The sequence below is a fragment of the Streptomyces sp. ISL-100 genome (genome assembly GCF_018614615.1).
Taxonomy (GTDB): domain Bacteria; phylum Actinomycetota; class Actinomycetes; order Streptomycetales; family Streptomycetaceae; genus Streptomyces.
In genome coordinates this window covers 1-53,488 of the sequence record NZ_JAGGOK010000080.1, presented here as the reverse complement: position 1 = coordinate 53,488, position 53,488 = coordinate 1, and the positions used below count along the sequence as shown (strand labels likewise).

Genomic DNA, 53,488 nt, shown 5'->3' with positions numbered 1-53,488 from the left:
CGTTGATGTTTTTCTTATAGAAGACCGGCCCCCCGGAAGTCAACACGGGGGGTATGGTGGGAAGCGTAAGAGGTGTATAAGAGCCGGCCCGTGGGGGGGCGAGGCAGGGACGGGGGGGTGGGGGGCACCGGTACGGCGGGGGGGGGGGGGGGGGGGGGGGGGGGGGGGGGCGGTGCGGGGGGCGGGGCCGGAACTGTGGCGGGGCGGCGGGGTGGTGCGGGGGCCGCGGGGCGGCGTACCTCCGGGGTCTCTCGCGGCTCGGTCCGGGGTGCGGCTCGCTTGGACGGCTGGAGCGCCGCGTCCAGGGCCTCGCGGGCGGGAGCCTGGATGATCTGCGGCTGTACGTCCTGGTCCCGCGAGAGCGGCGCGGCGTCCGCCGCCGGTACGGGGGCAGGGGGCGGGCCGGGCTCCACGGCCACGCATCCCGTGACGGTGGCGGAGACGGCCGAGACCGCCACTCCCATGAGGATCTTCGCTGTGGTTCTCGTTCGGTGCACCTGGGCAACTCTGGTGGGCGCGGGGCAGTTTCCGGTGCACGCAGGGCGAGATTGGCCCACACGAGTGATCCGGGCCTCGCCGAACGGGCTTGGAGCGCGTGCCGGGAAACCAAGCCCGTCCGGCGATTGAGGACCGGGGTCCGGGGCGGAGCCCCGGGTGGAGCGGGTGCGGGCTAGTCGCCCGTCGTGCCGTCGATGCGCTCACGCAGGAAATCCGCGTGGCCGTTGTGGCGGGCGTACTCCTCGATCATGTGGACGTAGATCCACCGGAGGTTGTAGGGCTTCCCAGTGCGGTGTTTGCCCTCAGCGATGTGGTCGAGCGAGTGCGGCGCGGCAAGCTCGCGCGCCCTGTCGATCGCGGCCCGCCAGGCGGCGTGCGCCTCCTCCCAGGTGTCCTGGTCGGTGAAATGGAAGTCGCCGTCCGGGTTCTCGTCGCTGTAGTAGAGCTTGGGGGCGTCCTCGTCGGAGAGCACCCGGTGGAACCAGCCCCGCTCGACCTCGGTCATGTGCCGCACGAGACCGAGCAGCGACATGTCGGAGGGCGGAACGGACGTCTCCCGCAACTGCTCTTCGCTCAGGCCGGCGCACTTGAGTGCCAGCGTCTCGCGGTGGAACTCCAGCCAGCTTTCCAGCATCTCGCGTTCACCGGCGGTGGTGGAGGGATCGATGCGCTCAGTATTGGTCATGGCGGTCATCGTCACTCACCGCCTCCACTCGCCGCCAGCCCTTGTGGGCCGACGCCCGGAGCGGCGAGCATCCCGCGCAGCAACTCACCGAACCCCTTGCGCAGTTCCTCTTCACTGGGCACCGCAGAGTGGTACGCCCCGGCCGCGCAGGAGAACATCAGCCCCTCGCACCAGGCCACCAGCGACAGGGCGTGCCGCTCTGGCTCCCGAGAACCGGCCGCCGCCATCAGCTGGTTGAGTGGCTCGCGGAACCGGTGCCGGCCCGCCGCGTCGTAGAACGCACGCAACTCGGGCCTGCGCGTCGCCTCCAGGCCGAGTTCGTAACGGGCCACGAGCAGCTCGCGGTGGTGCGTCAGATGGCGGTGGAGGACGAGCGCGAGAGCACCGATGATGCCGTCGAGCCCGGCCGACGGGGCGGGGATCTCGTCCAGGGCGAGCACCCGGGCCTCGCGCTCGGCCAGCCGGCGCACCGTCGCCTCCAGCAGCGCCTGGCGCGTGCGGGCGTAGTTGGACGTGGAGCCCTGCGGCAGCCCGGCACGTTCGTCCACCGCCCGGTGGGTGAGCCCCCGCATGCCGCGCTCCACGAGCAGGGCCAGGGCGGCGTCGGTGATCAGCTCGGGGCGGGAGCGACCCGTGGTGGTGCGTGAGGTCATGGGAACAATCTATCGCGGCAACTACACCTGTAGTACGCTCGTGGAGTCACTACAGGTGTAGTTGCGGAGGAGTAGTCATGGCCATCAGTAGTTCCCGGCCCCGCGCCGTCGTCGCAGGATGCGGAATCGGCGGGCTCACCGCCGCCGTCGCCCTCCACCAGCGGGGCTGGCAGGTCACCGTCCTGGAGCGTGCGGCAGCCGTGGAAGCCGTCGGCGCCGGGATCGGGCTCGCGCCCAACGGGCACCACGCCCTCGATGTCATAGGCCTCGGCGAGGAGATCCGCGAGCTGGCCGCCTGGCAGGGTGACGGCGGCGTGCGCGCCCCCGGCGGCCGTTGGCTCGCCCGTACGAACAGCTCCGCCGCCACCGAGCGCTTCGGCGGTCCCCTCGTCCTAGTCCACCGCGCCACCCTCATCGACCGCATCGCCGCCAGGCTGCCCGACGGCGCGGTACGCACCGGGTCCCCCGCGACACTGGCCGATCCCGGTGTGGCGGGCGGCCGGCCGGCCGTGGTCAGCACCCCCGACGGGGACATCGAGGCCGACCTCGTGATCGGCGCCGACGGCATCAACTCCGCGACGCGCCGCGCCCTCTTCCCCGAACACCCCGGCCCCGTTTACGCGGGAATCACCACCTGGCGCGTTGTCGTGCCGGCCCCCGCCGCACCCTTCGAGCCCCACGAGACCTGGGGCCGCGGCGCCCTGTGGGGCAGCCAGCCGCTGAAGGACGGCCGCGTCTACGCGTACGCCGCCGCCGTGGCCCCCGCCGGAGGCCGCTCGTCCGACGGCGAGAAGGCCGAACTCCTGCGCAGGTTCGGCGACTGGCACCACGCCGTCCCCGCGATCCTCGCCGCGGCCGACCCCGCCGAGGTTCTGCGGCACGACGTCCGCCACCTGATCAACCCGCTCCCCGCCTTCCACCGCGGAAGGACCGCACTGCTCGGCGACGCCGCGCACGCCATGGCACCCACCATGGGCCAGGGCGGCAACCAGGCCATCGAGGACGGCATCGTCCTCGCTCACCACCTCCCGGACGCGACGGAACTCGGGACGGGCCTGGCGGCGTACTCCGCGGACCGGCTGCCGCGCACCACCGGCATCGTCCGCAAGTCTGCGAAGATCACCAAACTGATGTCGGTCCGCAGCGCCCCGGCCGTCGCCCTGCGCGACACCCTCATGATCCTCGCGGGCTTCGGGCCCGGCCTGGCCCTGCGCACCTTCGACGGCATCGCGGACTGGCTGCCGCCGCAGCGCACGTATGCTGCCGGGGCACGGGACCACCAGGTCCGGGATCACCAGGTACAGCGTTAGGGAGGCCCCCTGTGAAGGTCGGCGTCATCGGGCTCGGAGACATCGCGCAGAAGGCATATCTGCCCGTACTGACGACCCGCCCGGGGCTCGAACCGCACCTGCAGACCCGGACGCCCGCCACCCTCGCGCGGGTCGCCGCGACCTACCGCATCCCCGGCGCGCAGTGCCACACGAGCCTCGACGCGCTGCTCGCCCAGGGCCTGGACGCCGCTTTCGTGCACGCGCCCACCGCCGTGCACCCCGAGATCGTGACCCGGCTCCTGGAAGCGGGCGTACCGACGTACGTCGACAAGCCGCTCGCGTACGAACTCGCGGAGTCCGAGCGGCTCGTGAGGCTCGCGGACGAGCGCGGCGTCAGCCTCGCCGTCGGCTTCAACCGCCGTCTCGCCCCCGGGTACGCGCAGTGCGCCGAGCACCCGCGCGACCTGATCATCATGCAGAAGAACCGCGTCGGCCTGCCCGAGGACCCGCGCAGCCTCGTCCTCGACGACTTCATCCACGTCGTCGACACCCTGCGCTTCCTGGTCCCCGGCACGGTCGACCACATCGACGTACGGGCCAGGGTCGTCGGGGGCCTGATCCACCACGTCGTCCTCCAGCTCTCCGGCGACGGGTTCACCGCGATCGGCACCATGAACCGGATGAACGGCTCCACCGAGGAAATCCTCGAAGTCTCCGGCCAGAACACCAAGCGCCAGATCATCAACCTCGCGGAGGTCATCGACCACAAGGGGCAGCCGACCGTGCGCCGACGCGGCGACTGGGTGCCGGTCGCGCACCAGCGCGGCATCGAGCAGTCGGTCGATTCGTTCCTCGACGCCGTACGGGCCGGAAAGCTGCTCAGCGCCCAGGACGCGCTGCTGACGCACGAGCTGTGCGAGCGGGTGGTCCGGGCGGCCGAGGAGCAACAGGCCGCCTGAGAGTCCGTACGCCCTCGGCCGCGCCCAGCAGAGCCAGTACGGCGAGCGCGCCGTAGACGGGCCAGTCGCCTGCCTTGACGTACGCCGTCGTGCCCTCCGCCAGCTTGATGTCGTACACCGCGGACGTGCTCGCGTCCGTCCCCAGGGGCGAGCCGACGCGCTTGCCGCCGGGGCCGAACACCGAGCTGACGCCGGTGAGCGTCGCGTGCACCACCGGGCGTCCGTTCTCGGCGGCCCGCAGCGCCGCGAGGGAGGCATGCTGCTCGGGGGCCCAGCTGTTCTGGAAGGTCGACGTGGCCGACTGGGTGACGAGCACCTGCGCGCCGCCACGGGTCAGCTCCCTGCTCATGTCGGGGAACGCCGACTCGAAGCACACCAGAGGACCGACGCGCAGCCCACCGGTGGCGCCGTCGCCGGGCAGCGCCATCACCACGGGGTTCGTGCCGCGCCTGCGGTCCTCGTCGGCGGCTTTGCCCACCGAGGTCGCCCAGCCGAGCACGGAACGCGCCGGGACGTACTCGCCGAAGGGGACCAGGCGCATCTTGTCGTAGCGCTCGCCCGTGACGCCCTCCGGGCCGACCAGCACCGAGCTCTTGAAGATGCCGGGCCGGTCCGGGCGCCGCGCGTCGACATTGACCAGCACTTGCGCGTCAACCAGCCGGGAGAGGGCGGCGAGCCTGGCGGCCAGATCGGGTCGTTCGGTCAAGTCCGCGCCGACGCTGCTCTCGCCCCAGACCACCAGATCGAGATCCTGTCCCGCCAGGTCGCGGGTCAGCGCCTCGCCGCGCGCGAAGCGCTGTTCGGGGCGGTCCCCGCCGCTGACGACACCGGGCTGTACGACCGCGACCCGCACCCGGCCCGACTGCTCGGGACGCGGCGCCCACGCCCACACAGCGCCCGCCGCGACCGCGCAGACCGTCAGGCCGGCCACGACGGGTGTACGGGCCGAGGGCACGGTCAGCAGTACGACGACGGCGGTGTTGACCGCGACCACCAGCAGGCTCACCAGCCACACACCGCCGACCGAGGCCAGCCGCAGCGCGGGGGCGACCTCCCACTGGCTCGAACCGAGCAGCCCCCATGGGCCGCCCAATCCCTCCCAGGACCTGACCAGTTCGGCCATCAGCCAGCCGGAGGGGACGACGACGAGCGCGGCCGTCGCGCGGCGGGCCGACGGTGTCCCGGTCCTGCCCGGCGTCGTCCCACCCAGTGTCGTTGCGCCCCGAGTCGTCCCGCCCAGCATCGACCGGACCAGCCAGCCCCAGGGCAGCCACAGCAGCGCGAGCAGCGCGGCCAGCACCACGATGAACACATGCAGGCTCGGCATCAGCCAGTGGTGCGCGGCGATCATGAACCCGGTGCCGCCGAGCCAGCCGTCCAGCGCCGCCCGCCGACCCGTCGGCGCGGAGCGGATGAGCAGCATCCACGGCACGAGGGCGACGTACGCGAACCACCAGAGGGAGGGTGCGGGGAAGGCGAGCGCGGGCAGCGCGCCCAGCGCCACCGCGGTGGCGCCGCGCCACCAGGGCGACGACGGCCACTCCCACCGGCCGGCCCGAATCCGCATGCGGCGCCTCCTCGTCCTGCCGCTCAGCTCCGTGAGGAGTCCCGGAGCAGTCCCTGCCCCCAGTGTGGGGTAGCGCGCCGATCGCGGACAGTGGAGCCCGTCTCGCGCGCCCCGCACGTCAGCGGGCGTCGAGTGATCCCGTCGTACGCCGCCACTTCTCCCGTACGACCACGGAGCGCAGCCGCCAGCCGCCCTCCGTGCGCAGCAGACTGAACGCGTAGCGTCCGCCGGACATGAAGTTGGGTTCGGTCGACGGACCGGAGCCGTCGTCCTTGCGGGCGGCGGGCGCGGTTTCGAGCCGCATGGGGTTCACGTAGTCGGCCTGGAGCTCCGCCCGGTCCCCGGTGTCGCCGTTGAGATCTTCAAGTCGCAGACGCCGGTTGACAATGAGGTGCTGGCGTACGGGAAAGAGCCGCATCGTCTCCATCAGCCAGACCGCGACTTCGGCGGCCGGTCCCTCGATGCCGCCGGCCGTACGGTAGTCGGCCCGGCCGTCGGGGGTGAACAGGGCGCGGTATTCGAGCCAGTTGGCGTCGTCCACGGCCACCGCGTACCCGGTGATCACTGCGTCGATGGCCAGTCTGTCCATCACGGTCGCGAGCTCTACACGCTGCGTCATCGGCTCAGTCTCCGGCAGTGAGCGTCCCCAGCCAAGAGCCGTGCATGCCCGGAGGTAAGGGTCACGCTGTGTGACGTCAGGGGTGATGGTGCTGTGAGCGCGGTACGACGGCCGAGTGGAGACCCGCGAGTGCCCCTCGGGGCCGGCGGGCGTTTGACGACAGGGCCTAGAAGACTCCTGAAGATCTTGCTCGGACCGCCCGACTCACCCCGGATTGCCGGTAAATGTCAATCGGGCTGAACCGGTGCAAGCCGGGCGCGATTTCAAGATCTTCATCGGCCTTCTAGGCCGCTTCGGCGACCTCTCCGCGCACGGCCGCGGCCCACCGCAGAAGCAGGACTTCGTACTCGTCCGCAGGCCATGCCTCGTCCGCGCGCGACTCGACCAGAGCGCGAATAGCCTCATTCGCCTCAGTCAGGGGCCGCACGGAACCAACCGGCGGGGGAGAGCGGTACATGCGATAAGACTACGTCCAGGCACTGACAGTGAGCACCAGAACGGCAGTGGCTTTCCTCGCACTAAGGTTGATCACCGGGCGCCGAGCGGCGGTGCCCGGACACGCACCAGGAGATCACGCACCTTGTCCGAGCAGCGCGTTTATGCGGAATCCGACCCCGGCCGAGGCGCCCTCGAACTGCGAGCGGACTGTACGAACTGCTTCGGACTGTGTTGTGTCGCACTGGCCTTCACGGCCTCCGCCGACTTCGCGATGGACAAGGACGCCGGGCAGCCCTGCCCCAACCTCCAGGCGGACTTCCGCTGCGGTATCCACCAGCGCCTGAGGCCTCAGGGCTTCCAGGGCTGCACGGTGTACGACTGCTTCGGCGCGGGGCAGCAGATCTCCCAGGTCACGTACGCCGGACAGGACTGGCGCCAGGCCCCCGACACCTCGCGGCAGATGTTCGCGCTGCTCCCCGTCGTGCGGCAGCTCCACGAGTTGCTCTGGTACCTGACCGAGGCGCTGGAGCTGGAGCGGGCCCGCGCCCTCCACGGTGACCTGCGCGGCGCGCTGACCAGGATCGAGCGCCTCGCGCAGGGCAGTCCGGACGAGCTCCTGGCCCTGGATGTGGCAGCACACCGGCAGGACGTCAACGCGCTCTTTCTGCGTACGAGCGAACTCGTGCGAGCCGGTGTCACGAAGGGCGCCGAGGGTGCGAAGGGCGGCAAGGGCAAGAAGGGCGGCAAGAAGAAGGACCGCAGGGGCGCCGACCTCATCGGCGCCAACCTCAAGGGCGCCGACCTTCACGGCGCCGACCTCAGAGGCGCCTACCTCATCGGCGCCGACCTCAGGGGCGCCGACCTGAGGGTGGCCGACCTGATAGGGGCGGACTTCCGCGACGCCGACCTGTCGGGCGCGGACCTCGCGGGGAGCTTCTTCCTCACCCAGTCGCAGCTGAACGCGGCGAAGGGCGACGCCGGCACCAGGCTCCCGCCCGCGCTGACGCGCCCTTCGCACTGGTGAGCTCTTTCAGCCCCGAGGTTCAGCCCGCCGACTCGCCCGCGTGCGGGCTCAGCGTGTCAGTACCGACCAGGATGAACAGCGCGATGCCGAGGATGATCCGGTAGATCACGAACGGCATGAAGCTCTTGGTCGTAATGAACTTCATGAACCATGCGATAACGGCATAACCGACAACGAAAGCGATGATCGTCGCGAAGATCGTCGGCCCCCACGACACATGGCCGCCCTCGCTCGCGTCCTTGAGCTCGAAGACGCCGGACGCCAGCACCGCGGGGATGGCGAGCAGGAACGAATAGCGCGCCGCCGCCTCGCGGGTGTAGCCCATCAGCAGTCCGCCGCTGATCGTCGCGCCGGAGCGCGAGACGCCGGGGATCAGGGCCATGGCCTGGCAGACGCCGAAGATCAGGCCGTCCCGTACGCCGAGTTCCTTGAGCGTCTTGCGCTCCCGGATCGCGCGGTGCTTGCCGCCGGCCTCGTCACGGGCCGCGAGGCGGTCGGCGATACCGAGGACGATGCCCATGACGATCAGGGTGGTGGCGATCAGCCGCAGGTCGCGGAACGGGCCCTCGATCTGGTCCTTGAAGGTGACGCCGAGTACGCCGATGGGGATGGACCCGACGATGACGAGCCAGCCCATCTGGGCGTCGTGGTCGCCGCGCATCGACTTGTCGACGAGAGACTTGCACCATGCGGAGATGATCCGGGCGATGTCCTTGCGGAAGTAGATGAGGACGGCCGCCTCGGTGCCGATCTGGGTGATCGCGGTGAAGGCCGCCCCCGGGTCGTGCCAGCCGGCGAAGGCCGCTGTGAGCCGCAGATGTGCGCTCGACGAGATCGGCAGAAACTCGGTGAGCCCCTGGACGAGTCCGAGGATGAATGATTCGAACCAACTCATGGGGCTAATGCCGTCCCGGATGTATTTGTGCAGCGGCGTGCAGCGTGCAGGTGCAGTCAAGGTCAGTTGGTGCGCAGCGTATCGCCCGAAGATGTCGGCGCTGCGGGAAGCCCCCGACTGCGTACCCGATCAGGCGGAGAGCGGGCCCGTGGGTGGTCGGCCGGGCGCGCGGACGTGCGGGGTCAGGGCGTCGTGTTCGACCTGGTCGCCGCAGGTGGCGCCATGACCACCTACTTGCCGCGCAGGCGGTGGCGCTTGCGCCAGGCGACCACCGCCGCGGCGAGACCCGACAGCGCGATGAAGCCCATCGCGATCAGGAACGCGGGCGAGGTCGGGGACGAGGCGCTGCTTCCCGCGATGACGTACGCCGCCGTATTCGGGATCGAACCGATCCCCGTGGCCAGGAGGAAGGGAAGCCACCCCATGCGGGAAACAGCGGCGCAGTAGTTAGCTGCGGCGAACGGCACCCCAGGAAACAGCCGGATCGCGAGCATCGTGCGGAATCCGTGCCGGCTCAGCTGACCGTCAGCCGCGAGCAGCGCCCGCCCCCGCAGCAGGGGACGCAGTGCATCCTGGCCCAGTGTCCGGCCGAGGCCGAAGGAGATTCCCGCGCCGACGACCGTTCCGGCGACGGCGGCCACGAGCCCCGCCTGGGAGCCGAAGAGCGCGCCCGCCGCCAGGTTGAGGATCGGGCGCGGTACGAACGCCGCCGTGCACAGCCCGTACGCGACACCGAAGAGCACCACGGCCGCCGCGCCGCTCAGCTGCGGCGGCCAGCCCGCGCTCAGCAGCCGCTGCGGCTCGAAGACCAGCACTGTCGTCACCGCTGCCGCGAGCATCAACACCAGTAGCGACAGCCGCGACCACGGGGAGAGCAGCGTCCTGGTGCAGCGGACGGTGAACCCGGCGGGCGCGGGCGGGGCGGCGGTGTCGAGCATCCGGGGAGACTAACCGACATGCGCATGTGATCGCCGTAACGCGCACCGCACGAAGCGGTCGCGCGGCCGACGCGTCGCGGATAAATCGTTCGACGCGCGGGTGTCTGTCGGCGAGGATCAACGCATGTCCAGGCACGCCTTCCTCGCAGCGCGGACCGCAGTCGCGGCCGCGCCGAAGGCTGCCGCGTCGGCCCTCGCCACAACCGCAGTCGCAGCCGCAGTCGCTGTCGCGGCTGCCGCAGCGCCCCTCGGCGGCGCCCGAAGCTGACCCTTCCCGGATCGTCCGGCGGACCCCACAGGGGGAGGGTCGGCAAGGCCAGGGGTCCCCATCACGCTTCGACCTTCCGAGGGAAGATCACCATGCCCAAGACGGCATACGTACGCACCAAGCCGCACCTGAACATCGGCACCATGGGCCACGTCGACCACGGCAAGACCACCCTGACCGCCGCCATCACCAAGGTCCTGAGCGAGCGCGGGACCGGTACCTTCGTGCCGTTCGACCGGATCGACCGGGCCCCCGAGGAGGCGCTGCGCGGTATCACCATCAACATCGCGCACGTCGAGTACGAGACCGACACCCGGCACTACGCGCATGTCGACATGCCCGGCCACGCCGACTACGTGAAGAACATGGTCACCGGAGCCGCGCAGCTCGACGGGGCGATCCTCGTCGTGTCCGCGCTCGACGGGATCATGCCGCAGACCGCCGAACACGTCCTGCTCGCCCGCCAGGTCGGCGTCGACCACATCGTCGTCGCCCTCAACAAGGCCGACGCCGTCGACGACGGAGAGGACGCTGTGCTGGCCGACCTCGTCGAGCTCGAGGTGCGCGACCTGCTGTCCGCGCACGGGTACGGCGGCGACGCCGTGCCGGTCGTGCGGGTCTCCGGGCTCAGGGCGCTGGAGGGCGACCCGCGGTGGACGGCGGCGATCGAGGCGCTGCTGGACGCGGTGGACACGTACGTACCGATTCCGGAGCGCTACAGGGACGCGCCGTTCCTCATGCCCGTGGAGAACGTGCTGACCATCACCGGCCGCGGCACGGTCGTCACCGGCGCCGTCGAGCGCGGCACGATCCGGGTCGGTGACCGGGTGGAGGTGCTGGGCGCGGAGGCCGAAACGGTCGTGACCGGTCTGGAGACCTTCGGGAAGCCGATGGAGTCCGCCGAGGCGGGGGACAACGTCGCGCTGCTGCTGCGCGGTGTGCCGCGCGACGCGGTGCGCCGCGGGCATGTGGTGGCGGCGCCGGGCAGTGTCACCCCCACCAGGCGCTTCACCGCGCAGGTGTACGTCCTGTCGGCGCGCGAGGGCGGGCGTACGACGCCTGTCACGAGTGGCTACCGGCCACAGTTCTACATCCGTACCGCGGATGTCGTCGGCGACATCGACCTCGGCGAAGCGGCTGTCGCACGCCCCGGCGACACGGTCACGGTGACCGTCGAGCTGGGCCGCGAGGTGCCGCTGGAGCCGGGCCTCGGCTTCGCGATCCGGGAAGGCGGGCGCACGGTGGGCGCGGGCACGGTGACGGGCCTGATCGCCTGAGGCGCGTCCCTCTGCGCCGGGGCTTTGGCCCCGGACCCCGGTCCTCAGACGCCGGACGGGCCGAAAGTTGCCGCGAGCGGCGATATCAAGCCCGTCCGGCGATTGAGGACACAATGGTGGGGTGGACGAGCCGATACCCGTGATCCGGGACGTGGACTGGGGCACCGCCAAGCTGATGCCCGACGTGGACCGGCCGCGGGCCTGGCTGCTGACGGTCGACGGTGCGCCCCAGTCGTACGTCGACCTCGAGGACCCGGCCCACCTGGAGTTCGAGTACGCGCGACGGCTGGCCCATGTCGTCGACTGCGCGGCAGAGGAGGGCGTACCCCTCGACGTCCTGCATCTCGGCGGCGGCGGCCTCTCGTTGCCGCGCTACACGGCCGCCACCAGGCCGGGCTCGCGCCAGGACGTCGTGGAGGCCGACCGGGGCCTGCTGGCACTGGTCGCCGAGCAACTGCCACTGCCCGAGGGGTCCGGCGTACGGGTGCATGGCGCCGACGCGCGTGAGTGGCTCGAAAACGCCCCTGCCGCGTCCGCCGACGTAATCGTCGCCGACGTCTTCGGCGGTTCCCGGGTGCCCGCGCATCTCACGTCCGTCGAGTACGCAAATCTGGCCGAACGCGTCCTGCGCCCCGGCGGGATCTACGCCGCCAACCTCGCGGACGGCGCGCCTTTCGCGTTCCTCCGCTCCCAAGTGGCGAACTTCGCGGCCGTCTTCGAAGAGGTCGCCCTGATCGCCGAACCGGGTGTGCTGCGCGGGCGCCGCTTCGGCAACGCGGTGCTGATCGCCTCGCACGCCTCCATCGACACGGCGGGCCTCGCCCGCAGGACCGCCGCCGACGTGTTCCCCGCGCGCGTGGAGAGCGGCCCCGCGCTGGCGCGCTTCATCGGTGGCGCGACGGCCGTACGGGACGTCGACGCGGTGGAGTCACCCGAGCCGCCCGGCGGGGCCTTCGGCATCGGCTGACACGGCCAAGGCGGCCTCCGTCTTCGCCACTTCATACGTACGACGCGTCAGATTCCTTACGTCGGGGGCGAACAGCACCGCGGCCGTGACCAGGACCACCAGCGCCGCGCAGCCCCACAGCGCCTCGTGGCACCCCACCAGGCTCTCCACGGGGCCCGCCACGGATGTCGCCAGCGGCAGCATCGCGACCGAACTGAACCAGTCGTACGCCGACACCCGCGAGAACTTCTCCTCCGGGGTCTCCTGGTGAAGCGCCGTCATCCAGGAGACGCCGAACACCTCGATGGCGACGTCGCTGACGAACATCACCGCGGCGAGACCGGTCACCGGCAGCGGCACCGCGAGCGCCGCCGACGGCAGGGCCAGCGGGAAGACGCACAGCGTTCCGGCGAGCAGCAGACGCCGGGGCTTCCACCGCATCATCATCAGCGCGCCGCCGAGCGTACCCACGCCGAAGGCGGCCAGGGCCAGGCCCTACGGCGCCGCGCCGCCCAGTTCGTCCTGGGCGACCAGCGGCCCGTACACCGCCTCCGCGGCCCCGACGACGGCGACGACGACCGAGAACTGGAGCACGATGCTCCACAGCCAGGGCCGGCCGACGACCTCCCGCCAGCCTTCACGCAGATCGCAGAGCATGCCCCCGCCGGGCTCGCGGGGCCGCACGTCGAGGAAGGCGCGCACCCAGCCGGGGCCGACGGCCGCGATCAGCGCGCCGCCGAGCGCCGCGCCGCCGATGGCGGCGCCGTGCATGGTCGGCCAGGGGGGAGAGAGAGATTGGTGGTGCGGGGTCAGTCGGCCAGCCGGACGGTGCCGAGGATCTGCTTGATGGTCGCGTCCGGAAGCTCGTCCTTGACGCCCTTCGAGGTGAACAGGCTCCAGACGGCGAAGTCGCCGTTGGCGTTCTTGAAGGCGAAGGCGATCGACTTGCCGTCGGTGTCGCACTTGGTCTTCTTCTTGACGCCGGTGACGGTGGCGACGGAAACGCTGCCCTTGAGCCCGGACTTGGCGGTGAACGGCGTGGCCTTGGAGATCTTGAACGTGCCGGTCTCCTCCTGGTCGTAACCGGCGAAGACCCATCCGCCGGCCACGTTCTCGGCCTCGGGGCCGGTCGTGCTCGCCCCGTTCGCGCCCCGGGTCCCGGCGGCCCCGAGCAGAGTGCTCTTGCCGCACCATCCGCTCTTGAAATACGCCGGTGCCGACACCGAGATGAGCGGCTTGTCCTTGTCGTCCGTGAAGCTGATGCTCTGCCCGGGCGACTTCACCTCCCACTCCGGCGGTACGTCGAAGCGAGTGGCGTACTTCGGGTTGGTCACGACTTTCCAGCCGGGAATCGTCGGCTCGGCCCCCTCGGCCGAGCCGCCGCGCGGATTGTCGGCGGGGGAGGCGGGGGAGGCGGAGGAGGCGGGAGCGGAGGGCTCCTCGGGCGTGGCGGAGGGCGGCGACGATGTCTCGTTGTTGCCCGCCTGCGTGGAGCCGCCCTTGTCGTCCTTTCCCAGGACCACCACGCCGGTGATCACGGCCCCCGCGACGACGGCGGTGGCGGCGACGATCGCGATGACGGTGGTCTTCTTCCCGTTGCCGCCCGGTGGCCGAGGACCACCCGGCGGCATCGGCGGCGCGTACTGGGGCGCGGTCGGCTGCTGGTAAGGGCTCGGCTGCTGATAGCCGGCCTGCGGATGACCGGGCTGCTGGTATCCCGCCTGCGGGTGACCGGGCTGCTGGTACCCCGGCTGCTGGTAACCGGGCTGCTGGTACGGGTTCTGGTTCGCGTCCTGCGGGTTCTGCTCGCCCCCGGGCGGCTGCTGTCCTGGCCACATGGCCAGTAACGATAGAGGTGAACGGCAGCCGTCGTAACGTCCGCCCCCCGAGGGGATGGCCAAGCTTGCCTACTCGCGGGTAACCTCGCGCTTCATGAGCGCAGATCAGATGTCAGTCGGCGACATGCTCGTCGCCACGGTTCCCATGGCCCGTACCCTCAACCTCGAGTTCCTGGAGACCACCGCGGAGCGTGCCGTGGTCCGTCTGCCGGACCAGGCCGACTACCACAACCACGTGGGCGGCCCGCACGCCGGCGCCATGTTCACCCTCGCCGAGTCGGCGAGTGGCGCCATCGTGATCGCCGCCTTCGGTGACCAGCTGTCGCGGGCGGTGCCGCTCGCCGTGAAGGCGGAGATCGGTTACAAGAAGCTCGCCATGGGCGTGGTCACCGCGACCGCGACGGCCGCCCGGTGGCGGACGTGGTCGCGGAGCTCGACGCCGGACAGCGCCCCGAGTTCCCGGTCGAGATCTCCATCCAGCGCGAGGACGGCGCCGTGACGGGCGAAATGACGGTCGTCTGGACGCTGCGTCCCAACAGCTGACGTTCGCCCGGTGTGACGGGTGCGACCTCCCGGACGCCGTCACGGCATGGCGAGGTGCGGGTAGGCTGCCCGCCGTGTGCCACGGGGGCGCACGGCGGTCAGCCGCACCTTCCACGACGACAGGACCCGGCTTTGCACATCACGGAGTGGCTCGAGACCATCCCGGCGGTCAGCATTTACCTCCTGGTGGGGGTCGTCATCGGGCTGGAGAGTCTGGGCATTCCGCTGCCGGGCGAGATCGTTCTCGTCAGCTCGGCCCTGCTCGCCTCGCAGCACGGCGACATCAACCCGTACGTCCTCGGCGCGTGCGCCACGGCGGGCGCCATCATCGGTGACTCGATCGGTTACGCGATCGGGCGCAGGGGCGGCAGGCCGCTGCTGGCGAAACTGGGCCGCAAGTTCCCCAAGCACTTCGGCGAAGCCAACATCGCCATGGCGGAGCGTTCGTTCGAGAAGTGGGGCATGTGGGCGGTCTTCTTCGGCCGCTTCGTCGCGCTGCTGCGGATCTTCGCGGGGCCGCTCGCGGGCGTACTGCGCATGCCGTACTGGAAGTTCCTCATCGCCAATGTCTTCGGCGGAATTCTGTGGGCGGGCGGCACCACGGCCGTCATCTACTCGGTGGGCGTGGTCGCCGAGGCGTGGCTCAAGCGGTTCTCCTGGCTGGGCCTGGTCGTCGCCGTACTGTTCGGCCTGACCTCGATGCTCGTGCTCAAGAACCGCGCGAAGAAGGCCGCCGCTCAGGCTGAGGCGCGGTCGGCTGCCGCGGAGCAGTCCGCCGCCGCGGAGCGGTCGGAGGCCGCCGCACCGGAGAAGGTCGCGGCGACCGCCGAATGACGGCCGCCTGCCGCGGCTAGTCCCGCCGCGGCTGGTCCGCGTGCGCCTCTCGGTGGCCCTTGGCCAGCTCCAGGTACATCGCGGCGTTCAGCTTGATGCCCTCGCGCTCCTCGTCGGTCAGCTCCCGCTTCACCTTGGCGGGTACACCCGCGACCAGCGAGCCCGGGGGCACTCGCATGCCCTGCGGCACGAGCGCCTGCGCGGCGATCAGCGATCCGGCGCCGATGTGCGCGCCGTTGAGCACCGTGGCGCCCATGCCGACCAGTACGTCGTCCTCGACCGTGCAGCCGTGCAGTACGGCGTTGTGTCCGACGGAGACGCGGTCGCCGACCGTGACGGGGAAGCCCGGGTCCACATGAACGGTGCAGTTGTCCTGGATGTTGCTGTCGGCGCCGAGGACGATCGGTCCGCAGTCGGCGCGCAGCACGGTGTGGTACCAGACGCTGGCGCCCGCGCCCAGCGTGACGTCCCCGATCACGACGGACGTCGGCGCGGCGAAGGCCGACGCGTCGATCCTCGGCTCCTTGCCGCCCACGCCGGTGATCAAAGCCTTCTCTGCCATCGCGTGCTCCTTGGTTCTTCTGTGCCGGTCGGCCGCGCCAGGGAAACCGTAAGCGACGCCCTTCGCCCCACGGATTGCCGGGTGGGGCGAACATCACAGCAGGCCACTCCGAGCCGCCCACCTCCCGCCGACTACCGTGTGCGGGTGCCGAAGAACAGAAACACGTTCTCATCTTTGTCCGCATGGCGTCGCCGCCTGGTGACCAGTGCCGTACACCGCGGATGGAGCTGGGTCCAGCGGACCGGAGCGGTCAGCGCGGAGCGCCCGGGGCGGCTGCGCTTCGGTTCCATAGGCACCGGAACGAAGCTCGCCTTCCCGCAGGGCACCGTGTTCGGCGAGGAGTGGATCCATCTCGGCGACCACTGCATCATCGGCGAACAGGTCACGCTGACCGCCGGCATGATGCCCGGCCTGGACCTCGGCCCCGACCCGATCCTGCGGCTCGGCAACGGTGTGGTCCTCGGCCGCGGCAGTCACGTCATCGCCGATACGACAGTGACCATCGCCAACGACTGCTACTTCGGGCCGTTCGTGTACGTGACGTCCACGAACCACAGTTACGACGATCCGGACGTCCCCGTGGGTAAGCAGTGGCCCCGCATGGACCCGGTGGAGATCGGCCCGGGCTGCTGGATCGGCACCGGCGCCGTGATCCTCCCGGGCGCCCGTCTCGGCCGTAACGTCGTCGTCGCGGCGGGCGCGGTCGTGCGGGGCGAGGTCCCCGACCACGCGGTGGTGGCCGGGGCGCCCGCCCGGGTCGTACGCAGCTGGGACGCGGTGAAGGGCTGGCAGCCGCCGCTGCGGACGCCCGCGCCCGTACCGATCCCCAAGGGCGTCACTCCCGAGCAACTAGTGGCGCTGGCCGAACTGGAGGCCGAGACCGCCGAGTGAGCCCGTGGGTCACCCGGCGGCGACGGTGACGGGGCCGATCCGGGCTGCTATGGAGTAGGTGCCGTTCGTCGCGAGACGCCGACCGCGCCGAGCACCACCACGGCGACGGCGCCCGTACGCTGAGACGGCCAACGATCCCCGGCGCGGCGGCTGTTAGCGTCGGACGCATGCGCGCACCTCTCGGAGAGTTCGACCACGCCTGCTTCGCCCCCGACTGCCTCGACCTGCTGACCGCGCCGGTCGCGGACGCCGTGCGCGCGTGGAGCAACGACGTACCCGCAGACCAGCTGATCTACGTCGACACCGACCCCGCCATCGCCGACACGGCGGCCTTCGTCGAGCACTACGGAGCCGCTCTGCTCGACGCGTCGGCGAACTGCGTGGTCGTCGCGGGCAAACGGGGCGGCGAGAGCACCCTGGCCGACTGTGTGGTCCTCTCCAGCACGCGCGTGGACGTGAACGGCGCCGTCCGCAAGCACCTGGGCGCGCGCAAGGCGTCGTTCGCCCCGATGGACACAGCCGTCGGGGAGACCGGCATGGAGTACGGCGGCATCACGCCGATCGGGCTGCCCGCCGGCTGGCCGCTGCTCGTGGACTCCGCCGTCACCGGCGTCCCCTGGGTGCTGATCGGAAGCGGCCGCCGCAGGGGCAAGCTCATCGTGCCCGGCAAGGCCTTCGCCGGGCTGCCGGGCGCGGTCGTCATCGACGGGCTCGGCATCTGAATTCGGGCGTGCCGGACTCTTGACTTGTGGTGAATTGGGAGGAAAATTCCTAATACACCAGAAAACCAGAGTGAGCCGCACCGTCGGCGGAGACGTTCGCCGACCCGCGTGACTCGCTTGTTGGCTCTGGCCAGGCCCCCGGCAGATCCGCTCTATCCCAGGGCTTTCGGCGACGGCTGGAAACCCATGGGGTATTGACACGGACTACCGGGGACTGTGATGTCTGGGCCCCGTCACCCGAGGCCCCGTTCACCTGAGCTCAATCGCCGGGCAGCGGTCCATGACCATGTCCAGCCCTGCCGCGCGCGTGCGCTCGTACGCCGCCTCGTCGATCACGCCGAGCTGGAACCACACCGCCTTGGCGCCGATCGCCGCGGCCTCGTCCGCGACGCCGCCCGCAAGGTCGCTGTTGACGAAGGCGTCCACGACATCGACGGGGAACGGGATGTCGGCCAGCGACGCGTACCCCTGCTCGCCGTGGACCGTCTCGGCCTTGGGGTGTACCGGCACGACGCGCTTGCCGTGGCGCTGGAGCACCTCGGCGACGCCGTACGCCGCCCGCGAGCGGTTGTTGGACAGGCCCACCACCGCCCACGTGTCGCCGGACTGCGTGAGGATCTTGCGGATCGTTGCCGGGTCGCCGTGCACGCCCTGCCTCCTGAAGTCGAAAGGTCACCGCATGTGACTACTGCATGCGACTAACGGACGGCGGCCTTCGGGCATTCCCTGGAAGGCACGCCATCTGTTCACGGGCGCGTTGTTGTTCAAGGTTGTACTGATGTGTATCGTCGTCGCGACGTGTGACTTGAAGTTTCAAGTATCGCGCCAGCGCAGTCACACGACCGACAACCAAGGAGAGAGCCCCTCACATGACTCCCCCCACCAGCACCCTCGGCGTACCCGTCATCAGCAGCACCGTGGACAGGCGCACCCCCTCCCTCCACGGCTACGACGCGGGCCTCCTCGTGCTCCGTCTCGCCCTCGGCCTGACCATGGCCGTCCACGGCGCACAGAAGCTCTTCGGCTGGTTCGGCGGCGGCGGGCTCGAAGGAACAGGTCAGTTCTTCACCGCGAGCGGCTACCCGGCCGGCGAGGCGATGGCAGTCGTGGCCGGCCTCACCGAGACCTTCGGCGGCCTCGGGCTCGCGTTCGGTCTGCTCACCCCGCTGGCGGGCGCGGCCGTCGTCGGCACCATGGTCAACGTGCTCGCGGTGAAGTGGGGCGGCGGTTTCTTCGCTCCCGAGGGCGTGGAGTACGAAGTGCTCCTCACGGCGGCCGCGGTGGCGCTCACACTGACCGGTCCCGGCCGGTACGCCGTCGACCGCTTCCTGCCCGGCCTGCGCAATCACCGCCTCGCGTACGGCTTCGCCGCCGTGGTGGTCGGCCTGGTGGTCGCGGCCGTGATCCTGCTGCTCCGGAAGTAACCCCCTGCGGCCTGCGCATAGGGTGGGCCGAATGCAGGAGCAGTACCGGACCGTCGCCCGCGCGGGCGTGCACGAAGCCGAGATCAACAGGTCGCGCTTCCTCTGCGCGCTCGCGCCCGCCGCGACCGAACGCGAGGCACAGGAGTTCATCGCGCGCGTCCGCAAGGAACATCCGACGGCCACGCACAACTGCTTTGCGTACGTCATCGGAGCCGACGCCTCTGTGCAGAAGGCGAGCGACGACGGTGAGCCGGGCGGCACGGCCGGCGTACCGATGCTTCAGATGCTGCTGCGCCGAGAGGTCCGGTACGCCGTCGCCGTCGTCACCCGCTACTACGGCGGCGTGAAACTCGGCGCGGGCGGGCTGATCAGGGCGTACGGGGGAGTGGTCGGCGAAGCCCTGGACGCGGTCGGCACGATCACCAGACAGCGCTTCCGGCTCGCCACCGTCACCGTCGACCACCAGCGGGCCGGAAAGCTGGAGAATGACCTGCGGGCGACCGGGCGCGTCGTGCGCGACGTCCGGTACGCCGAGGCGGTCACGATCGAGGTCGGGCTTCCGGAGGCGGACATCGAGCCCTTCCGCGCCTGGCTCGCCGACGCCACGGCCGGCACCGCCGGGTTCGAACTCGGCGGCGAGGCGTACGGCGACACCTGAGCGGCCCCCGGCGTGACCCCAGCGGCGAAAACTGAGGTCCGTGGTGGGCGAGGTGCTGAGCGGCGCTAACGTGGTCGGTGCTGACAGTCAGGTCCGCGCTGATTCGGTGCAGGCTCAGGGGGCGGAGGAAGTAAAAATGCAGGTCGGAGCCGTCTCTTGAGGATTCTGCACACGTCGGACTGGCATCTGGGGCGGTCGTTCCACCGCGTCAACCTGCTCGACGCCCAGGCCACGTTCCTCGACCACCTGGTGACGACGGTCCGCGAGCGGGACGTGGAAGCCGTCCTGGTGGCCGGCGACGTGTACGACAGGGCAGTGCCACCGCTGGCCGCCGTCGAGCTCTTCGACCGGGCCCTGCACCAGCTCGCCGCCGCCGGCGTGCCGACCGTCATGATCTCCGGCAACCACGACTCGGCCCGCAGGCTGGGCGTCGGCGCCGGGCTCATCGACCGGGCCGGGATCCACCTGCGTACCGACCCCGCCGGTTGTGCGACACCCGTCGTACTTCGCGACGCGCACGGCGACGTGGCGTTCTACGGGCTGCCGTATCTGGAGCCGGCCTTGGTGCGCGAAGAATTCAAAGTGGCCAAGGTGGGGCACGAAGCGGTCATCGGAGCGGCGATGGAGCGCGTACGGGCAGACCTCGCCGGGCGTCCCGAGAGCACCCGATCGGTCGTTCTCGCGCACGCCTTCGTCACGGGCGGCGAACCGAGCGACAGTGAGCGCGACATCACGATCGGCGGCGTGGCCTCCGTACCCGCCGGTGTCTTCGAGGGCGTCGACTACGTCGCCCTCGGCCACCTCCACGGCTCCCAGGCCATCACCGCGCGGGTGCGGTACTCGGGCTCCCCGCTCGCGTACTCCTTTTCGGAAGCGGACCACCGCAAGACGATGTGGCTGATCGACCTCGGGCCCACCGGTGAGATCGAGGCACAGGAGCGGCTCGACTGCCCCGTGCCGAGGCGAGTCGCCCGGATCCGCGGGCGCCTGGAGGAACTGGTCGAGGACCCCTCTCTGGAACGCCACGAGGATTCCTGGATCGAGGCGACGCTCACCGATCCCGTACGCCCCACGGAACCCATGGCACTGCTCTGCGCGCGCTTCCCGCACACCATCAGCCTCGTCTTCGATCCCGAGCGGGCCCCCGAGGACCCCCTCGCGTCGTACGCCCAGCGCCTCAAGGGGCGCGACGACCAGCAGATCGCGGAGGACTTCGTGGCCCATGTGCGCGGCGGCAGCGGCCCCGATGAACGGGAGCGCACGGTGCTCTTCGGAGCCTTCGACGACGTACGCGTCGACGACACCAGGCGTGAGGTCGCCCGGTGAGACTGCACTCGCTGCACATCACGGCCTTCGGGCCCTTCGGAGCCACCCAGGAAGTCGACTTCGACGCGCTCAGCGCCGCCGGGATCTTCCTGCTGCACGGGCCGACAGGCGCGGGCAAGACCTCGGTCCTGGACGCCGTCTGTTACGCGCTGTACGGCGCCGTGCCCGGCGCGCGGCAGAGCCCCGGAGCCTCGCTGCGCAGCGACCACGCTCCGCACGACCTGCCGACCGAGGTACGCCTCGAACTGACGGTGGGCGGGCGGCGGCTTGAGATCACCCGGCGGCCCGCACAGCCGCGCCCCAAGAAGAAGGGCACCGGCTTCACCACGGAGAAGGCGCAGAGCCGGCTGCGCGAGCACACACCCGACGCCGGTTGGAAGGCGCTCAGCCGGTCCCACCAGGAGATCGGCGAGGAGATCACGCAGCTCGTCGGCATGAGCCGGGAGCAGTTCTGCCAGGTGGTGCTGCTGCCCCAAGGCGACTTCGCGCGCTTCCTGCGCGCCGACGCGGAGGCCCGCGGCAAGCTACTCGGCCGGCTCTTCGACACCCGCCGCTTCGCCGCGGTCGAGGACCGTCTCGCCGAACTGCGCCGGGCGGCGGAGCAACAGGTACGGGCGGGGGACGAGCGGCTGCTCGCCGTCGCGCAGCGGATGGCGCAGGCGGCGGGCGACAGCGCGGACGCGCGAGCCTGGCCACTGCCGGACGCGCAGCCCGGTGAGCCCGGGCTTGCCGAGGGCGTACGGGAATGGGCCGCGATCGCGCGCAGCGGTGCGCAGGAGCGGCTCGACATCGCGGAGTCGGCCGTAGCCGCTGCCGGGAGCCGGCAGGCCGAGGCCCGGCGCCGGCTGGAGGCCGAGCGTGAACTGGCCGCTCTCCAGCAGCGTTACGAGGACGCCCGCCGACGCGCCGACGTACTCGAAGCGAGGCGTCCCGAGTACGAGCGGCTGCGCGAGCGGCACGACCGCGCGCGCCGGGCCGACCGCGTAGCCCCCGCCCTGTCGGTGCGCGACGACGCCGAGCGGGAGCACCGCGCGGCCGTCGTGGCCCGGGAGCGGTCGCGGGCCGAACTGCCCCCGGACCTCGCCGAAACCGGGGCCGGGCAACTCGCCGCGCTGGAACGCAGGCTCCGACAGGACCTCGGCGCCCTCGAAGCCGCGCGCAGGGCGGAGCGCCGCAGCGAGGAGATCGGCCGCGAGCGGGCGGCGCTGGAACGCCAGGCCCGCGCCGACGACGAGCTGCTGCGGGACGCCGCCGACTGGCTGGCCGGCTGGGACGCGACGCGCAGGCGCTGCCAGGAACGCATCGAAGCGGCGCAGGACGCGGTGACCCGCGCGGAGCACCTGGCGGGCCGGCTCGAACCGGCCCGCCGCAGACTCGACGCCGCGCGCCGGCGCGACGTACTCGCCGAGCGGGTGACGGCCGCCGAGGACCTGCTGCGGGCGGCTCGTGACAGCGCGGTGGCGGCGCACGAGACGTGGCTGGACCTGAAGGAACGCCGGCTGCGGGGCATCGCGGCGGAGCTGGCGGCGGGCCTGCGCGACGGTGAAGAGTGCGCGGTCTGCGGCTCGCAGGAGCACCCGAAGCCCGCGCGGGCGGCGGCGGACCAGGTGGACCGTACGGCGGAAGAAGCGGCGTACGAGGCCTACACGAACGCCGAGGCGGCGCGCGGCACGGCGGAGCGCGCGCTGGCAGCGGTACGGGAGGACCACGCGGCGGCCCGCGCCGAGGCGGGCGGATCCGCCGTGGGCGGCGACCTGGTGGAAGCGGCGACCTCAGACGCGTCGCGGGCCGAGCGCGAGCGGACCGGTGTTACCGCCGCAACCCGCCCCGGCCGGGCCACCAGTTGCGCGGCCGGAGGTGACGCCGGTGCGGTTTTCCCCGAGGCGCACGCACACGGGCCCGCGGACGGAACCGATGGGCGCAACGGCGAGCCGACCGCCGACAGCGTGCTCCCGCAACGGACTGCCGCCTCCGGACCTCCTGCCGACGGGCAAGCGCGCGCCGGCGGAGCCGGTGGTCATGGGGAGGCCGGCGCCGGGATCCCGGCCCAGTACGCGCGATCGGCGGCTGAGCCGCCCCCTCCGGGCGAGTCCGGCAGCGGTTCTCCGGCCTCCGACCGGGCCACGACCGGCGCGAAGGGCCGCCCTGGTGACGTGAGCGTCGCTGAACTCTCCGACCTGGTCGAGGAATTGCGGCGCCGGCACGCCGAGGCGCACGCCACCGCCGCCGGCCTGCACGCCGCCCGCGAGGCGCTGGACCGTGCCGAGCGCGAGTACGCGCGACGCGTCGAAGCGCAGCAGCAGGCCGAGCTCCGGGCGGCCGCCCGTACATCGCAGCGCGAAACGCTCGACCGCGAACTGGCCGACCGCGAAGCCGAAGTGGCCCTCGGCCGTGGCGAAGAACGCACCGTCGCCGCGCATGCCGCCCTGCTGGAGCGCCGCGTCCGGGTGCTCGGTGAGGCCGCGGAAGCCGTACGGGCGGGGGAAGCCACCGCCCAGCGCCTCAAGGAGGCCGACGACCGGCTCGCCGACGCCGCGTTCAAGGCCGGGTTCGACACGCCGGTCGCCGCCGCCCAGGCACTGCTCGGGGACGCGGAGCAGCGCGACCTCCAGCACCGGATCGACGACTGGCAGCGCGAACAGGCCGCCGTCGCCGACCGGTTGGCGGAACCCGAGGCCGCCGCGGCCGCCGACCGGCCCCAGGCCGCACCGCGGCAGGCCCAGGCGGAGTTCGACGCCGCCGAGCGCGGGCTGCTCGAAGCCGCGTCCGCACTCGACGCCGCCCGCGAGTGCCGCACCGCGCTCACCGCACTGTCGCAGCAGGCCGCCGAGGAGACGCGACGCCTCGGCCCCCTGCGCGAGGAGTACGAGCGGGTGGCACGCCTCGCCTCCCTCACCGCCGGCACCTCCGCCGACAACGAACGCAAGATGCGGCTGGAGTCGTACGTACTCGCAGCCCGCCTGGAGCAGGTCGCGGCAGCCGCCACCGCCCGCCTCCAGCTCATGTCGTCCGGCCGCTACACCCTCGTCCACTCCGACGCCCGGGCCGGCGGCCGCGGCCGTTCGGGACTCGGCCTGCACGTCGTCGACGCCTGGACGGGCATCGAGCGCGATACGGCGACACTCTCCGGCGGTGAGACGTTCTTCGCCTCGCTCGCCCTCGCGCTCGGCCTCGCCGACGTGGTCACCGACGAGGCCGGCGGCGTACGGCTCGACACGCTCTTCATCGACGAGGGCTTCGGCAGCCTCGACGACCAGACCCTGGACGAGGTCCTCGACGTATTGGACTCCCTGCGCGAACGGGACCGCAGCGTCGGCATCGTCAGCCACGTCGCGGACCTGCGGCGCCGCGTCACCACCCAGCTGGAGGTCGTCAAGGACCGGCACGGGTCGGTGGTGCGCCACCGTACGGCCGGAATCAGCGGCTGAGCGCGCGTCTCGGCAGCGGCGAGGAGTACACGACGCTGGTGGTGACCGAGCCGAGCGTGCCGAACCGGCCCGAGACCTCCTCCAGGTGCTTCATCGAACGGGCGGCGACCTTCATGACGAAGCAGTCGTCGCCCGTGACGTGATGGGCTTCGAGCACCTCGGTCGTCACTTCGAGCAGGTCGTGGAACGGCTTGTAGTTGCCGTGCGGATAGCGCAGCCGTACGAACGCCAGAATGGGCATCCCCAGCTGCTCCTGCTCGACGACGGCCGTGTAGCCCGAGATCACCCCGGCCTCTTCGAGCCGCCGCACGCGCTCCGTCACGGCGCTCGGGGACATGGACACGGTGCGCGCCAGCTCGGCGAACGTCGCCCGGCCTTCGCGTTGCAGGGCTTCCAGGATGCGCCAGTCGGTGGCGTCCGGTGAATATCCGGTCATGTCCCCGAGACAACAGGGAATCCACCGGCAGATCAAGAGAAGAGCCGGGGAATCTCACTTCAGCGCAGTGATCACTCGTCGTAGATTTTTAGCCATGACGACGACACAGGCCACCACCGCCCAGACCCCTGCCACCAGCGCGAACGCCGTTCTCCGCGTCCCGCCGGCCGCCCCCGCCGCGGCCGCCGCGTACTTCGGTGCCAGCCTCGCCTTCCACGCCGACGTGTCCGACGTCGCCTCGGTCCTCGCATCGGGCGAAGACCCCGGCTTCGTCGTGATCGACTCGCGCTCCACCGAGTCCTGGGACCAGGGGCACGTCCCCGGCGCCGTGCACCTCCCGACGGCGCTGATCCCGACGCAGGCGGAGCGGCTCCTGGACAAGGCCGTGCCGGTCGTCACGTACTGCTGGGGCCCCGGCTGCAACGGCGGCACCCGCGCCGCGCTCGCCCTGGCCGAACTCGGTTACCAGGTCAAGGAGATGCTCGGCGGCATCGAGTACTGGATCCGCGAGGGCTTCGAGGTCGAGACCTGGGAGGGCCGCGAGCGCCGCGACGCCGACCCGCTCACCGCGCCCGTCGGCTCGGACAACTGCGGCTGCTGACGGCCGGCCGGCCGCTTCACCGTACGACGTGGTGATGCACGGGGCGCAGGAACCGCGCGTCCCGTGGCCCCGTCTCGGCCGCCGGACGCGCCGCCCGCAGCACCACGTCGAGAGCGGCGTCGCTGTCGCACGCGTAATGCCCGCTCGCCCAGGCGGCGTTGGCCTCCACGACGGCCCACCGCCCGTCGACCGTACCGACGTCCACGACGACCGCACTCGGCAGCGGCGGAACGCCGGGCGTGCGGAGCAGCGACGCGAAGTCCAGCACCTGCGCGTGGAGCGTGTCCTCCTCCAGTGGTACGACGTCGAGGCCGCCCCGCACCGCGTAGCGGCTGCCGGTCACGACCTCGCCGTCCAGTACGAACAGCCGGTACTCGGCGCTGAACGCGACGATGTCGCTGACCAGCACCGGAGTGTCGTCGTCCACCGCGTCGGGGCCCGGCAGCCCGCTGCCGTCCGCGTAGACGCGCGCCGGGAAACTCTTGTCGTTCGGCGGCTTGACGAAGGCGGGACGGCGTAGCGCGCGGGCCCGGGCGACCGTGGTGAACTCGATGTGCCGGCGGGTGAGTTCGTACGGCAGCTTCGCGAGCCAGTCCGTCGCCGGCTCCAGCAGACCGAGCCCGAGACCGCCGGAGACGGCGTCGGCGAAGAGTGGCCCGGCGTACAGCGACGTGATGCCGTGCGGCCGCTCCGGTGCCCGCCACTCGCGCAGCGTCTCGCACCCCAGGCCGCGCCGGCGGGCGGCGGCGGCGAGCGCGTCACCGGTCGCGGTGACGCGCGGGGACAGGGCGAGGGTGCGTAGGGGAGTGGGCATGGGGTAAGGCTGCCGCATGTGGTGGAGGTGGGGGTAGTGGTTTTCGCCCCCTCCGCGCGTTGGTGGGTGGGACCCCCGGCCAGGTCATCGACTCGGAAGATGGCTTCCGGCGCGGGTGAGGGCGTCGTACAGCGCGTACGGGTCTGCCCCCGCGGGCAGGCCGCTGACCTGGCCGTCGCCGACCTCCACCACCCGCCACACCCCGTCCTCGCGCAGCGCCAGATCAGTCGTCACCCAGCGGCAGCCGAGTGCCCGCACGGCGGGGCGTACAGCGGTGACGTCCGGCGCGGGAAGCTCGGCGGGGGAGTCCGGATGCGCCGTCGTGAGTACGGGCTCGCCGTCGACCCACCAGACGCGCGCCTCGCCGCCCGGCACGAACGGCTCGTACTCCCGCACCACGAGGCCTCCCGCGAGCGAGTCTCCCTGAAGCTCGAAGAAGCGGCGTACGACCACCGAAACCTTCTGCGCGTCGGCCAGCGCGGGGACGAAGCACGCCTCGTCCCACTCGTGCTTGCGCGACTTGACGAAGTCCTTGACGACCGCGGGGCCGGGGCCGAGAGGGGCAGTGAGCGCCGCGAGTTCCGGTGCGGAGGGTGGCTCTCCGTACGGAATCGCGCGCCAGACGCTGCGCGGCGTGAGCTCCGCGAAGACGTCGTACCAGCCGGGGAGCTCATGCGCGCGGCCGAAGTCGGAGGCGGGAGTGAGCAGTTCGCAGTCGCGCGCCCACAGGCCGCGTGCCAGCTCCTCGTACCGGGACACGGGGATCATCCAACCCCGGTACCAGTACGGACCGGATCCACGCGCCACCCGCGCGAGCGCCGCCTCCGTGTCCCCGGCGAGCAGAGCGTCGTGGTCCAGGAGCGCGGCTTCCCCGCCGGCGCGCCGCGCGACCGCGACCTCTTCGGCGAAGACCGGGTCGGGGCGTCTCGCACCGAGCGGGTCGCAGCAGAAGAGATAGCCGGTGCTCATGAAAGAAACTCCCTGTCGGTGCGGATTCGCGTGACGGCGGCCGGGCTGATGAAACCGGCTGGAGCCCGGCCGCCTACGTACCCCCGCGCAAGCAGTGGTCAGAGCTTCGACAGCTCTTCCACCAGGTCGTCGAGGCCCAGCGAGCCCTGCGACAGCGCCGCCATGTGCCACGCCTTCGCGTCGAAGGCGTCGCCGTGCGCCTTACGGGCGTTCTCCCGGCCCAGCAGCCACGCCCGCTCGCCCAGCTTGTAGCCGATCGCCTGGCCGGGCATGGACAGATAGCGGGTCAGCTCACTCTCCACGAAGTCCGCGGGACGGCCGCTGTGCATCCCGAAGAACTCGTGCGCGAGTTCCGGAGTCCAGCGCTCGCCCGGGTGGAAGGGGGAGTCCGCCGGAATCTCCAGCTCCAGGTGCATGCCGATGTCCACGATGATCCGCGTCGAGCGCATCATCTGCGCGTCCAGGTAGCCGATCCTGCGCTCCGCGTCGCCGAGGAAGCCCAGCTCGTCCATCAGCCGCTCCGCGTAGAGCGCCCAGCCCTCGGCGTTGGCGCTGACCATGCCGACCGACGCCTGGTAGCGGGACAGCTGGTCCGCGACATGCACCCACTGCGCGAGCTGCAAGTGGTGCCCGGGAACGCCCTCGTGGTACCAGGTCGACGTCAGGTCGTAGACCGGGAAGCTGGTCTCGCCCATCGTCGGCAGCCACGTGATGCCCGGGCGCGAGAAGTCCTCGGAGGGTGTGGTGTAGTACGGCGCCGCCGCGCTGCCGGGGGGAGCGATGCGGGACTCCACCTTCCGTACCCGCTCGGCGAGTTCGAAGTGTGTACCGTCGAGCGCTTCGATAGCCTCGTCCATCAGGCCCTGCAGCCAGACCCGCGTCTCCTCGACGCCATCGATGTGCGTACCGTGCTCGTCGAGCCAGGACAGCGCTTCCCACGGCGTGGCCGCGCCCGGCAGGATCTTCTCCGCCTCGGTCTTCATCTCGCCGAGCAGGCGGCGGTATTCGGACCAGCCGTACGCGTACGCCTCGTCCAGATCGAGGTCGGTGCCGTTGAAGTAGCGCGACCAGCGGGCGTACCGCTCGCGGCCCACGGTGTCGGGCGCCCCCTTCACGGCCGGACCGTATACATTGCGCATCCAGTCGCGCAGCGCGGCGACCGCCCCGGTGGCGCCGCGGGCCGCCCCCTTCAGCTCGGCGCGCAGCGAATCGGGTCCCGCTGCCGCGAACTCCTCGAACCAGCCGCGCCCGTCTCCCGCCCACTCGGTCAGCTGGCCGATGAACGTCTCAGTGGCGCGCGGACCGCCCAGCAGCCCCCGCTCCAGACCGAGCGCGAGCGACGCCCGGTAGCCCTCAAGGGCGTCCGGCACTGCGCGCAGCCGCTCAGCGACGGCCGCCCAGTCCTCGTCGGTCTCGGTCGGCGTCACGGTGAAGACGCCACGGATGCTGTGCGCGGGGGAGTGAATGTTGCTGACGGCCCGCAGGCTCTCGTCGGCCTCATGTACGGCGAGTTCGGCGGTCAGCCGCTCGCGGAGCAGCCGGCCGCAGCGCCGCTCGACGTCACTGTCCGCGCCCGGCAGCTCCTGCGCCTTGTCCAGCTCGGCGAGTGTGGTGCGGGCCAGCTCGGCGAGTGCCTTCTGCCCCTGTGGTGAGAAGTCCGGCAGGCTGCGGGAGCTCTCCCTCACCCCCAGGTACGTGCCGGTGATCGGGTCGAGGGCGATGAGTGCGTCGACGTACGCGTCGGCGACCTGACGGGGGAGGGCGAGCGGGCTGCTCGAAGTGACTGACATGCCGACATCCTCGTACGGGCAAGGCCTCCGCGTCACTACCGTTCGAGGGTCAGTGGCCTGACATCGGCGCCTTGGTTCCGGCCGCTCCCGGCGCCCCCGCAGCCGGTGGCAGCAGCGGTCCGCAGTCCCAGGCCTGGAAGATCAGCCGGGTCTCCACGCGGGCGACTTCGCGCCGCGAGGTGAACTCGTCCAGAACCAGCCGCTGCAAGTCCGCCGTGTCCGTCACCGCAACGTGGACGAGATAGTCGTCGGGCCCGGTCAGATGGAAGAGAGCGCGCGTCTCCGGCAGCGCCCTGACGCGCTCCACGAACGGGCCGATGAGCTCGCGCCGGTGCGGGCGAACCTGGACCAGCAGCAGGGCTTCGAGGCCGCGGCCGAGCTTGGCGGGGTCGAGGCGCAGTTGATGGCCGAGAATCACCCCTGAGCGGCGCAGGCGCGTCACCCGGTCCAGGCAAGTGGAAGGCGCGACTCCGACTTCGGCGGCCAGTTCGCGGTAGGTGGTCCGCGCGTCGTTCTGCAGGAGGCGCAGTATGTGCAGATCGACCGGGTCAAGTACGACAGATTCGACCATGGCCCGAACGTAACACGGAGTTCCGACCCTACTTCCCGGTAGCTGTTCAGAGTCATGTCATGAACGCCGACGCCTCGACCACACCCCGGGCCCTGGCCACCGAAGCCGTGCACGCCGGCCGCGAAGACCTCGCGAGGCTCGGCGTGCACGCAGTGCCGCTCGACCTGTCGACCACCTATCCGTCGTACGACAGCCGGGGGGAGGCGGCCAGAATCGACGAGTTCGCCGCCACCGGCGCGCGGCCGGACGGCCCGCCCGTCTACTCCCGTCTCGACAACCCGACCACCGCCCGCTTCGAGGACGCCCTGGCGCGGCTGGAGGGCGCCGAGAGCGCGGTCGCGTTCGCCAGCGGCATGGCGGCGCTCACCGCCGTACTTCTCGTACGGGCGAGCACGGGCCTGCGCCACGTCGTCGCCGTACGGCCGCTGTACGGCTGCAGCGACCACCTGCTGAACGCCGGACTGCTCGGCACCGAGGTGACCTGGGTGGATCCGGCCGGCATCGCGGACGCGATACGCCCCGACACCGGCCTCGTGATCGTGGAGACGCCGGCCAATCCGACGCTCGCCGAGGTGGACATCCGGGCGGTCGCGCGGTCCTGCGGTTCGGTGCCGCTGCTCGTCGACAACACCTTCGCGACGCCCGTTCTCCAGCGGCCCCTGGAGGACGGGGCGCGGATCATCCTGCACAGCGCGACCAAGTACCTGGGCGGACACGGCGACGTACTGGGCGGGGTGGTGGCGTGCGACGAGGAGATCGCGCGTCAGCTGCGTCAGGTGCGGTTCGCGACCGGCGGCGTGCTGCATCCGCTGGCCGGATACCTGCTGCTGCGCGGGCTTTCCACGCTTCCCGTACGAATGCGGGCGCAATCGGCGACGGCGGCCGAGCTGGCCCGGCGGCTGGCCGCCGATCCGCGGGTGGCGCGGGTGCACTACCCGAAGCTCGGCGGCGCGATGGTGGCCTTCGAGGTGTACGGCGATCCGCATGCGGTGATCGCGGGCGTACGGCTGATCACGCCGGCCGTCAGTCTCGGCAGCGTCGACTCGCTCATCCAGCATCCGGCCTCCATCAGCCACCGCATTGTGGCCGAGGGAGACCGGCGGTCCTCGGGGGTCAGCGACCGGCTGCTGCGGATGTCGGCCGGGCTGGAGGACGTTGAGGATCTGTGGCGGGATCTGTGCGAGGCGCTCAGCGCTGCTGGGGGCGCCCGGCCGGTGTCTGTGGCTGCCGTGCCGGTGCCTGCGCCGGTGCCTGCTGGGCGGGACGCGGTCGTACGGTCGCCGTCGACGCAGCCAGCCGCGCGGTGACCACCAGCGTGCCCTCCTCGATCTGGTAGTCGAGGGGCAGGCCGAGGCCACGCATGGCCGCGACCATGCCGGTGTTGGACGACTGGGTGACGGCGTACACGCTCTCGCAGCCCGCCTCGACGGCGAGCGCCACCAGGCGTCGCAGCAGCTCGGAGCCGATGCCGCGGCGCTGCCACGCGTCCTCGACGAGCAACGCCACCTCGGTCTCGTCGCCGTCCCAGAGGAGATGGCCCAGGGCGACGAGGCGGCCGGACGCGGTCTGGACGGCGAGGGTGCGGCCGAAGCGCGGGCTGAGGAGGTGGCTGAGGTAGCGGTCGGCGTCGCCCACCGGGCCGTGGTAGCGCAGGCTCAGGGTGCGGTCGCCGCAGCGGTCGTGCATGGCGCGGGCGGCAGCGAGGTCGTCGAGTCCCGCCCTGCGGACGGTGATCTCGTTGCCCTCGGGGAGGGTCAGGACGTCCTCGCTGCGGGGGATGCGCGGGCCGAGGCGGGCGTCGAGCTCGACGAGGGCGCGGGCGCGCGCGAACTCGGTCGGGGTGAAGGGCAGATAGTGGCGCTCGATGGTGATGGCCCCACCGGACGGGTCGCGCAGTTTCATGACCGTACCGTCGAGTACGCCCTCCACCGGCGCCGTCTCGCCGGTGGGGCGGCCGGTGAGGGTGGTCGCGGGCAGCGAATGGATTGTGCAGCGGCCGAGCAACTGGCGCAGGGCCAGCGGCAGTTCCGCGGCGTCGAGCGCGGTGCGGGTGGCGAGGCCGAGCACCCGGGTGGGGGCGTCGACCAGGTCGTGGGCGTCGGCGCGCTCCAGCCAGGTGTCGGTGCCGCCGGCTGCGGCGACCTCACGGGTGAGCTGGGCGGCCTGGAGCGTGGCGGGGGCGCGCAGCAGCAGCTCGTCGACGGTGCCCTCGGCGAGCGGGTGGGTCTGGAGGGTGAGGATGTCCACCTGGTGCCGGGCCAGGGCGGTGCACAGCAGTGCGAGGCTGCCGGGCGCGTCCTTGACGGTGGTACGCATGCGCCACAGGGCGGTTTCGGGGGCGGGGGTTCCGGTGCCGGGCGTGCTGGCGTTCGTGCCGGCGGTCCTCGTGCCGGCGGTGCTCGTACCAGCACCGGCCGGCGGCGGAGCATGGCTGTGCCGTCGTGCCCACCAGGTGTGGAACCCGGCCGTGGCGGTCAGCACCACGGCCGAGATCACCAGGAGGTACCGCCCGTCCGGTCCGTGCACGATCATGTTCGCGACAGCGTCGGCGACGGCCACCGCCGTGAACAGGGCGGCGAGCTCGACGAGATCCCGCCGCCAGTGGTGCGTGCGGCGGGCCCTCTTGGTCACTTCGGTCATGTTGGTCATGGCACCACTGTGACCGAGCGGTGTTGCGTGATCACGAACGCTTTGTGACTGACGGGTTAAGTGTGCTTCTGGGCAGTTAGTGACCGTTTTCAATCAAATTAGAGTCCGACCCGGCCAGGCCGAAGCACCTTGCTGTACAACACCACGCCTCCCTCGGCGCGCAGCCGCACCGTCAGCTCACCACTCCCGCCGTCGATCTCGACCTCGCCGAAATACTGCGGGGACTCCATGGGGGAGACGTTGGCGCGCGTCGGTGCCTTCAGGAAGACCTGCTCCGGGCCGAAGGTGGCGTCGAGCCGGGTCGCCGGGAAGCCGCCCGCGGCCAGCGGCCCGGACACGAACTCCCAGAAGGGAGCGAAGTCCTTGAACGCCGCGCGGGACGGGTCGTAGTGCTGAGCTGATGTGTAGTGCACATCGGCGGTGAGCCACACGGTGCCGGTGATACGGGCGTGCTTGATGTGACGCAGGAGTTCAGCGATCTGGAGCTCCCTGCCCAGCGGCGCACCGGGATCGCCCTGCGCGACCGCCTCGAAGTTGGCGGCCCCGTCCGGGACGACGATCCCCAGCGGCATGTCGGAGGCGATCACCTTCCACACCGCGCGGGAGCGCGACAACTCCCGCTTCAGCCAGGCCAGCTGCTCGGCGCCGAGGATCCCGGTCGCGTCGTCGGGCTGCCGACCGGGCGAGTTGGCGTTGCGGTACGTCCGCATGTCGAGCACGAAGACATCGAGCAGGGGCCCCTGCCTGACCACCCGGTAGACGCGGCCGTCGTTCTCCTTTCCACCCTCCCCGCGCGCGGGGAGGGTGGAAAGGGGGAAGTACTCGCTGAACGCGCGCATCGACCGCGCGGCGAGTACGTCGACGTTCTTCTCCGTGTAGCGGGCATCGTCGAGGATCTGACCGGGGTACCAGTTGTTGCGTACCTCGTGATCGTCCCACTGCACGATCGAGGGAACCTGCGCGTTGAAACGGCGTACGTTCTCGTCCAGCAGGTTGTAGCGGAAATTGCCGCGGAACTCGTCCAGCGTTTCGGCGACCTTCGCCTTCTCCTGGGTGGTGATGTTCCGCCACACCCGGCCGTCCGGCAGTGTCACGCTCGGCTGGATGACGCCGTCCGCGTAAACCGTGTCGCCGCTGCACAGGAAGAAGTCCGGGTCGAGGCGTCGCATCTCCTCGTACACGCGGTAGCCGCCGATGTCGGGGTTGATGCCCCACCCCTGTCCCGCGATGTCGCCCGACCACAGGAAGCGCACACCGTCGCGTCGTTTGACGGATGCCGTACGAAACGTTCCCTGGAACGCTTCCCCGGTGCGCCGGGGATCGTCGGGATCGGCGAGCGTGACCCTGTAGTGCACCTGCTCGCCCGCCGGCAGTCCGCGCAGTGACGTCGTTCCGGTGAAGTCCGTACCGGGGCCGAGCAGCGGCCCGTGCCATCTGCGGGAGTGGCGGAAGGACTCGGTCGCGGACGTCTCCACGATCATCCGGGCCGGGCGGTCGGACCGTACCCACACCAGCCCCGACGAGCAGGTGACATCACCCGTCTGTACGCCCCACGCCGCGCGGGGGCGGCCGGAAAGCGCCTGGGCGGGCGCGGCGGCGGTGGTTCCGACTGCGGTGGCGGGCAGGGCGAGCGCCGCCGAGGCGGCCAGTGAGCCGCGCAGGACGGTGCGTCGGTCGGGGGACTGGCTCTGCGATCGGCTCTGCGGTCGGCGGTACGGCATCGATGCGCCTCCAGTGACGGTTCGGTCCGAGCATGCGACGCCATGCCTAGTGCCCGGCCACGGCAACCACACGAACCACAAGTGAACAACTGGTCCCGCTGACCGGTCCGACACGCTCCGCTACAGCGGCTCCGCACCCGCCATCAGACGCACCCCGTGACTGATCGCGGACGGCGTCAGATGCGCGTACCCGAGCACCAGTCGTACGCATCCGTCCTGCGACGCTTCCCGGGCAGCCCCGAAGTCGCTCAACGGGCGCACCGCCACCCCCGCACGGGCGGCGTGCTCCAGGAACGCGTGCTCGGGGCCGTACCGATCCGGGAGCCGGACGATGGCGTGTGCAGTCCCGCCGCGATGCCGCTCACCTCCGCTCCGGAGAAGTGCCCGGCGAGGGCGGCGACGAGCGCGTCCCGCCGCTCCCGGTAGGCGCGCTGGCAGCGGCGCAGTTGCCGGTCGTATCCGCCGCTCCCGATGAATTCGGCCAGCAGCGCCTGATCGATCGCGGGATTGCCCAGGTCCATGGTCCGTTTGCGCTCGACGAGTTCGCCCATCAGGTGCGCGGGTACGAGCAGCCAGCCCAGTCGCAGACCGGGAGCCAGCGACTTGCTCACCGACCCCGTGTAGGCGACGCGTTCGGGGTCGAGGCCCTGGAGGGCGCCTACGGGAGTAGGTCCAACACTCTGGGACCTTCCGGGTAGCGGGACGTTTCCGCAGGTCACAAAGGGTCCGGCATGGCTACGGCAGCGAACGTCAGCGCTTCGGGGAATCCCTCCCGCTCTAGGCAGGGTGTGAAGGCACCTACGCACGTCAGCGCGGGCAGGCAACCGACTCCCTTGACCAAGGTTGTGAGGACACCTACGCGCGGGGACGAAACTCCGTCTACGCAGAGCACGACCGACAGCAGGCCGGAAGTGGACCTGTTGCTGAGGAAGTCGAAGATCGTTCGGGAGGGTGAGCGCGCCCTGTCGCTGCGGGCACAGGAAGAGCGGGGGCGACGCTGGGCAGACGAAGAGGGCTACCAGGTCCGCAAGGTCTGGAAAGAGAACCTGTCGGCGTGGTCGGACGTACAGCGCCCGAAGTACGACGCGGCCATGGAGGCCGTGATGAACGGGGAGGTTCCGGCGCTGTGGGTGTACGCGCTCGACCGATTCAGGAAGGGTGCTGAGGCGGTCGTCCCTATCCTGGGTAAGGCGCGGGTCATTTTCGACTACGAGCGTCTTGACTCAATGGATGAGCGGGACCGCCGATGGATCATCGACCGTGCCGAGAATGCCCGCGAATACTCGACCCGCCTTTCGTACAACGTCCGGAACACGAAAGCGCGTCAGCGCAACGAGGGGCGTTGGTTGGCCCGTGCGCCGTTCGGTCTGGTTGCCGACAAGGGACGCGCAAGCTTTCCTCGAACTTGGTGAAGGTCCGGGGCAAGGAATATTCCCCGTGGTCGATCGTTCTCCGCATCTTCACGGAGATAGCGGAAGGTACGTCCTCGCGCGCACTGGCCCGGAAGTTCAACGAAGAGGGAATTAAGTCCTCAACGGGTAAGAGCTGGCGCGCTGACAGTATCCGGGCAATCATCATTCACCCGGCTTACGAAGGGTGGCTTACCGTCTCTCCGGGCGACAAGTCCCACAAGGCTCCGACGCACTACTTCAACGACGCTGGGGAGCGCGTCCGCTGTGTTGAGCCTGACGTGTTGCCGTCCATGGTCTCGGCTGACTTGGCCGACCGTGCCCGACGTGTTCTCAGCGGGCATCAGATCATTGATAACACGCCCCGTCCCGGACGCGTTAAGTCGCTTCTCGCTGGACGGCTCACGTGTGCATCGTGCGGCAAATCCATTGTGGCTGACGGTAAGTCGTACAACTGTCAGCTACGCGCTTCGGGTGGCGCGTGCAACGCTCCCGCGTCGGCATGGCGTACGGCGCTGGAAACCTACGTGGTTGAACGCTGGATTGCCCGCATAGGCAATGCTGACTTTGACGACCCGCTCATGATTGCCGTTGCAGAGCGCTGGCAGGCGCTTACGCGCCCGAAGGAAACGACGGAGATACGGGAAGCCACGGCAGCTCTCAAGTCCGCCGAGAAGGCGCTAGACAAGTTCCATGACGATGACCGCGCGGGCTTCTACGCGGGACGTTCCGCGAAGTACCGCATACCCGCGAAGACGGAAGCTGAGGAACGGCTGACGGCAGCGGAACAGCGCGTAAAGGAACTGTCCGGTGGTCCGGTGGATATCAGCTTCCTGATGAACGGGTACGCGCGGGAAGCCTGGGAGGCAGCGGACGACGCGCTGAGGCGTGACCTCCTCGCGCTTGCCATCGACCACGTGAAGGTGTCCAAAGCTCCGGGGCAAGGTGTGCGGTTCGACGGCCGCGCACGCTGCGATATCGAGTGGGCGATGCCCGCTGAGCAAGAGGACTTCTCAGAAGCCGCGTAGGGCCGCCTGAGCCCCGAACTAGCCCCGTTGGTCCCCCGTGACCAGTGGGCTTCTTCGTGCCCGCAGGAAGCCGCTGCGCTCTCAGGCAACCGACACTTTAGGTCCAATTCGAAGACCGTTCGGCCCCGGCCTCGCGCTGGGGCTTTTCTCGGCTCCACTCTGCGCAAGTTGTGCAAGCAACGGAGCGAGTGACGGATGACGGTCACATTTCCGGTTGCCGTTTCACGTGAGACCAGATGCACACACGTAACTTGCTCACCTTGCAAAGCTCCTGCTTACAGCGGGATCGGAGTTGTGTGTTTCTTGCTCATCGTTTGCCAATCTCTTGAACCTCTCTTGCAAGACAGCGGGGGAGAACACTTTCCGAAAGGATGCGAATGGAAGAGCTGAAGAGTTCCAGCGTGGGCAACTGGGCCGAAGCCATTGAGGAAGCAGCGCGACGCCACCTCAGTGCGCCCGTCCTGTGGTGCCCCGCTTCGCGTTGCTGGGTGGAGGGGAAAGCGCCCTACGCGCCACTTGACCCAGCCCTATGGCGCGTCCACATGTCGTCGTTTCTCAATACGCTCGAAATGCACGCGGACGGCCCCGGAGAGTTCGGCATTGCCGAAGAGGGGAAAGAGCGCGTGTCTTCCCGCTCGAAACATCCCACATGGGAACGCATGGCCCGTTCGATCCGCTACGCGTCCGGCCCCGTGACGCGGGACCTGAAAGAGGTCTTGTCCGGCGCGCCCGCTTTCCGGCGTGAGTCCGCTATGACGCCTGAGTGCTGGCTCAAGCTGTGCGAACAGTCAGCGGGCGGTTTCGTTTCCCGTCGTGACCTGATAGCCGCTTTCCGGCGGGACTGCCCTGATGCTGCCATTGGGGAGCGCGCCTTTCTCGTCTCGCCAAGCCCTCGGACGAGACGGCCGTTTCGGCCCTATGGGTGCGCGTGGCCCGTGGGGTTTCAGGGTGCGCCTGCCTCGCTGATACCCGACTCAATCTAGCCTCTGCCCCGGCTTCTCAACCGGGGCTTTTCTATGCCCGCAGACAGGATGGCTCCCGCATGTACTACAACCCAACTGGCGTGACAGAGAACGAGATTGAGGCGCTCATTGACTCTCCTGACGAACTGACCGAGCACAGAGACCCCGCGCTTGTCCGGGCGTTCATGCAGTGGGACACCAGTCGCTCAATGCAGGGCGAGAGTGGACCGGTAGGAGTGCGTTCTGGCTTTGCCCGTGGCTCGTACCGGCTCATAGCCGATCCGTTCCGGCCCTTGTGGGAATTCCCGCCCGCGCTGCGTAGGGACGTGCTCCGCTCTCGGCTGATCATCCGTCGCCGCGAAGCGCGCCCCATGCCTTGGACGACGAAGGGCGGAACTATCTGCGTGGTGGAGGGCGTGAAGGTCTTCACGGGCGCGTGCCTGATGTGTCACCAGGCCTACGAGGAGAAGCGTCCGGAAGGGCAGAAGCGCCGTTGGCCGCTGTATTGCTCCGGCTGCAAGGTGGAGCGTGAGCGGCAGCGTAAGCGCGAATGGGCCGCGAAAAGGCGCGCTCAGAACAAGGCCGCGTAGACGTTTACTAATCCCCTTGAAGGGGCTTTCGGAGAATTTCATCTCAGCCCCCAGCCGGCTCGGACCTGCAATTTCACAGTCCGGGCCTTTCTGTTGCCTTCAAGAGGATAGTAAGGGGCCTTCGGTGAATCATGCCGAGATCGCACGCATCGCCTTTGAGAAGCGGGAAGTCGCGACTAACAAGCTTCGCGAACTAACGGACCGAGTGGGGAAGCGTTCGCTCACTTCCCCTGAGCGGAACGAAGAGACGCGCCTACTGGACGACATCAAGGAGGACGACGACAACGCCAAGCGTCACATTGCCGCGTCTGTCGCTGAGGAAATGGCCATGCGAGTCACGTCCCCGCTTCACGAGATGGGGACTACGCGCGGCCTTTCCCCCAACCGGTCCACTGTTCCTGGCGTGAGCGCTGGGGAGATGCTGAGCCGGTCTATCTCCGAGTCGCGTGGAATTACCACGACCGGCACCGGTAAGGCGTTCTCTCCCGAAGAGACGGCCCGCAACTTCGTTGACCTTCTCGCGCCTCAGTCGGTCGTCATGCAGAGCGGCGTTCAGCGCGTCCAGACCAGTGCGGAGACGTACGCGTTTCCCGTGATCCGCTCGGACTTCTCGGCTGGGTTCGTCGGTGAGCTTGACGACCTGCCTACGGGTGGTTTCGGCGCTGACCCGCTCAAGGTGACGCCGAAGAAGATTGCTGCCGCTGACATGCTCGCCAACGAGCTTGTGCAGGACGGGGGTTCGAGCTTCCTCAACCCTGTCGCGAAGTCGCTTCTCCGTTCCGTCGCGCTGGGCTTCGACCGTGAGGCGCTGGTTGGCACCGGGGCCGGTAAGGGCTTCACCGGAATTGCTCAGACTGCCGGTATCCAGACTCACGCTGTCGTCGGTGGACTCAAGGACCTTGACCCCTTCGTCACGGCTTTCGGCAAGCTGGAAGCGGCGAATGCGAAGGCCACCGCAATTGTGATGAGCCCCACCGCGTGGGCCGGTCTTATGGCGCTGTGTGAGGCGTCCGGTTCGCTCAAGCCGCTTCTGAGTGAGTCGGCTGGTTCGCCTACTGCTGGCATTCAGCGGTCGATCCTCGGCGTGCCGGTTTGGCTTTCTTCGTTCATGCCGGACGCTGACATTCTCGCCTATGAGGCGGATCAGGTCTTTGCCGTTTGGCGCAAGGATGCCGGTTTCCAGATATCCGAACAGTTCGGATTCCTCAAGGACGGCACGGCTGTCCGCGCGATTGCCCGCGCCGCAATCGCTGTCCCGAACGCTGCCGCTGTCTGCAAGATCACCGTCTCTGCCTAATAGGAGTTCAACCCATGTCTTTCTTCAACACCACTGAGCCGACCGTGACTGTCCGCATGACCGGCTATATGAGTTACGGCCCGACCAATAACGGCATCCCCTCTCACGTCCTTGAGAACGGCGAGACGTACAACGTGCCGAAGGGTGAGGCTGAGTGGCTTCTCTCCACTGAGCTTGCCGAACTGGCCTAATACCTATGTTCGTTGAACTGCTCTCAGGGGTGCACATTGACAGTGTGCCCCTGGGGGCGGGTATGCGCGTGAAGTGTCCCGCCGATGTAGGGGGGTACCTCATCGAAAAGGGGTGGGGTCGAAAGGTAGGCACTCCCCATAAACTCAGTGACGGACGACTACTCGCCTTCAAGGTGCGCGAGATTCCGGGCACAGGTGAAGAGTTCAGCGAGTGGTCATCCTGGATGCGCCCGGCGTGGGTTCGGCCGGATGGTCGCGCAGTGCTCAGCGAAGATGACAGGCAATGGGTTCCGGCACGCTGCCGATCCTGCCCGCGCTACTCGTACGCGCCGAAGGACAAGATACCTTCCGACGCTGAGCGCGACTCACGTCGGATGCGTGGGTCATTCACTGCAAGCATTGCCGCCCTTGCTCTTGACTCGTGATCACGCGAATGATTCAGGGTGACTCGTGCTGATCCTCGCTGAGGCAGGGCGTATGCGGGTCGAAAGTTCCCGTCATTGCCGCTCAGCGATCCCGGTCCCAGCACGGAAAACGCGTCCGTCCCGGACAAGCCTTTCCAGACTGTCCGCTAACTCGAAAGGCAAGCGCATGAAACGAAGGTGCGCGCACGCCCCGTGCGATGCGCCGATTCCCTCTGATGCCGATCGGCGTACCCGCTATTGCAGCGAGGCGCACCGGAAGGCGGCAGCACGCAACCGGAAGGCAACCGCCACGGCATCCAAGAATCGCCCTGAGTCCGTCTCAGCGGACGCGGAGCGCTACCCGGCACTCCGGGCCGTCTGGGACGCCGTAGCCGCTCAGATCGCGTCACGGTCCCCGGTTCGTCCGGCGTGCCCGTGGCACACCCGCTCTTGCGATTCCTGGGGCAGCTCGACGCGGCCTTGTCGGCACACGAGAAGACGGCCGACCCTGCCGCTTCGGCCGACCCCATCGACGCTGCCCGCGCGGCTGCCGTCGTTGCTCTGGATGCGTACCGCCGTGGCGAGTGACGAACTCCGGGAACTGTGCTGCGAGTTGGCCGAGCGCGAAGTTCCGGAGGCACACCCGCTGTGGCCGGTCTTCGCCATGCTCTACCGGCTCGAACTCCGCACGGAAGCAAGCCCGTTGGACCTGTTCACGGTCGGGTGCTGCCCCCGGCACTTCTGACCCTTGCCCCCGATGGCTGCCCGTGCTGGGTGGTCGTTGGGGGCTTTCGGCATTTCTGTCACCAGGCGTGATTGCCAGTCGGCAAGGAGGGGTGAGTGATGCCGCTATGTCCAAATTTTGCAAGGTTCAGCCGGCGAAAAGCCTGGCTACATAGAGTGACCCACTGCTAGCTACCGCTTTCGAGTGCTTTCAGGCCCTGGTACGCCTCCCGCAGGTCTGGGGCTTCCGGCAACTGCCGGGTTTCCACAGCCTTGACGACTTCAAGCGCACGCCAATGGTTCGAGGGGACAATGCGACCGGACATTATTGCCCGCTGAGCTGCATTACACGCTTCGTCCAGACGGTCACCACCAAGCAGAGCCAAAGCCAAATCGATATTGGCTGATGCCACCCGACGCGGCCATTTGTGAATATCGTCAGCGGGGGCCAGCCTGGCAATTACTTCCCGCGCATACGTCTCGGCAGCAGGGTCGCCAATCCAAGCTAGCGTCGTTGCCGTGTAGGCGAGTGATTTACCGGGGTCGTATTGGTAGTGGTGTTCGGTTCCCTTTCTCGGTACGAGTGCAGCCGACATTCGCTGAACCCGTTCGATGGCAACGTAAGTCTCTTTCGTCTCACCTAGGCGCGCTCTTGCCCTCCCCTCTTGAGCTGTCGCCTGAATGGCAACTGAACTTCCTACCGGGGCAAGCTTTTGCGCGACTTGGGACAGCTCAAGTGCGCGACCATATTCGCCGTCTGTCAGGACTCGCCAAGCATCCGTCTCGTAGCACCATGCTTGGATTTCAGAATGTTCGGCGTGCTGGGCAAGCGTGGCAGCCGACTGCAACCGGGCCGTAGCCGCGTGCTCCTGGTTAAGGTCAATATGGAGCGTCGCGCCCAATAGCTGAAACCAGCCCCCGACAACGAACAAGCGCCGTTGTTCACCAAGGGTCATGCGTGCGTCCATGAGGTGCGCGACATACGCGGAGTGTTTCCGCACACGTTCCAAAAGGGCTTGCGGCGGAGACACCGGATATTTCATGGCGAGTTCGTCAAAGGCGCGTTCAAGTCGGTCGAGGGTTTCCGACCCAACGTCGCTCGCCCCCACGCGACGCGCCAATTCAAACGCTTCAAATTCGTCGTCAGTAGCGGGCGCGGTGACGGCAAGCCATCCATTAGCAGGCTGTTGGGGCGCGTAGGCATCCGGAGTGAGAAGCGCGTCAAGCTCTTTGGCTGTGACGCCCAAAGCCTGAGCGATCTTTGGCCTTTGCCATGGCTGTGGGCCATGGTCGCCTTTTTCCCAGCGCTGGACTGTAGAACGGTCTACGCCGACCACTTCCGCGAATTGCTCTTGATTCAATCCGCACGCCTTCCGGCGCTCCGCGAATCTCCGTCGCCTGCTGGTCATCCTGCCCGTCCTCTCCGTCCGGGTCCTGTCCGCCCCTGGTCAGCGTAGCCACTGCGGCCGGTGTGCGGCCCGGTGTGCGGCGGAACTGCGGCCTTTCTGCGGTGGTGCTGACCAACTCCACGCGCTTCTCTGGGCCAACACCCGAGAGCAGCACCGGACGGTTGAGGGAGCAAGCGGGATGGCGACCATGGCGGAAGGCTTACCGAAGCGTGTACCCCACGTTGACGCGACGGAGCTTGAGACGGGCGTTGCCCGGGGCGACTTCTGGCGACTCACGCCGGACACGGTGAGCTTGCCTAACCGGGTACCGCTGCCCTCATGGGTGCCGCGTGGTCCGTATGCCAAGCCAACGCGCCTTCTGCTGAAGGAAGTTGAGTCCGGACTAAGGCGGGTTCTGATGGTCTGCAACGAGCACACCGCGTCGGCCCCGGCGCTGCCGGACCCCAACCTTGAGCCCGTGCCCGTGGATGGCTGTGGTGTCTGTGCCGCACTGGCCAAGCAGCGCGAGACCGCCCGCACGGCGGGGAGCCCCGTCACGGTCCGGAGCTGCAACGCGGAGTTGCAGAACCACCCGCACCGCAGATCCGTGGACCGGAAATGAGCCCTCAAACGGCCGTTGCGCCCGTTCGTAAGCCATGGTCCCGGAAAGCCCCGGAGAAGCCCGCAGCGGAGCCCCTAGGGCCACCGAAGGAGTATTGCGGGCAGTGCACTGGGCACCGTGAAGTCAGGTGTCCTGACTGCTGGGGATTTGCTGGCTGCCGGACGTGCCGGGGCACATGCAAGGTGGCGTGCTCCCGTTGCGCTGGTGGGAAGTTGGAGCCAATCCGATGGTGAGGCGCGTTGTTGGCCGCTTCGCTTGGCCCATTTTCGTATTCGGCGTGGCCGTCGCTTGCGGCGTGATTCTCACCCTTGCCGCTACGGGCACCCTATGAGCTCCGTCCCTGCCGGACGTAGCCGAATTCGAGGCTCCCCCGTCTTCGATTCGGAATCCCGGCAGGGACGGTGAGAACCCCCGCCCCGGTTTCGGAAACCCTGGACAGGTCGAGTGGCCGGGGCGGGTCGCAGAACGGCGCGGGGACCGTCTCCCCGCACGTACGGCGAAGGGATAGGCACCATGACCGCAATCCCCGAATTCGAGTTCCACACGTCCAACGCGTGCAAGTACGACCCCAACGACCGCCGGTGCGTCGAGGTGGCGATCAACGTTCCTGACAAGGTGGCGGTCCGCAACTCCGTGACCGGTCAGACGGTCGAGTTCACGGCCGTTGAGTGGACCGACTTCCTGAGCGGTGCCAAGCTGGGTGAGTTCGACCTGTCGGCGTAGGAGTTGGCCCATGATTCAGTGCCCGCATTGCGGCAGTGACGCTGTACCCGACCCTGAACATGAGCGGGTGATCTGCTGCCTGTCGTGCTGGCACACCTGGGCACTCCCGAAGGAGACGAGCTGTCCGGGCTTCCTGCCCCGCCTCATGCCCGCGCTGCGGGTACTTGACGAGTACAGGGACCTGAACCGCTGAGTCCCACAACGGCCCCGTCTGTGCGCTGCCCCCGTGGCGCATGGGCGGGGCTTCTCGCTGCGCTGACCTGCACACATGTCAAGTTGCCAGGGTGTAGGGTCCACCGGGGCGCGGTCGTAGCGGAAATCGCCGTCGTAGTCGTCCTCGACGACCAGTCCGTCCACCGCGCGCGCCCAGCCGAGGAGTTCCGCCCTGCGCTCCGCCGAGTAGCCGATACCCAGCGGGAACTGATGGGCGGGCGTGGTCACCACGGCGCGCACCCCGCTGTCGTGCAACGGCCCTGTGGCCAGTCCCCCGGCGTCGAGTGGCAATGGGACAGCGCTGACCCCGGCGGACGCGAACAGCGCCGTGTGTTCCGGGCTGCCCGGGTCCTCGACCCCCACGCTCGCCTGTCCCCGTCCCTGCTCCCGCTCCCGCAGGACGAAGCCGAGTAGCGTCATCGCCTGCGCCACACCGGAACAAACCAGCAGCCTCTCGGGATCGGCGACCGCACCTCGGCGCCGTGTGAGCAGCCCGGCGAGGGCCGAGCGCAGCTCCGGCAGCCCGCGCGGATCGGGGTAACCGAGGGCATGGTGCGGCAGGTTCCCGAGAACGCTCCGGTGGGTGGACGCCCAGGCCGTTCGCGGGAAGAGCGAGAGATCGGGCGTTCCCGGGCGGAAGTCGACCCGTACGCCGGGGGCGCGCCGCGCCAGATCGCGCGCCTCGCGCGCGGCGGACCGTGCCGCGCCCCCGACCCACGTTCCCGCGCCCCTCCCGGTGCGCAGATACCCCTCGGCGGTGAGTTGTTCGTACGCCTCGGTGACCAGCCCGCGCGAGACGCCGAGATCGGCCGCGAGCTCACGGCTCGACGGCATGCGCGTCCCGGCTGCCAGCCGCCCCGACCTGACCGCCTCGCGCAGCGCCGACTGCAACGTCCGGCCGCGCTGCCGCGCCGGCGCCGAAGCGGCGGGCAACAGGAACTCCCACGCGGGGGACCGGTCCGGGCCCTGCGCCGCCGCTGAATTGGTCCCCGATAGCGCCATGGAAGTGGACCTTAAACCAGCCCGGTGTGCTGCCTAGCGTCGTTCCCATGAACAGCACATCCGTAAGAGGGGCGCTTCTCGCGGCCTTCGCCTGTGTTCCTTGTGGGGGGTTCCTTCTCCGCCAACAGCGTTCTTGGCGACTACCCGTACGCGGGCGGCCAGGCGCTGCGCTACGGCCTCGCCTGTCTGCTCCTGCTGCCCCTCCTCGGCCGCGCAGGCGCCACCCCGCTCCGGAAACTGACCCGTCGCCAGTGGGGCAGGGTGGCTCTGCTCGCCGCCGTCGGAATGGTCGGCTTCAACCTGGCCGTCCTGGCCGCGGAGCGCACCGCGGAACCCGCGGTCCCCGGCGTCTTCGTCGGCTGCGCCCCGGTGGTCGTCGCCGTACTGGTGCAGCTCCTGGACGGCCGCCGCCCCACCCGCCCCGTCGTGCACGGCGCCCTGTTGGTCGCCGCCGGGGCGTTCTCGGTGCAGGGGTGGGGGCGTACCGACGCGTCCGGGATCGGCTGGTCCGTCGCCGCACTCGTCGGCGAGGTCGGCTTCGCCGTGATCGCCGTTCCCGTACTGCGGCCGCTGGGCCCGAAGCTGCTCTCCGCCGCGGCCTGCGGTGTCGCCGCCGTCGAGTCCACCGTCATCGGGCTCCTCCACGACGGCGCCGACTGGCTGCGCATGCCGGGGCCGGTCGAGGGCATGGCGCTGCTGTGGCAGGCCGTCGTCGTCACCGTCGTCGGCTTCGTGTGCTGGTACATGGGCGTGCAGCGGATCAGCGCCGAACGGGCGACGCTCTTCTCCGGACTGATCCCCGTAGCGGCCGCCATGACCGCTCCGCTCGTCGGAACAGGCTCCTACGGCGCCGCGCAGATCGCGGGCAGCGTGCTCGTCGGCGCCGGGGTCGGCCTCGGCTCCGGGGTTTTCGGCGGGCGCGCCCGGGGCGTGTCAGCCGCTCGTGTCGAGGATGACCCGGGCCACCAGCGCGGGGTCGTCGTTCATCGGAACGTGGCCGCAGCCGGGCAGCCTGACCAGCCGGGCGCCGGGGATCGCGTGCTTGGCCCTGACGCCCTGGCGGCGCAGCAGCAGCCGGTCACGGCTGCCCCAGGCGACGGTTACGGGTATGCCGGGAACGTCGTCGGTGAACAGGACGCTGCGGCCCGCCGAGAGCGTCTCGCTGAACCCGGTCGCGTCGCGCAGCGCCAAGGTCTCGGCGACGACGGCCTCCGGTGAACGCCATCCGGGCCGCGCGTAGATGGTGCTCGTGAGCGCGGCCCGGCCGACGGCCGTGCGCGCCATGCGCTCCACGACCGGCAGCGGGAGATTCTGAGCCCCGAACCGCATCCCGCGCAGCGCGCCGAAGGCGTAGCGGCGCTCGCTCTCCGTCCAGAAACCGGCGGGGGACAGCGCCGTCACCGACCGCACGAGCTTTTCGCGGCCCAGCTCCAGGGCGAGCAGGCCGCCGAGGGAGTTTCCCGCCACATGGGGGCGCTCGATGCCCAGCGCCTCGCACAGCGAACCGAGTACGGGAACGACCGTCGACAAGTCGTAGGAGAGGCCGTTGGGGAGCGCGGTCGACCCGCCGAAACCGGGCAGGTCCACAGCGATCACGTCGCGCTCGGCGGCCAGCGCGGAGAACACCGGCTGCCACGCCTGCCAGTGATGGCCTATGCCATGCAGGAGCAGCAGCGGCTCGCCGGCGCCCGCCCGTTCGTACGCGACGCAGAGCGTGTGACTGCCCGTGGGGGACTCGATGCTGAAGGAGACCTTTGCGGCCATGCTGCTGCTCCCTGGGTGGGGTCGGCGCTAGACAACGTGTCAGCAACAATTACCGTTGAGTAGCTTGGAGTTCAAGAGGCCGGACAGTTCCGGCCGCGACGTACCCGTGCTGCCTGGACATGGCGGGAACGGTCGGATGGGATGGAGGTGTGACTGCCGACACCGTGACCGACGTCTTCGAAGAGCACCGCCCCGTTCTGACCGGGGTGGCGTACAGGATGCTCGGCCGCGTCGCCGACGCCGAGGACGTCGTGCAGGAGGCGTGGCTGCGCTGGTCTGCCCGGGCGCGCGACGACGTACGGGAACCACGCCCCTATCTGGTGCGGATCACCACCCGGCTCGCCATCGACCGGCTGCGGCACGTACAGGCAAGACGCGAGGCGTACGTCGGGCCGTGGCTCCCCGAGCCGCTCGAGACGGACTTCGGTGCGACCGTCGAGGACACCGCGGAACGCGCGGTTCTCGCCGACTCCGTCTCGCTCGCGGTACTCGTCGTTCTCGAGTCGCTCTCCCCGCTGGAGCGCGCGGTGTTCGTACTGCGGGAGGCTTTCGGCTTCCCGTACGGCGAAATCGCAGCCACCCTGGAACGCTCGGAATCGGCCGTACGGCAGCTCTCGGGACGCGCCCGGCGGCATGTGGAGGAACGTAGGCCGCGCTTCGACGTGGATCCCGCGGAACGACGGGACCTCACCGAACGGTTCCTCGCCGCCGCGTCGGGAGGAGACCTCGACGCGCTGCTCGCACTGCTCGCGCCGGACGTCAGGCTCGTCGGCGACAGCGGCGGCAAGGCCAAGGCGCCGCTGCGGGTCATCGAGAGCGCCGACAAGGTGGGCCGTTTCCTGTTCGGGGCGGCCAGGAAGGGCATCCCTGAGGGCGAGTTCCGCTTCCTGGAAGTCAACGGCGGTCCGGCGCTGCTCGTCCTCTCCGGCGGAAAGCCCGACTCGGTCTTCCAGCTTGACGTCGTGGACGGCCTCATCCAATGCGTCTACATCGTGCGAAACCCGGACAAACTCGCCGCACTCGCCGCGTAAGGGCGGCGCCCGTCCTGTGCTGATTGGTCTTGACCAAGGCAGACCCCGGACTTATGGTCGCAGAGTTAGTGCAGGAACCTTTAATAAACAAGGGCGCGGAAACTCGCCCGGGGACCAGGCCGATTGCGGAGGATCAGGGTGGGGACCACGCAGCTCGATACGGTGCCGGAGCCGAAGTACTGGCACCTCAAGACCGTGCTCAGCGAGGCGCTCGACTCCGATTTCGCGGTCGGTGAGATCCTGCCCAACGAGCGCGAACTCGCCGCGCGCTTCGGCGTCGCGCGTGCCACGCTCCGCCAGGCGCTCGAACAGCTGGAGCTCGAAGGCCGCTTGCAGCGCCGCCGCGGCGTGGGGACCACCGTCGCCCCGCCGCGCGTGGGGGTGGACGTCGGGACCTCGCAGCACGGCTGGCCGGGAGCGACCGGCGACTCCTGGCAGCCCCTCGACTGCACCAGTGCCGTCCCCCCGGCGGCAGTGGCCCGCATGCTCGACGGCGACTTCGACGATGAGGTCCACACGGTCCGCCGGATCCGCGTATCGCACGGCCAGCCGGTCGCGGCCGAGCTGCTGTACGTCCCCGTCGCCTCCGTGCCGGACCTCGCGGCCATTGAAGCGCCCTCGGGCGCCGCCCGCGCGCGGAGCGTGCTGCGGGAGTTGCAGCGCCTCGGAATGGACGGCCAGGACCGCGCCGTCGAGCTTGGCTCGGCCCGCGCGGACGACGCGAAGGAGCTCGACCGCCTGCCGGGCGCGCCCGTCCTCGTCGTCACCACGCGTTACTTCGCCGAGGGCAGGACCGCCGCCGTCTCGGTGGCCACCTACCGGGCGGACACCTGCCGGCTCACCTTCGGTGACTCGGGCGACCTGGAGATCAGCCACCACACCCAGGAGCGCAGGGCCTCCTGATTCCGCGGTGAGCCCGAACGTCGTACGGCACGGCCCATCGCACTCAGCGGCGGGCCGTCACCGTTTTCTCGACGGCGAAGAGCTCTTCCTCGACATGGTCGAGGGCGAGGCGCAGCGCCCCCGTCGCCACCGCCGCCTCACCCAGCACCGACAGCGCCACCCGGGGCGGACGCAGGCAGTAGCGCGCCAACTCGCCGCGCAGCGGCTCCAGTACGCCATCGATACCGGCCGCCCACCCGCCGATCACGACCAGCTCGGGGTCGAGCGCCAGGACCAGCGCCGCCACACCGTGCACCAGCCGCTGGATGAACCGCTCGACGGCCTCCTGCGCGGCGGAGTCACCCTGCCTGGCGCGCCGGAAGACGGTGGCCACGGCCTGTTCGTCGAGGGGGAGCACCGGCTCGTCCGTCGTCGACAGCAGCATCTCCGGCGTTGCCTCGCGGCCCAGCAGATGCAGCGCTCCGATCTCGCCGGCCGCGCCGCCGAACCCCCGGTGCAGCCGCCCGCCGATCAGTGATCCCGCGCCCGGGCTCAGCCCGGCCAGTACGAAGACGATGTCGTCGGAGTCGACGGCAGCGCCCTTCCAGTGCTCGGCGACCGCCGCCGCGTTGGCGTCGTTCTCGACCAGCACGGGGCAGCGGAAGGACCGGCGGAGCCGCTCGCCGAGCGGCAGCCCGGTCCAGTCGGGAAGGGCCGTTCCCAGCCGCACTGTCCCGTCGGCCTCCACAATGCCCGGGGCCCCGACCCCGACGGCACGCAGTGAGCTGCGCGGAACGCCGGCTCGGCGCAGGACGTCGGCGACCATGGCGCGCACCCGCTCCAGCCGCTCGTCCGCCGAGGCGGTCTCGGACACGGTGCGTGAGCCGGCGCCGATGACACGGCCGTCGAGGCCCGACAGCAGGGCAGCGATGCGGTGCGGACCGATCTCGACGCCCATCAGGTGCCCCGCCTCGGCGCGGAACCGGAACCTCCGCGCCGGCCGGCCCCGCCGCCGCGCCTCGCCGTCCTCGGGCGGGGCCTCGACGACGAGCCCCGTCTCCATCAGCCCCTCGACCACACCCTCGACCGTCGGCCGGGAGAGGCCCGTGATGCGCGTCAGGTCAGTGAGCGTCGGGGAGCCGGCGCCCCGCAGGGCGTGCAGCACCACAGCGGAATTGATCCGCCGCAGCAATGAGGGGTCCCCGCCGGTCAACCGCCCCACGGTGTGTCCTCCCAGCTCGCGCGCTTGTTTTGCCGGATCGTACTCGCTGGTTACGAGCACTGCGAGCGCCGCCCGACCAGGCGTTCGCGCCGGGGCGCGTCAGCTCGGGGAGACGAATCCGGACTCGTACGCGGCGATGACCGCTTGCGTGCGGTCACGAGCCCCCAACTTGGCCAGCACCGCGCTGACGTGGGTCTTCACCGTTTCCGTGCCGACGACGAGCTGCGCGGCGATCTCGGCGTTGGACAGACCGCGCGCCATCAACCGGAGCACCGCCCCCTCCCGCTCGGTGAGCGCGGCCCGGTCGAGGTCCGCCCGCGCCTTGTTGCTGCCGAACTCGGCGGCGAGAGCGCGGACCGCGGCGGGAAACAGCAGCGACTCCCCCTCGGCGATCAACCGCACCGCGTTCACGATCTCCGAGGGCCGGGCGCGCTTGATCAGAAATCCGTCGGCCCCGGCCCGCAGTGCCTCGTACACGTACTCGTCGTTCTCGAAGGTCGTCACCACCAAGATCTTCGGCGGCGAGTCCACGGTGCGCAGCACTACCCGGGTCGCCTCGATGCCGTCCATCAGAGGCATCCGTACATCCATGGCGACCACGTCGGGCCGCAGCCGGCGCACCAGTGGCACGACCGCGGCGCCGTCGGCCGCCTCTCCCACCACCTCGATATCGGGCTGTGCCTCCAGGACTGCGCGCAAACCCGCGCGCACAAGAGGCTCGTCGTCGACCAGAAGCACGGTAACCGGCATCCGGTCAGCGTATTCGGTCCAGCGGCAGGCTCGCGTGCACCACCCATTCGCTTTTGTACGGACCGGTCTTGGCCTTCCCGCCGAGCAACGCGGCCCGCTCCCTGATCCCGCGCAGGCCACTGCCGCCGCCGGGCGAACCCGCTGATGTGCTCAGCGGATTGGACACCTCGAGCTCCAGCCAGTCGTCCGCGACGGCCATCCGGACCCGGACCGGCACAGCACCGGAGTGGCGCAGCACGTTGGTGAGCGACTCCTGAAGGATGCGGTAACCCTCGCGTGAGACCGGTGCCGGCACCTTGGCCAGTGGCCCTTGTACGTCGACGTCGAGCTTCGCCCCCGATGCGCGGGCCGACTCGAACAGGCGGCTTGCCTCGACGAGGGTCGGCCGCTGGGTGGCGGGGGTCCGCTGCTCCCGCAGCACGCGCAGCACCCGCTCCAGGTCGTCCAGCGCGTCCCGCCCGGTCTCCTCGATCGCTGCCAGCGCCCGGTCGGTGAAGTCCGGGTCTTTCGCTGTTCGTGCCGCGGCCGCCTGGACGACGGCCACGGTCAGGGCATGACCGATGGAGTCGTGCAGCTCGCGCGCGATGCGATTACGTTCCAAGAGCTGCTCGGTGCGCTCCTCCAGGGCCAGCAACCGCTCCTTGGGGGACGGCCCCAGCAGTCGACGGGCGATGGCGGTGACCACGTCTCCGAGGGCTGGCATGCAGGCCAGCATGGCCACGATCGGCAGCGGCGCGAGCAGCGCGTACCACCAGTGCGGTTCAAGGGTTGTCAGCGGCCTGACGTTGCCGTCGGCGCGGCGGAACGACAGCGTGAGCAGATCAATGGCGAGGACCGGCAGCCATACGGTGATGAGCGTGGCCACCGCCGCAAGGGCGAGCCTCACCTGGATCCAGAGCACCACCCGCCGGCGCTCTGCCCACGTGGCGGACGCCGCGGCGGCGATCCGGGCGTCGGGCCGGCCCCGTTCCTCGGGCGTCAACAACAGCTGTGCTTGCAGCCCTTCCTCCAGCCGTACCGCGGGGATCAGACCGACCGGCAGCATCACGAGCGCCGGCACGTACCACGTGTCGATGGAGATGAATATCCACACACTGAAGATCAACACCGGGATGCACAGGTGCAGCCATCGTGTGTAGGTGACCCCGTGGGCCAGCCGGCGGAAATAGCGGAACATGCGGCCATCGTGCCAGGAGACCGGAGTTCAACGGCTCCCCCGCGCGGGGGAGATGATCCCCTCGGACGGGGGAGGCCACCGGTACGGGACGAGCGCCAGTCTGGACCCATGAACAGCATCGACGTCCAAGATCTGACCAAGGAGTACGGCACCAAGCGCGCCGTGGACCGGCTCACGTTCAGTGTGCGGCCCGGCCGGGTGACCGGCTTCCTCGGCCCCAACGGCGCGGGCAAGTCCACCACGATGCGGCTCGTCCTCGGCCTCGACCGGCCCACCTCGGGCACGGCCACCATCGGCGGGCGCCAGTACACGCGCATCGACGACCCGCTGCGCGAGGTGGGGGCGCTGCTCGACGCCCAGTCGGCCCACGGCTCGCGCACCGCCCGAAACCATCTGCTGGCCCTCGCCGTCAGCAACGAAATACCCGTGCGCCGAGTCGGCGAGGTGCTGGAGGAGGCCGGCATCGCGGAGCTCGCGGGCAAGCGGATCAAGACGTTCTCGCTAGGTATGCGCCAGCGGCTCGGTATCGCCGCCGCACTGCTCGGTGACCCCGAAGTGGTGATCCTGGACGAGCCGTCGAACGGCCTGGACCCCGAAGGCACCATCTGGACCCGTGAATTGCTGAAGCGACTCGCCCGTGAGGGCCGAACTGTCCTGGTCTCCAGCCACCTGATGAACGAGACCGCGTCCCTCGCCGACCACCTTGTCGTCCTCGGCAAGGGCAGGCTGCTCGCCGACACCCCCATGCGGGAGTTCCTCGACGCCCGCAGCCGCCCCCGGGTCCGGGTGCGCACCACCGAGTCGAGCCGACTCGGCGAGGTCCTGACACGCAGGGGATACACGCCGGTTCGTGGCGACGACGGCCGCTGGGTCGTCGACGGGGTGAGGGCCGAGGAGATCGGCGTGATCGCCGCACACGAAGGGATTCCGATCCTCGGACTCTCCGACGAACAGGCCACGCTGGAGCAGGCCTATCTCGACCTCACAGCCGAGGAGACCGAATTCGCGTCCGTCGCATCCTCCACTTCCTCAACTCTTCCCTCGACCGGCCAGGAGGCCTGAATCATGTCGACCATCGCAGTCCTCCACTCAGAGTGGATCAAGATCAAGTCGGTGCGGGCATCCGCCGGTTCGCTCATAGCGGTCTTCGCCGTCACCCTCGCCATCACGGTGCTCGCGTATGCCACCGTCGGCCAGGCCGAGGCCGACAACGACGGATACGACCCCGTGTTCGGCGCCTTCTACGCCCTGAACTTCGGCCAGTTGGCCGCCATCAGTTTCGGAGCGACCGCGCTGTCCTCGGAGTATCTCAACGGCGCCTTGCGGGTCTCGCTCGCGGCGGTGCCGCGCAGAGGGCTCTTCTACTCGGCGAAGATGGTGGTCACGGGCGGGCTCGCGCTCGTCGTCGGGTTCGCCACCAGCTTCGCTTCCTTCCTGACGGGACAGGCGTTCATGGGGGAGTACGCCATCGGCCTCGGCGACCCGGGCGTGCTGCGCGCCTGCGTCGGCAGCGGTATATATCTCGCGCTCATGGCGCTCCTCGCCGCAGGTCTCACCGCACTGCTGCGCAGCGGCGTCGCCGTCCTCAGCCTGCTCATCCCCTTCATTCTGATCGTCTCCTTCGTGGTCGGGGACATAGCCGGAGGAGTCGCCCAGTATCTGCCGGACCGCGCGGGGCAGCAGGTGCTGCACCTGAACCCGGAGGGCGATCTCGGGGCGTGGACGGGGCTCGCGGTGACCGCGGCCTGGGCAGCGGCCGCGCTGCTCGCCGGGTGGTGGGCCGTGCGCCGTCGCGACGCCTGACGGCAGGCCAATTGTCAGTGCCGGGAGGTTTACTGACGACATGAGCACCGCACGGTATCTCGCCCTCATAGACCTGCTGCGCGCACAGGGATTACCGGCACAACGCCGCAGGTCGGACACCGGATTCAGCGGACCCGGCTATCACACGGCCCAGCTGAGCGCGGCCGACGAGCTGGGGGACGAGGACGCCGCTCAGCGTCTGGAGATGCGGGAACAGTGCGTGGCGGAGCACGAGGCGCTGCTGGCCGTGCTCGGTGACCAGTGGGGTGAGCCCCAGGTCTTCAGCCTCTGGAGTGTGCTGGAACGGAGCATCTCGGGAGAGGAGATACCGGCGCCCTGGGAGGAGTTGAGCGCGGGGTTCGACAGTCTGCACATCTGGCGGGCCGACGGCAGATGGGTAGCGGTGGGACTGGCACTGGAGAACGAGGGGGCGTCGTACGAGCTGCTGGCGGTCATCACCGAGGTAGACCCGCCCTAGAAGGCCGCTGAAGA

51 protein-coding genes and 4 pseudogenes are annotated in these 53,488 nt (G+C 69.9%); 30 read left to right on the top strand and 25 right to left on the bottom strand.

Annotated elements, in window-relative coordinates; genetic code table 11:
• Positions 1 to 670: 670 nt before the first annotated feature.
• A complete protein-coding gene (locus J7E89_RS32905) occupies positions 671 to 1,183 on the bottom strand; it encodes a DinB family protein (protein ID WP_214978778.1) in 513 nt (170 codons plus the stop codon).
• Between the two features lie 11 nt (positions 1,184 to 1,194).
• Positions 1,195 to 1,836 carry a TetR/AcrR family transcriptional regulator gene (locus tag J7E89_RS32900; protein ID WP_214978777.1) on the bottom strand — a complete coding sequence of 214 codons (642 nt, stop codon included), beginning with the start codon at positions 1,834 to 1,836 and terminating at the stop codon, positions 1,195 to 1,197.
• Positions 1,837 to 1,913: 77 nt separating this feature from the next.
• Here J7E89_RS32900 and J7E89_RS32895 point away from each other — a divergent pair, with 77 nt between their 5' ends.
• Positions 1,914 to 3,146, top strand: coding sequence for an FAD-dependent monooxygenase (locus tag J7E89_RS32895; protein WP_214978775.1), 1,233 nt, complete (start codon positions 1,914 to 1,916; stop codon positions 3,144 to 3,146).
• Positions 3,147 to 3,157: 11 nt separating this feature from the next.
• On the top strand, positions 3,158 to 4,066 hold the full coding sequence (locus tag J7E89_RS32890; protein ID WP_214978773.1) for a Gfo/Idh/MocA family protein: 909 nt from the start codon (positions 3,158 to 3,160) through the stop codon (positions 4,064 to 4,066).
• On the opposite strand, the gene lnt is transcribed toward J7E89_RS32890, so the two are convergent.
• The 3 genes from lnt to J7E89_RS32875 form a co-directional block, all read right to left on the bottom strand.
• Positions 3,987 to 5,633 carry an apolipoprotein N-acyltransferase gene (gene lnt, locus J7E89_RS32885; RefSeq protein ID WP_214978770.1) on the bottom strand — a complete coding sequence of 549 codons (1,647 nt, stop codon included), beginning with the start codon at positions 5,631 to 5,633 and terminating at the stop codon, positions 3,987 to 3,989. The genes J7E89_RS32890 and lnt overlap by 80 nt on opposite strands.
• Positions 5,634 to 5,751: 118 nt before the next feature.
• Positions 5,752 to 6,252, bottom strand: a complete 501-nt coding sequence (locus J7E89_RS32880; protein ID WP_214978769.1) for a nuclear transport factor 2 family protein — start codon at positions 6,250 to 6,252, stop codon at positions 5,752 to 5,754.
• A 283-nt stretch (positions 6,253 to 6,535) separates the two neighbouring features.
• Positions 6,536 to 6,709, bottom strand: coding sequence for a hypothetical protein (locus J7E89_RS32875; RefSeq protein WP_214978767.1), 174 nt, complete (start codon positions 6,707 to 6,709; stop codon positions 6,536 to 6,538).
• A gap of 123 nt (positions 6,710 to 6,832) precedes the next feature.
• Between J7E89_RS32875 and J7E89_RS32870 the strand changes: the two genes are divergently transcribed.
• Entirely contained in the window at positions 6,833 to 7,714 is an 882-nt protein-coding gene (locus J7E89_RS32870; RefSeq protein ID WP_251061413.1) for a pentapeptide repeat-containing protein, read from the top strand.
• 19 nt (positions 7,715 to 7,733) lie between these two features.
• On the opposite strand, the gene J7E89_RS32865 is transcribed toward J7E89_RS32870, so the two are convergent.
• A complete protein-coding gene (locus tag J7E89_RS32865; protein ID WP_214978765.1) occupies positions 7,734 to 8,609 on the bottom strand; it encodes an undecaprenyl-diphosphate phosphatase in 876 nt (291 codons plus the stop codon).
• A 230-nt stretch (positions 8,610 to 8,839) separates the two neighbouring features.
• Positions 8,840 to 9,547, bottom strand: coding sequence for a TVP38/TMEM64 family protein (locus J7E89_RS32860; protein ID WP_214978763.1), 708 nt, complete (start codon positions 9,545 to 9,547; stop codon positions 8,840 to 8,842).
• A 124-nt stretch (positions 9,548 to 9,671) separates the two neighbouring features.
• Between J7E89_RS32860 and J7E89_RS32855 the strand changes: the two genes are divergently transcribed.
• The 3 genes from J7E89_RS32855 (at position 9,672) to J7E89_RS32845 (ending at position 12,059) form a co-directional block, all read left to right on the top strand.
• Positions 9,672 to 9,815, top strand: a complete 144-nt coding sequence (locus J7E89_RS32855; RefSeq protein WP_214978760.1) for a hypothetical protein — start codon at positions 9,672 to 9,674, stop codon at positions 9,813 to 9,815.
• 92 nt (positions 9,816 to 9,907) lie between these two features.
• Complete coding sequence (gene tuf, locus J7E89_RS32850; protein WP_214978758.1) at positions 9,908 to 11,092, top strand: elongation factor Tu; 1,185 nt, start codon at positions 9,908 to 9,910, stop codon at positions 11,090 to 11,092.
• A 121-nt stretch (positions 11,093 to 11,213) separates the two neighbouring features.
• A complete protein-coding gene (locus J7E89_RS32845; protein ID WP_214978756.1) occupies positions 11,214 to 12,059 on the top strand; it encodes a spermidine synthase in 846 nt (281 codons plus the stop codon).
• Here J7E89_RS32845 and J7E89_RS32840 read toward each other — a convergent pair.
• Positions 12,021 to 12,809, bottom strand: a pseudogene (locus tag J7E89_RS32840) (MFS transporter); the annotation flags it as partial. The gene J7E89_RS32845 and the pseudogene J7E89_RS32840 overlap by 39 nt on opposite strands.
• A 38-nt stretch (positions 12,810 to 12,847) precedes the next feature.
• Positions 12,848 to 13,876, bottom strand: coding sequence for a hypothetical protein (locus tag J7E89_RS32835; RefSeq protein ID WP_214978754.1), 1,029 nt, complete (start codon positions 13,874 to 13,876; stop codon positions 12,848 to 12,850).
• A 109-nt stretch (positions 13,877 to 13,985) separates the two neighbouring features.
• Between J7E89_RS32835 and J7E89_RS32830 the strand changes: the two are divergent.
• Both J7E89_RS32830 and J7E89_RS32825 read left to right on the top strand, forming a co-directional pair.
• Positions 13,986 to 14,419 (top strand): annotated as a pseudogene (locus tag J7E89_RS32830) (DUF4442 domain-containing protein).
• A gap of 132 nt (positions 14,420 to 14,551) precedes the next feature.
• Positions 14,552 to 15,253 (top strand): DedA family protein, encoded by a 702-nt coding sequence (locus tag J7E89_RS32825; protein WP_214978752.1) that lies wholly within the window; start codon positions 14,552 to 14,554, stop codon positions 15,251 to 15,253.
• Positions 15,254 to 15,269: 16 nt separating this feature from the next.
• Here the strand turns inward: J7E89_RS32825 and J7E89_RS32820 are convergent, their stop codons facing one another.
• Positions 15,270 to 15,815, bottom strand: a complete 546-nt coding sequence (locus tag J7E89_RS32820) for a gamma carbonic anhydrase family protein (RefSeq protein WP_214978750.1) — start codon at positions 15,813 to 15,815, stop codon at positions 15,270 to 15,272.
• Positions 15,816 to 15,959: 144 nt separating this feature from the next.
• Between J7E89_RS32820 and J7E89_RS32815 the strand changes: the two genes are divergently transcribed.
• Together J7E89_RS32815 and J7E89_RS32810 are read left to right on the top strand one after the other, a co-directional pair.
• On the top strand, positions 15,960 to 16,706 hold the full coding sequence (locus tag J7E89_RS32815; RefSeq protein WP_214978748.1) for a DapH/DapD/GlmU-related protein: 747 nt from the start codon (positions 15,960 to 15,962) through the stop codon (positions 16,704 to 16,706).
• A 167-nt stretch (positions 16,707 to 16,873) separates the two neighbouring features.
• Complete coding sequence (locus J7E89_RS32810) at positions 16,874 to 17,428, top strand: YbaK/EbsC family protein (protein WP_214978746.1); 555 nt, start codon at positions 16,874 to 16,876, stop codon at positions 17,426 to 17,428.
• 249 nt (positions 17,429 to 17,677) lie between these two features.
• On the opposite strand, the gene J7E89_RS32805 is transcribed toward J7E89_RS32810, so the two are convergent.
• Positions 17,678 to 18,076 carry a CoA-binding protein gene (locus J7E89_RS32805; protein WP_214978744.1) on the bottom strand — a complete coding sequence of 133 codons (399 nt, stop codon included), beginning with the start codon at positions 18,074 to 18,076 and terminating at the stop codon, positions 17,678 to 17,680.
• Between the two features lie 221 nt (positions 18,077 to 18,297).
• Between J7E89_RS32805 and J7E89_RS32800 the strand changes: the two genes are divergently transcribed.
• From J7E89_RS32800 to J7E89_RS32785, 4 genes are all read left to right on the top strand, one after another.
• Positions 18,298 to 18,852: a DoxX family protein gene (locus J7E89_RS32800; RefSeq protein WP_214978742.1), complete on the top strand. Its 555-nt coding sequence runs from the start codon at positions 18,298 to 18,300 to the stop codon at positions 18,850 to 18,852.
• 31 nt (positions 18,853 to 18,883) lie between these two features.
• On the top strand, positions 18,884 to 19,510 hold the full coding sequence (locus J7E89_RS32795; protein ID WP_214978740.1) for a YigZ family protein: 627 nt from the start codon (positions 18,884 to 18,886) through the stop codon (positions 19,508 to 19,510).
• Between the two features lie 156 nt (positions 19,511 to 19,666).
• Positions 19,667 to 20,836, top strand: coding sequence for an exonuclease SbcCD subunit D (locus J7E89_RS32790; RefSeq protein WP_214978737.1), 1,170 nt, complete (start codon positions 19,667 to 19,669; stop codon positions 20,834 to 20,836).
• Positions 20,833 to 24,264 (top strand): AAA family ATPase, encoded by a 3,432-nt coding sequence (locus J7E89_RS32785; protein WP_214978735.1) that lies wholly within the window; start codon positions 20,833 to 20,835, stop codon positions 24,262 to 24,264. Before J7E89_RS32790 ends, J7E89_RS32785 begins: the two co-directional genes overlap by 4 nt.
• Here the strand turns inward: J7E89_RS32785 and J7E89_RS32780 are convergent.
• Positions 24,254 to 24,700, bottom strand: a complete 447-nt coding sequence (locus tag J7E89_RS32780) for an Lrp/AsnC family transcriptional regulator (RefSeq protein ID WP_214978733.1) — start codon at positions 24,698 to 24,700, stop codon at positions 24,254 to 24,256. The two genes, J7E89_RS32785 and J7E89_RS32780, sit on opposite strands and share 11 nt — an antisense overlap.
• 94 nt (positions 24,701 to 24,794) lie before the next feature.
• On the opposite strand from J7E89_RS32780, the gene J7E89_RS32775 reads away from it, so the two are divergent.
• Positions 24,795 to 25,301 (top strand): rhodanese-like domain-containing protein, encoded by a 507-nt coding sequence (locus J7E89_RS32775; RefSeq protein WP_214978731.1) that lies wholly within the window; start codon positions 24,795 to 24,797, stop codon positions 25,299 to 25,301.
• Between the two features lie 16 nt (positions 25,302 to 25,317).
• Here J7E89_RS32775 and J7E89_RS32770 read toward each other — a convergent pair whose 3' ends face one another.
• The 4 genes from J7E89_RS32770 to J7E89_RS32755 all read right to left on the bottom strand — a co-directional run bounded on the left by J7E89_RS32770 (position 25,318) and on the right by J7E89_RS32755 (position 29,445).
• A complete protein-coding gene (locus J7E89_RS32770) occupies positions 25,318 to 26,115 on the bottom strand; it encodes an ATP-grasp domain-containing protein (RefSeq protein WP_214978729.1) in 798 nt (265 codons plus the stop codon).
• A gap of 84 nt (positions 26,116 to 26,199) precedes the next feature.
• Complete coding sequence (locus J7E89_RS32765; protein ID WP_214978727.1) at positions 26,200 to 27,084, bottom strand: ATP-grasp domain-containing protein; 885 nt, start codon at positions 27,082 to 27,084, stop codon at positions 26,200 to 26,202.
• 98 nt (positions 27,085 to 27,182) lie between these two features.
• The gene (locus tag J7E89_RS32760) at positions 27,183 to 28,874 is read right to left on the bottom strand and encodes a DUF885 domain-containing protein (protein ID WP_214978725.1); all 1,692 of its coding nucleotides are present in this window, start codon (positions 28,872 to 28,874) and stop codon (positions 27,183 to 27,185) included.
• Between the two features lie 49 nt (positions 28,875 to 28,923).
• A complete protein-coding gene (locus J7E89_RS32755; protein ID WP_214978722.1) occupies positions 28,924 to 29,445 on the bottom strand; it encodes an Lrp/AsnC family transcriptional regulator in 522 nt (173 codons plus the stop codon).
• A gap of 59 nt (positions 29,446 to 29,504) precedes the next feature.
• Between J7E89_RS32755 and J7E89_RS32750 the strand changes: the two genes are divergently transcribed.
• The gene (locus J7E89_RS32750; protein ID WP_214978720.1) at positions 29,505 to 30,752 is read left to right on the top strand and encodes a PLP-dependent aspartate aminotransferase family protein; all 1,248 of its coding nucleotides are present in this window, start codon (positions 29,505 to 29,507) and stop codon (positions 30,750 to 30,752) included.
• On the opposite strand, the gene J7E89_RS32745 is transcribed toward J7E89_RS32750, so the two are convergent.
• The 3 genes and pseudogenes from J7E89_RS32745 to J7E89_RS32735 all read right to left on the bottom strand — a co-directional run.
• Entirely contained in the window at positions 30,634 to 32,085 is a 1,452-nt protein-coding gene (locus J7E89_RS32745) for a GNAT family N-acetyltransferase (protein WP_214978780.1), read from the bottom strand. The genes J7E89_RS32750 and J7E89_RS32745 overlap by 119 nt on opposite strands.
• Before the next feature lie 107 nt (positions 32,086 to 32,192).
• Positions 32,193 to 33,815, bottom strand: a complete 1,623-nt coding sequence (locus tag J7E89_RS32740) for an alkaline phosphatase (RefSeq protein WP_214978718.1) — start codon at positions 33,813 to 33,815, stop codon at positions 32,193 to 32,195.
• Positions 33,816 to 33,935: 120 nt separating this feature from the next.
• Positions 33,936 to 34,480 (bottom strand): annotated as a pseudogene (locus J7E89_RS32735) (aminotransferase class I/II-fold pyridoxal phosphate-dependent enzyme); the annotation flags it as partial.
• 246 nt (positions 34,481 to 34,726) lie between these two features.
• On the opposite strand from J7E89_RS32735, the gene J7E89_RS32730 reads away from it, so the two are divergent.
• The 6 genes from J7E89_RS32730 to J7E89_RS32705 all read left to right on the top strand — a co-directional run bounded on the left by J7E89_RS32730 (position 34,727) and on the right by J7E89_RS32705 (position 40,441).
• Positions 34,727 to 35,227 (top strand): recombinase family protein, encoded by a 501-nt coding sequence (locus J7E89_RS32730; protein ID WP_214978716.1) that lies wholly within the window; start codon positions 34,727 to 34,729, stop codon positions 35,225 to 35,227.
• Positions 35,224 to 36,252 carry a recombinase family protein gene (locus J7E89_RS32725; protein WP_308315676.1) on the top strand — a complete coding sequence of 343 codons (1,029 nt, stop codon included), beginning with the start codon at positions 35,224 to 35,226 and terminating at the stop codon, positions 36,250 to 36,252. The genes J7E89_RS32730 and J7E89_RS32725 overlap by 4 nt, the downstream gene beginning before the upstream one ends.
• Before the next feature lie 1,042 nt (positions 36,253 to 37,294).
• Positions 37,295 to 37,804, top strand: coding sequence for a hypothetical protein (locus tag J7E89_RS32720; RefSeq protein WP_214978712.1), 510 nt, complete (start codon positions 37,295 to 37,297; stop codon positions 37,802 to 37,804).
• A gap of 124 nt (positions 37,805 to 37,928) precedes the next feature.
• The gene (locus tag J7E89_RS32715) at positions 37,929 to 39,101 is read left to right on the top strand and encodes a phage major capsid protein (RefSeq protein ID WP_214978709.1); all 1,173 of its coding nucleotides are present in this window, start codon (positions 37,929 to 37,931) and stop codon (positions 39,099 to 39,101) included.
• Between the two features lie 14 nt (positions 39,102 to 39,115).
• Complete coding sequence (locus J7E89_RS32710) at positions 39,116 to 39,292, top strand: hypothetical protein (protein WP_214978707.1); 177 nt, start codon at positions 39,116 to 39,118, stop codon at positions 39,290 to 39,292.
• 969 nt (positions 39,293 to 40,261) lie between these two features.
• The gene (locus J7E89_RS32705; protein WP_214978705.1) at positions 40,262 to 40,441 is read left to right on the top strand and encodes a hypothetical protein; all 180 of its coding nucleotides are present in this window, start codon (positions 40,262 to 40,264) and stop codon (positions 40,439 to 40,441) included.
• Between the two features lie 166 nt (positions 40,442 to 40,607).
• Here the strand turns inward: J7E89_RS32705 and J7E89_RS32700 are convergent, their stop codons facing one another.
• On the bottom strand, positions 40,608 to 41,828 hold the full coding sequence (locus J7E89_RS32700; RefSeq protein ID WP_214978703.1) for a helix-turn-helix transcriptional regulator: 1,221 nt from the start codon (positions 41,826 to 41,828) through the stop codon (positions 40,608 to 40,610).
• Positions 41,829 to 42,225: 397 nt separating this feature from the next.
• Here J7E89_RS32700 and J7E89_RS32695 point away from each other — a divergent pair, with 397 nt between their 5' ends.
• Entirely contained in the window at positions 42,226 to 42,429 is a 204-nt protein-coding gene (locus tag J7E89_RS32695) for a hypothetical protein (RefSeq protein WP_214978702.1), read from the top strand.
• Positions 42,430 to 42,942: 513 nt separating this feature from the next.
• The gene (locus J7E89_RS32690) at positions 42,943 to 43,152 is read left to right on the top strand and encodes a DUF397 domain-containing protein (RefSeq protein ID WP_214978700.1); all 210 of its coding nucleotides are present in this window, start codon (positions 42,943 to 42,945) and stop codon (positions 43,150 to 43,152) included.
• 15 nt (positions 43,153 to 43,167) lie between these two features.
• On the opposite strand, the gene J7E89_RS32685 is transcribed toward J7E89_RS32690, so the two are convergent.
• Positions 43,168 to 44,367 carry a PLP-dependent aminotransferase family protein gene (locus J7E89_RS32685; protein ID WP_251061410.1) on the bottom strand — a complete coding sequence of 400 codons (1,200 nt, stop codon included), beginning with the start codon at positions 44,365 to 44,367 and terminating at the stop codon, positions 43,168 to 43,170.
• Positions 44,368 to 44,460: 93 nt separating this feature from the next.
• Here J7E89_RS32685 and J7E89_RS41365 point away from each other — a divergent pair.
• Positions 44,461 to 45,204 (top strand): annotated as a pseudogene (locus tag J7E89_RS41365) (EamA family transporter); the annotation flags it as partial.
• Positions 45,205 to 45,300: 96 nt separating this feature from the next.
• On the opposite strand, the gene J7E89_RS32680 reads toward J7E89_RS41365, so the two are convergent.
• Positions 45,301 to 46,131 (bottom strand): alpha/beta fold hydrolase, encoded by an 831-nt coding sequence (locus tag J7E89_RS32680; RefSeq protein ID WP_214978698.1) that lies wholly within the window; start codon positions 46,129 to 46,131, stop codon positions 45,301 to 45,303.
• A gap of 149 nt (positions 46,132 to 46,280) precedes the next feature.
• Between J7E89_RS32680 and J7E89_RS32675 the strand changes: the two genes are divergently transcribed.
• Together J7E89_RS32675 and J7E89_RS32670 are read left to right on the top strand one after the other, a co-directional pair.
• The gene (locus J7E89_RS32675; protein WP_214978696.1) at positions 46,281 to 47,162 is read left to right on the top strand and encodes an RNA polymerase sigma-70 factor; all 882 of its coding nucleotides are present in this window, start codon (positions 46,281 to 46,283) and stop codon (positions 47,160 to 47,162) included.
• A 138-nt stretch (positions 47,163 to 47,300) separates the two neighbouring features.
• Positions 47,301 to 48,065: a GntR family transcriptional regulator gene (locus J7E89_RS32670; protein ID WP_214978694.1), complete on the top strand. Its 765-nt coding sequence runs from the start codon at positions 47,301 to 47,303 to the stop codon at positions 48,063 to 48,065.
• A 43-nt stretch (positions 48,066 to 48,108) separates the two neighbouring features.
• On the opposite strand, the gene J7E89_RS32665 is transcribed toward J7E89_RS32670, so the two are convergent.
• From J7E89_RS32665 to J7E89_RS32655, 3 genes are all read right to left on the bottom strand, one after another.
• Entirely contained in the window at positions 48,109 to 49,266 is a 1,158-nt protein-coding gene (locus tag J7E89_RS32665; protein WP_214978692.1) for an ROK family transcriptional regulator, read from the bottom strand.
• A gap of 99 nt (positions 49,267 to 49,365) precedes the next feature.
• Positions 49,366 to 50,016, bottom strand: a complete 651-nt coding sequence (locus J7E89_RS32660; protein ID WP_214978690.1) for a response regulator transcription factor — start codon at positions 50,014 to 50,016, stop codon at positions 49,366 to 49,368.
• 4 nt (positions 50,017 to 50,020) lie between these two features.
• A complete protein-coding gene (locus tag J7E89_RS32655; RefSeq protein ID WP_214978687.1) occupies positions 50,021 to 51,193 on the bottom strand; it encodes a sensor histidine kinase in 1,173 nt (390 codons plus the stop codon).
• 108 nt (positions 51,194 to 51,301) lie between these two features.
• Between J7E89_RS32655 and J7E89_RS32650 the strand changes: the two genes are divergently transcribed.
• The 3 genes from J7E89_RS32650 to J7E89_RS32640 are packed head-to-tail and all read left to right on the top strand — an operon-like array spanning position 51,302 to position 53,474.
• Positions 51,302 to 52,255, top strand: coding sequence for an ABC transporter ATP-binding protein (locus J7E89_RS32650; RefSeq protein ID WP_214978685.1), 954 nt, complete (start codon positions 51,302 to 51,304; stop codon positions 52,253 to 52,255).
• A 3-nt stretch (positions 52,256 to 52,258) separates the two neighbouring features.
• On the top strand, positions 52,259 to 52,996 hold the full coding sequence (locus J7E89_RS32645) for an ABC transporter permease (RefSeq protein ID WP_214978683.1): 738 nt from the start codon (positions 52,259 to 52,261) through the stop codon (positions 52,994 to 52,996).
• A 40-nt stretch (positions 52,997 to 53,036) separates the two neighbouring features.
• Positions 53,037 to 53,474, top strand: coding sequence for a hypothetical protein (locus J7E89_RS32640; RefSeq protein ID WP_214978681.1), 438 nt, complete (start codon positions 53,037 to 53,039; stop codon positions 53,472 to 53,474).
• Positions 53,475 to 53,488 lie beyond the last annotated feature (14 nt).

Coding starts and splice junctions, on each gene's coding strand:
- J7E89_RS32905 (WP_214978778.1), bottom strand. CDS start 1,183: ATGACCAATACTGAGCGCATCGATCCCTCCACCACCGCCGGTGAACGC.
- J7E89_RS32900 (WP_214978777.1), bottom strand. CDS start 1,836: ATGACCTCACGCACCACCACGGGTCGCTCCCGCCCCGAGCTGATCACC.
- J7E89_RS32895 (WP_214978775.1), top strand. CDS start 1,914: ATGGCCATCAGTAGTTCCCGGCCCCGCGCCGTCGTCGCAGGATGCGGA.
- lnt (WP_214978770.1), bottom strand. CDS start 5,633: ATGCGGATTCGGGCCGGCCGGTGGGAGTGGCCGTCGTCGCCCTGGTGG.
- J7E89_RS32880 (WP_214978769.1), bottom strand. CDS start 6,252: ATGACGCAGCGTGTAGAGCTCGCGACCGTGATGGACAGACTGGCCATC.
- J7E89_RS32875 (WP_214978767.1), bottom strand. CDS start 6,709: ATGTACCGCTCTCCCCCGCCGGTTGGTTCCGTGCGGCCCCTGACTGAG.
- J7E89_RS32865 (WP_214978765.1), bottom strand. CDS start 8,609: ATGAGTTGGTTCGAATCATTCATCCTCGGACTCGTCCAGGGGCTCACC.
- J7E89_RS32860 (WP_214978763.1), bottom strand. CDS start 9,547: ATGCTCGACACCGCCGCCCCGCCCGCGCCCGCCGGGTTCACCGTCCGC.
- J7E89_RS32855 (WP_214978760.1), top strand. CDS start 9,672: ATGTCCAGGCACGCCTTCCTCGCAGCGCGGACCGCAGTCGCGGCCGCG.
- tuf (WP_214978758.1), top strand. CDS start 9,908: ATGCCCAAGACGGCATACGTACGCACCAAGCCGCACCTGAACATCGGC.
- J7E89_RS32835 (WP_214978754.1), bottom strand. CDS start 13,876: ATGTGGCCAGGACAGCAGCCGCCCGGGGGCGAGCAGAACCCGCAGGAC.
- J7E89_RS32820 (WP_214978750.1), bottom strand. CDS start 15,815: ATGGCAGAGAAGGCTTTGATCACCGGCGTGGGCGGCAAGGAGCCGAGG.
- J7E89_RS32810 (WP_214978746.1), top strand. CDS start 16,874: ATGCGCGCACCTCTCGGAGAGTTCGACCACGCCTGCTTCGCCCCCGAC.
- J7E89_RS32800 (WP_214978742.1), top strand. CDS start 18,298: ATGACTCCCCCCACCAGCACCCTCGGCGTACCCGTCATCAGCAGCACC.
- J7E89_RS32795 (WP_214978740.1), top strand. CDS start 18,884: ATGCAGGAGCAGTACCGGACCGTCGCCCGCGCGGGCGTGCACGAAGCC.
- J7E89_RS32780 (WP_214978733.1), bottom strand. CDS start 24,700: ATGACCGGATATTCACCGGACGCCACCGACTGGCGCATCCTGGAAGCC.
- J7E89_RS32775 (WP_214978731.1), top strand. CDS start 24,795: ATGACGACGACACAGGCCACCACCGCCCAGACCCCTGCCACCAGCGCG.
- J7E89_RS32770 (WP_214978729.1), bottom strand. CDS start 26,115: ATGCCCACTCCCCTACGCACCCTCGCCCTGTCCCCGCGCGTCACCGCG.
- J7E89_RS32765 (WP_214978727.1), bottom strand. CDS start 27,084: ATGAGCACCGGCTATCTCTTCTGCTGCGACCCGCTCGGTGCGAGACGC.
- J7E89_RS32760 (WP_214978725.1), bottom strand. CDS start 28,874: ATGTCAGTCACTTCGAGCAGCCCGCTCGCCCTCCCCCGTCAGGTCGCC.
- J7E89_RS32755 (WP_214978722.1), bottom strand. CDS start 29,445: ATGGTCGAATCTGTCGTACTTGACCCGGTCGATCTGCACATACTGCGC.
- J7E89_RS32750 (WP_214978720.1), top strand. CDS start 29,505: ATGAACGCCGACGCCTCGACCACACCCCGGGCCCTGGCCACCGAAGCC.
- J7E89_RS32745 (WP_214978780.1), bottom strand. CDS start 32,085: ATGACCGAAGTGACCAAGAGGGCCCGCCGCACGCACCACTGGCGGCGG.
- J7E89_RS32740 (WP_214978718.1), bottom strand. CDS start 33,815: ATGCCGTACCGCCGACCGCAGAGCCGATCGCAGAGCCAGTCCCCCGAC.
- J7E89_RS32720 (WP_214978712.1), top strand. CDS start 37,295: ATGTACTACAACCCAACTGGCGTGACAGAGAACGAGATTGAGGCGCTC.
- J7E89_RS32710 (WP_214978707.1), top strand. CDS start 39,116: ATGTCTTTCTTCAACACCACTGAGCCGACCGTGACTGTCCGCATGACC.
- J7E89_RS32705 (WP_214978705.1), top strand. CDS start 40,262: ATGCGTACCGCCGTGGCGAGTGACGAACTCCGGGAACTGTGCTGCGAG.
- J7E89_RS32700 (WP_214978703.1), bottom strand. CDS start 41,828: ATGACCAGCAGGCGACGGAGATTCGCGGAGCGCCGGAAGGCGTGCGGA.
- J7E89_RS32695 (WP_214978702.1), top strand. CDS start 42,226: ATGGTCTGCAACGAGCACACCGCGTCGGCCCCGGCGCTGCCGGACCCC.
- J7E89_RS32690 (WP_214978700.1), top strand. CDS start 42,943: ATGACCGCAATCCCCGAATTCGAGTTCCACACGTCCAACGCGTGCAAG.
- J7E89_RS32685 (WP_251061410.1), bottom strand. CDS start 44,367: ATGGCGCTATCGGGGACCAATTCAGCGGCGGCGCAGGGCCCGGACCGG.
- J7E89_RS32680 (WP_214978698.1), bottom strand. CDS start 46,131: ATGGCCGCAAAGGTCTCCTTCAGCATCGAGTCCCCCACGGGCAGTCAC.
- J7E89_RS32660 (WP_214978690.1), bottom strand. CDS start 50,016: ATGCCGGTTACCGTGCTTCTGGTCGACGACGAGCCTCTTGTGCGCGCG.
- J7E89_RS32655 (WP_214978687.1), bottom strand. CDS start 51,193: ATGTTCCGCTATTTCCGCCGGCTGGCCCACGGGGTCACCTACACACGA.
- J7E89_RS32650 (WP_214978685.1), top strand. CDS start 51,302: ATGAACAGCATCGACGTCCAAGATCTGACCAAGGAGTACGGCACCAAG.
- J7E89_RS32645 (WP_214978683.1), top strand. CDS start 52,259: ATGTCGACCATCGCAGTCCTCCACTCAGAGTGGATCAAGATCAAGTCG.
- J7E89_RS32640 (WP_214978681.1), top strand. CDS start 53,037: ATGAGCACCGCACGGTATCTCGCCCTCATAGACCTGCTGCGCGCACAG.